This is a genomic window from Streptomyces sp. NPDC047042 (assembly GCF_040644035.1).
In the GTDB taxonomy this organism is placed as follows: Bacteria; Actinomycetota; Actinomycetes; order Streptomycetales; family Streptomycetaceae; genus Streptomyces.
The window spans coordinates 1-57671 of sequence record NZ_JBEYVP010000035.1 but is presented as its reverse complement, the minus strand read 5'-3'; the positions used below and the strand labels follow the sequence as shown (position 1 = coordinate 57671).

At 70.9% G+C, this 57671-nt stretch carries 48 protein-coding genes and 1 pseudogene (1 of these 49 running past the window's edge); 20 read left to right on the top strand and 29 right to left on the bottom strand.

What is annotated here, in order from left to right; genetic code table 11:
* The 5 genes from ABZ855_RS34815 to ABZ855_RS34795 form a co-directional block, all read right to left on the bottom strand.
* Positions 1-43, bottom strand: the 5' end (the start) of a protein-coding gene (locus tag ABZ855_RS34815) for an OB-fold domain-containing protein (RefSeq protein WP_360813685.1). It extends 359 nt beyond the left edge of the window; the window shows 43 of its 402 coding nt (coding positions 1-43); its start codon is at positions 41-43; its stop codon lies beyond the left edge, outside the window.
* Positions 40-1191: a thiolase family protein gene (locus ABZ855_RS34810; RefSeq protein WP_360813683.1), complete on the bottom strand. Its 1152-nt coding sequence runs from the start codon at positions 1189-1191 to the stop codon at positions 40-42. The genes ABZ855_RS34815 and ABZ855_RS34810 overlap by 4 nt, the downstream gene beginning before the upstream one ends.
* A 4-nt stretch (positions 1192-1195) precedes the next feature.
* The gene (locus tag ABZ855_RS34805; protein ID WP_360813681.1) at positions 1196-2782 is read right to left on the bottom strand and encodes an AMP-binding protein; all 1587 of its coding nucleotides are present in this window, start codon (positions 2780-2782) and stop codon (positions 1196-1198) included.
* A gap of 33 nt (positions 2783-2815) precedes the next feature.
* Positions 2816-4306, bottom strand: a complete 1491-nt coding sequence (locus ABZ855_RS34800) for an aldehyde dehydrogenase family protein (protein WP_360813679.1) — start codon at positions 4304-4306, stop codon at positions 2816-2818.
* A gap of 79 nt (positions 4307-4385) precedes the next feature.
* Positions 4386-5528, bottom strand: coding sequence for an acyl-CoA dehydrogenase family protein (locus ABZ855_RS34795; RefSeq protein WP_360813677.1), 1143 nt, complete (start codon positions 5526-5528; stop codon positions 4386-4388).
* 85 nt (positions 5529-5613) lie between these two features.
* Between ABZ855_RS34795 and ABZ855_RS34790 the strand changes: the two genes are divergently transcribed.
* The 6 genes from ABZ855_RS34790 to ABZ855_RS34765 all read left to right on the top strand — a co-directional run bounded on the left by ABZ855_RS34790 (position 5614) and on the right by ABZ855_RS34765 (position 11045).
* Positions 5614-6369, top strand: coding sequence for a glucose 1-dehydrogenase (locus ABZ855_RS34790; RefSeq protein ID WP_360813675.1), 756 nt, complete (start codon positions 5614-5616; stop codon positions 6367-6369).
* A gap of 10 nt (positions 6370-6379) precedes the next feature.
* The gene (locus ABZ855_RS34785) at positions 6380-7150 is read left to right on the top strand and encodes an enoyl-CoA hydratase/isomerase family protein (RefSeq protein ID WP_360813673.1); all 771 of its coding nucleotides are present in this window, start codon (positions 6380-6382) and stop codon (positions 7148-7150) included.
* A gap of 71 nt (positions 7151-7221) precedes the next feature.
* Positions 7222-8403 carry a CoA transferase gene (locus ABZ855_RS34780; protein ID WP_360813671.1) on the top strand — a complete coding sequence of 394 codons (1182 nt, stop codon included), beginning with the start codon at positions 7222-7224 and terminating at the stop codon, positions 8401-8403.
* Positions 8404-8416: 13 nt separating this feature from the next.
* Complete coding sequence (locus ABZ855_RS34775) at positions 8417-9328, top strand: SDR family NAD(P)-dependent oxidoreductase (RefSeq protein WP_360813669.1); 912 nt, start codon at positions 8417-8419, stop codon at positions 9326-9328.
* The gene (locus ABZ855_RS34770) at positions 9325-9873 is read left to right on the top strand and encodes a DoxX family protein (protein ID WP_360813667.1); all 549 of its coding nucleotides are present in this window, start codon (positions 9325-9327) and stop codon (positions 9871-9873) included. The genes ABZ855_RS34775 and ABZ855_RS34770 overlap by 4 nt, the downstream gene beginning before the upstream one ends.
* A gap of 14 nt (positions 9874-9887) precedes the next feature.
* A complete protein-coding gene (locus ABZ855_RS34765) occupies positions 9888-11045 on the top strand; it encodes an acyl-CoA dehydrogenase family protein (RefSeq protein WP_360813665.1) in 1158 nt (385 codons plus the stop codon).
* A 70-nt stretch (positions 11046-11115) separates the two neighbouring features.
* On the opposite strand, the gene ABZ855_RS34760 is transcribed toward ABZ855_RS34765, so the two are convergent.
* Genes ABZ855_RS34760 through ABZ855_RS34730 form a run of 7 tightly spaced genes read right to left on the bottom strand, consistent with a single transcriptional unit; the run spans position 11116 to position 18073 of the window.
* The gene (locus ABZ855_RS34760) at positions 11116-12231 is read right to left on the bottom strand and encodes an acyl-CoA dehydrogenase family protein (RefSeq protein ID WP_360813663.1); all 1116 of its coding nucleotides are present in this window, start codon (positions 12229-12231) and stop codon (positions 11116-11118) included.
* Complete coding sequence (locus ABZ855_RS34755) at positions 12228-13448, bottom strand: acyl-CoA dehydrogenase family protein (RefSeq protein ID WP_360813661.1); 1221 nt, start codon at positions 13446-13448, stop codon at positions 12228-12230. The genes ABZ855_RS34760 and ABZ855_RS34755 overlap by 4 nt, the downstream gene beginning before the upstream one ends.
* A gap of 12 nt (positions 13449-13460) precedes the next feature.
* Positions 13461-14609 (bottom strand): thiolase family protein, encoded by a 1149-nt coding sequence (locus ABZ855_RS34750; protein ID WP_360813659.1) that lies wholly within the window; start codon positions 14607-14609, stop codon positions 13461-13463.
* The gene (locus ABZ855_RS34745; protein WP_360813657.1) at positions 14606-15085 is read right to left on the bottom strand and encodes an OB-fold domain-containing protein; all 480 of its coding nucleotides are present in this window, start codon (positions 15083-15085) and stop codon (positions 14606-14608) included. The genes ABZ855_RS34750 and ABZ855_RS34745 overlap by 4 nt, the downstream gene beginning before the upstream one ends.
* A gap of 1 nt (position 15086) precedes the next feature.
* Entirely contained in the window at positions 15087-15998 is a 912-nt protein-coding gene (locus ABZ855_RS34740) for an SDR family oxidoreductase (protein WP_360813655.1), read from the bottom strand.
* Positions 15999-16037: 39 nt separating this feature from the next.
* Entirely contained in the window at positions 16038-16748 is a 711-nt protein-coding gene (locus tag ABZ855_RS34735; protein ID WP_360813654.1) for a hypothetical protein, read from the bottom strand.
* Entirely contained in the window at positions 16748-18073 is a 1326-nt protein-coding gene (locus ABZ855_RS34730) for a phenylacetate--CoA ligase family protein (RefSeq protein WP_360813652.1), read from the bottom strand. Before ABZ855_RS34730 ends, ABZ855_RS34735 begins: the two co-directional genes overlap by 1 nt.
* A gap of 149 nt (positions 18074-18222) precedes the next feature.
* Between ABZ855_RS34730 and ABZ855_RS34725 the strand changes: the two genes are divergently transcribed.
* From ABZ855_RS34725 to ABZ855_RS34710, 4 genes are read left to right on the top strand one after another with little or no spacing between them, the layout of a single operon-like run.
* On the top strand, positions 18223-19302 hold the full coding sequence (locus ABZ855_RS34725; protein WP_360813650.1) for an amidohydrolase family protein: 1080 nt from the start codon (positions 18223-18225) through the stop codon (positions 19300-19302).
* A 26-nt stretch (positions 19303-19328) separates the two neighbouring features.
* Positions 19329-21806, top strand: coding sequence for a GNAT family N-acetyltransferase (locus ABZ855_RS34720; protein ID WP_360813648.1), 2478 nt, complete (start codon positions 19329-19331; stop codon positions 21804-21806).
* Complete coding sequence (locus tag ABZ855_RS34715) at positions 21803-22777, top strand: LLM class flavin-dependent oxidoreductase (RefSeq protein WP_360813646.1); 975 nt, start codon at positions 21803-21805, stop codon at positions 22775-22777. The genes ABZ855_RS34720 and ABZ855_RS34715 overlap by 4 nt, the downstream gene beginning before the upstream one ends.
* Before the next feature lie 21 nt (positions 22778-22798).
* Positions 22799-23386 carry a PaaI family thioesterase gene (locus ABZ855_RS34710; protein ID WP_360813644.1) on the top strand — a complete coding sequence of 196 codons (588 nt, stop codon included), beginning with the start codon at positions 22799-22801 and terminating at the stop codon, positions 23384-23386.
* Here ABZ855_RS34710 and ABZ855_RS34705 read toward each other — a convergent pair.
* The gene (locus ABZ855_RS34705; protein ID WP_360813642.1) at positions 23380-24531 is read right to left on the bottom strand and encodes an acyl-CoA dehydrogenase family protein; all 1152 of its coding nucleotides are present in this window, start codon (positions 24529-24531) and stop codon (positions 23380-23382) included. The two genes, ABZ855_RS34710 and ABZ855_RS34705, sit on opposite strands and share 7 nt — an antisense overlap.
* 49 nt (positions 24532-24580) lie before the next feature.
* Complete coding sequence (locus ABZ855_RS34700; protein ID WP_360813640.1) at positions 24581-25969, bottom strand: GH1 family beta-glucosidase; 1389 nt, start codon at positions 25967-25969, stop codon at positions 24581-24583.
* Between the two features lie 263 nt (positions 25970-26232).
* Here ABZ855_RS34700 and ABZ855_RS34695 point away from each other — a divergent pair, with 263 nt between their 5' ends.
* Positions 26233-27744 (top strand): glycoside hydrolase family 43 protein, encoded by a 1512-nt coding sequence (locus ABZ855_RS34695; protein WP_360813797.1) that lies wholly within the window; start codon positions 26233-26235, stop codon positions 27742-27744.
* A gap of 105 nt (positions 27745-27849) precedes the next feature.
* The gene (locus ABZ855_RS34690) at positions 27850-29613 is read left to right on the top strand and encodes a cellulase family glycosylhydrolase (protein ID WP_360813638.1); all 1764 of its coding nucleotides are present in this window, start codon (positions 27850-27852) and stop codon (positions 29611-29613) included.
* Between the two features lie 72 nt (positions 29614-29685).
* Here the strand turns inward: ABZ855_RS34690 and ABZ855_RS34685 are convergent, their stop codons facing one another.
* Positions 29686-30747 (bottom strand): LacI family DNA-binding transcriptional regulator, encoded by a 1062-nt coding sequence (locus tag ABZ855_RS34685; protein ID WP_360813636.1) that lies wholly within the window; start codon positions 30745-30747, stop codon positions 29686-29688.
* Between the two features lie 173 nt (positions 30748-30920).
* Between ABZ855_RS34685 and ABZ855_RS34680 the strand changes: the two genes are divergently transcribed.
* Positions 30921-32267, top strand: a complete 1347-nt coding sequence (locus tag ABZ855_RS34680) for a jacalin-like lectin (protein WP_360813634.1) — start codon at positions 30921-30923, stop codon at positions 32265-32267.
* A 52-nt stretch (positions 32268-32319) separates the two neighbouring features.
* Here ABZ855_RS34680 and ABZ855_RS34675 read toward each other — a convergent pair whose 3' ends face one another.
* On the bottom strand, positions 32320-33228 hold the full coding sequence (locus tag ABZ855_RS34675) for a helix-turn-helix transcriptional regulator (RefSeq protein ID WP_360813632.1): 909 nt from the start codon (positions 33226-33228) through the stop codon (positions 32320-32322).
* Positions 33229-33356: 128 nt separating this feature from the next.
* Here ABZ855_RS34675 and ABZ855_RS34670 point away from each other — a divergent pair, with 128 nt between their 5' ends.
* Entirely contained in the window at positions 33357-34136 is a 780-nt protein-coding gene (locus ABZ855_RS34670; protein WP_360813630.1) for an MBL fold metallo-hydrolase, read from the top strand.
* Between the two features lie 54 nt (positions 34137-34190).
* Positions 34191-35147 (top strand): hypothetical protein, encoded by a 957-nt coding sequence (locus ABZ855_RS34665; RefSeq protein WP_360813627.1) that lies wholly within the window; start codon positions 34191-34193, stop codon positions 35145-35147.
* An 83-nt stretch (positions 35148-35230) separates the two neighbouring features.
* Here the strand turns inward: ABZ855_RS34665 and ABZ855_RS34660 are convergent, their stop codons facing one another.
* The gene (locus tag ABZ855_RS34660) at positions 35231-36511 is read right to left on the bottom strand and encodes a sulfite oxidase (protein WP_360813625.1); all 1281 of its coding nucleotides are present in this window, start codon (positions 36509-36511) and stop codon (positions 35231-35233) included.
* 376 nt (positions 36512-36887) lie between these two features.
* Between ABZ855_RS34660 and ABZ855_RS34655 the strand changes: the two genes are divergently transcribed.
* A complete protein-coding gene (locus tag ABZ855_RS34655; protein ID WP_360813623.1) occupies positions 36888-37028 on the top strand; it encodes a hypothetical protein in 141 nt (46 codons plus the stop codon).
* 170 nt (positions 37029-37198) lie between these two features.
* Here the strand turns inward: ABZ855_RS34655 and ABZ855_RS34650 are convergent, their stop codons facing one another.
* From ABZ855_RS34650 to ABZ855_RS34635, 4 genes are all read right to left on the bottom strand, one after another.
* A complete protein-coding gene (locus tag ABZ855_RS34650; protein WP_360813621.1) occupies positions 37199-37960 on the bottom strand; it encodes a GNAT family N-acetyltransferase in 762 nt (253 codons plus the stop codon).
* A 128-nt stretch (positions 37961-38088) separates the two neighbouring features.
* Positions 38089-39114 (bottom strand): transporter substrate-binding domain-containing protein, encoded by a 1026-nt coding sequence (locus ABZ855_RS34645; protein ID WP_360813619.1) that lies wholly within the window; start codon positions 39112-39114, stop codon positions 38089-38091.
* 94 nt (positions 39115-39208) lie between these two features.
* Positions 39209-39994: an amino acid ABC transporter ATP-binding protein gene (locus tag ABZ855_RS34640; protein ID WP_360813617.1), complete on the bottom strand. Its 786-nt coding sequence runs from the start codon at positions 39992-39994 to the stop codon at positions 39209-39211.
* Complete coding sequence (locus ABZ855_RS34635) at positions 39991-41031, bottom strand: amino acid ABC transporter permease (protein ID WP_360813615.1); 1041 nt, start codon at positions 41029-41031, stop codon at positions 39991-39993. Before ABZ855_RS34635 ends, ABZ855_RS34640 begins: the two co-directional genes overlap by 4 nt.
* Before the next feature lie 434 nt (positions 41032-41465).
* On the opposite strand from ABZ855_RS34635, the gene ABZ855_RS34630 reads away from it, so the two are divergent.
* Together ABZ855_RS34630 and ABZ855_RS34625 are read left to right on the top strand one after the other, a co-directional pair.
* Positions 41466-41705 (top strand): putative leader peptide, encoded by a 240-nt coding sequence (locus ABZ855_RS34630; protein WP_360813613.1) that lies wholly within the window; start codon positions 41466-41468, stop codon positions 41703-41705.
* A gap of 121 nt (positions 41706-41826) precedes the next feature.
* The gene (locus tag ABZ855_RS34625; RefSeq protein WP_360813611.1) at positions 41827-42651 is read left to right on the top strand and encodes a DUF1684 domain-containing protein; all 825 of its coding nucleotides are present in this window, start codon (positions 41827-41829) and stop codon (positions 42649-42651) included.
* Between the two features lie 33 nt (positions 42652-42684).
* Here the strand turns inward: ABZ855_RS34625 and ABZ855_RS34620 are convergent, their stop codons facing one another.
* Positions 42685-44331, bottom strand: a complete 1647-nt coding sequence (locus tag ABZ855_RS34620; RefSeq protein ID WP_360813609.1) for a rhamnogalacturonan lyase B N-terminal domain-containing protein — start codon at positions 44329-44331, stop codon at positions 42685-42687.
* A gap of 253 nt (positions 44332-44584) precedes the next feature.
* Here ABZ855_RS34620 and ABZ855_RS34615 point away from each other — a divergent pair, with 253 nt between their 5' ends.
* Together ABZ855_RS34615 and ABZ855_RS34610 are read left to right on the top strand one after the other, a co-directional pair.
* Entirely contained in the window at positions 44585-45316 is a 732-nt protein-coding gene (locus ABZ855_RS34615; RefSeq protein WP_360813607.1) for a DUF6250 domain-containing protein, read from the top strand.
* Positions 45309-48071: a Tat pathway signal sequence domain protein gene (locus ABZ855_RS34610; RefSeq protein WP_360813605.1), complete on the top strand. Its 2763-nt coding sequence runs from the start codon at positions 45309-45311 to the stop codon at positions 48069-48071. The genes ABZ855_RS34615 and ABZ855_RS34610 overlap by 8 nt, the downstream gene beginning before the upstream one ends.
* Before the next feature lie 54 nt (positions 48072-48125).
* Here the strand turns inward: ABZ855_RS34610 and ABZ855_RS34605 are convergent, their stop codons facing one another.
* From ABZ855_RS34605 to ABZ855_RS34575, 7 genes and pseudogenes are all read right to left on the bottom strand, one after another.
* A complete protein-coding gene (locus tag ABZ855_RS34605; RefSeq protein WP_360813603.1) occupies positions 48126-50363 on the bottom strand; it encodes a prolyl oligopeptidase family serine peptidase in 2238 nt (745 codons plus the stop codon).
* Positions 50336-52120 carry an N-acetylglutaminylglutamine amidotransferase gene (locus ABZ855_RS34600; RefSeq protein ID WP_360813601.1) on the bottom strand — a complete coding sequence of 595 codons (1785 nt, stop codon included), beginning with the start codon at positions 52118-52120 and terminating at the stop codon, positions 50336-50338. The genes ABZ855_RS34605 and ABZ855_RS34600 overlap by 28 nt, the downstream gene beginning before the upstream one ends.
* Positions 52121-52264: 144 nt before the next feature.
* Positions 52265-53455, bottom strand: a complete 1191-nt coding sequence (locus ABZ855_RS34595; RefSeq protein WP_360813599.1) for a glutamate--cysteine ligase — start codon at positions 53453-53455, stop codon at positions 52265-52267.
* A gap of 188 nt (positions 53456-53643) precedes the next feature.
* On the bottom strand, positions 53644-54798 hold the full coding sequence (locus ABZ855_RS34590) for a zinc-dependent alcohol dehydrogenase (protein ID WP_360813597.1): 1155 nt from the start codon (positions 54796-54798) through the stop codon (positions 53644-53646).
* A gap of 20 nt (positions 54799-54818) precedes the next feature.
* Positions 54819-55280 (bottom strand): hypothetical protein, encoded by a 462-nt coding sequence (locus ABZ855_RS34585; protein WP_360813595.1) that lies wholly within the window; start codon positions 55278-55280, stop codon positions 54819-54821.
* Positions 55281-55285: 5 nt separating this feature from the next.
* On the bottom strand, positions 55286-55741 hold the full coding sequence (locus tag ABZ855_RS34580; protein WP_360813593.1) for a DUF4383 domain-containing protein: 456 nt from the start codon (positions 55739-55741) through the stop codon (positions 55286-55288).
* Between the two features lie 155 nt (positions 55742-55896).
* A pseudogene (locus ABZ855_RS34575) lies at positions 55897-57555 on the bottom strand (catalase).
* Between the last annotated feature and the right edge of the window lie 116 nt (positions 57556-57671).

The window sequence follows — 57671 nt, the reverse complement described above, 5'->3', positions numbered from 1 at the left end:
AGGGCCGGGACAGGTCGGTGGGGACGGGTACGGGCCGGCTCATGGCATCCTCCCGAGCACGCTCATCTCGTAGTGCTGCGCGCCGGATCCGGCGTTGCCGACGACGGCCAGCTCCGCGTCCCGCACCTGGTGCACGGCGGTGCCGCGCAACTGCCGTACCGCCTCGACGACCTTGAGCGTCATCTGCTGGGTGCCGTTCCAGGCGTACGCCAGACAGCCGCCGTCCGGGTTGACGGGGTGCTTGCCGTCGACGGCGATGGCGCCGCTCGCCGCCAGGGGTCCGCCCTCCCCTTCCCCGCACACCCCGAGAATCTCCAACTGGCGGATGATCTCGAAGGAGTTGGGGTCGTAGAGGGTGAAGACATCCACGTCGTGGGGGCCGACCCCGGCCATGGAGTAGGCGCGGGTCGCCGCGTCCAGGCCGAGTCGGCCGACCTCCCGGTGGAGAGCCGGGTTGGCGTACGCGGCCTGGTGGTACTCCATGCCGCCGCCGAGTACGGCGACCGGCGTGTGCGGGAGGTCCCGGGCGCGTTCGGCGGTCGTCACCACGACGGCCGCGCCGCCCTCGCCGACGATGCAGCAGTCCAGCAGATGGAACGGGGTGGCCACCATGCGGGAGGCCAGGACGTCGTCGGCGGTGTACGGGCCACGGCCGTACATCATCGCCTCCGGGTTGGTGCCGCCGTTGTTGCGGATGGTGGCGGCGACCTCCGCGAGCTGGCGGGAGGTCGTCCCGTACTCGTGCATGTGCCGTGCGGCCACCAGGGCGAACTGGGCGACGACATAGCTGCCCCAGACGTCGGCGAACTCCAGTGGTACGCCGGCGCTGACCGGTCCCGCCCCGCGCGAGACCAGTTTGCAGCCGCCGACGACGACGGTGTCCGCGTATCCGGCGCTGATCGCGGCGGCCGCCTTCAGCAGCCCCCTGGAGCCCGCGTTGTCGAGCATGGAGTCGCTGGTCCAGCGCAGGTCCCGGCCGAGCAGGCGTGCCCAGGAGCTGCCCTCGCCGGGGACGCCGCCCGGTCCTGGCCAGTCGACCTGGGCGCCGTCGACGTCCGCCGGGGTGAGTCCGGCGTCGGCGATCGCGCCGGTCACCGCTTCGAGGGCCAGGTCCATCGCGTCGCGGTCGGGGAGCGTGAGCGCCTGCTCGGTGGCATGGACGCCGACGATCACAGGTCGGCGGCCGTTCACGCCGTCACCGTCCCGCGCCGAGCGTGTCGCCGCCGGGATAGCCGCCACCGCCGAAGCGTTCGTCGAGCGCCTCGTAGTCCTTGGCGAAGTCCTTCGTACGCGGCAGGGCGTCGACGAACTCGACTGTTTTCGGTTTCTTGTACGAGGCGATCCGCGCCCGGCAGTGCTCGATGACGTCCTCGGCGGTGATCGGCTCGGCGTCTGCCCGGAGCACGACGACGGCCTTGACGTCCTGCGCCCAGCGTTCGTTGGGCACGCCGATGACGGCGGCCTCCTTCACCGCGGGGTGCGACTCGACGCAGTTCTCCACCTCGGCGGGGAAGATGTTCTCGGCGGCCGACTTGAGCATGCGTGTGGTCGTCCCGAGGAAGCTGATCGTGCCGTCGCTCTCGCGCCGCCCGAGGTCGGTGGTGTGCCACCACCCGAAGCGGAACCGCGCCTCGTTGGTCTCGGGCCGGTTCCAGTAGCCGAGGTGGACGAGGTCGCCGCGGACGCAGATCTCGCCGGCCTCGCCGACCGCGCACTCCTCGCCGGTGGCGTCCAGGACGCGTACGGCGGTGAAGGGCCCGGGGCGGCCCGCGTTGCCGGTGCCCGTGCCGCCGTAGGCGCCGGTCACGGCGAACCCGGTCACCTCGGTCTGCCCGTAGCCGCGGCCCTCGCCGCCGCCGTTGCGGGTGAAGCGGCTGATGTCGGTGGGCACCGTGCCCTGCCACAGGGGGGCGGCGACGCTGGCCCGCAGCTGGGAGAGGTCGTGACCGGCCTCCCGGTTGAGGGCGACGAGCTGGGCGATGGTCGGGGGCATCAGATAGGCGTGGGTGCACCGTTCCGCCGCCAGCAGCGGGAGCAGTTCCTCCGCGACGACACGGCGGACGATCACGTTCTTGCCGCCGTGGACGAACGCGGGGACGCCCCAGAACTGGTAGTTGCCGATGTGGAACATCGGCCCGGCGCCGAGGAAAGCGGTCTCCGTACCGATGTCGCCCATCCAGGCGGCACTCGCGCCCATGGCGAGCAGGTTGCGGTGGGAGAGCATCGAGCCGGACTGCCGTCCGGTGATCGCGGCGGTGTAGATGACGAGGAGCGCGGAGTCGGGGTCGATGTCGGCCACGGCCGGGTCGTCGGGCGCGCCGGAGGCGAGGAAGGCCTCGTACGAGCCGGGGTCCTCGGTGTTGGCGGCATCGTGCTGGAGCCACAACGCCCGGTGGTCGCTGCCCAGTTCGGCGCGGGCCTTGGCGACCGTGTCGCCGATCTCCTCGTCCTGCCAGACGACGACCTTGGGATCGAAGTCCTCGACCGCGAAGGCCATCTCGGGGGCGGCCCAGCGCCAGTAGCCGGGGCAGACCATGGCGCCGGTCTTCGCGGCGGCTCCGAGCAGCTCCCAGATCCGGAAGGAGTTCTGCCCCAGCCACAGGACCCGGTCGCCGGGACCCACGCCCGCGTCCGTCAGGGCGTTGGCCAGCCGGTTGGTGCGTTCGTCCAACTGCGGCCAGGTCAGGCGGACTTCGCCGTCGACGAGGGCGGTGTGCTCAGGGAAGGACCGGCGGTGTTCACGGATGAGGTCGCCGAACGTCAGGCGGCGGGCGGATTGCATGCTGTTGGCTCCAGAGGCTTCGGAGTGTGGCGGTCAGACGCGGCCGATGCCGACGCCCTTGACGCTGATGAACTCGTCCAGGCCGGCCTTGCCGCCCTCACGTCCGAACCCGCTGATACCGACACCACCGAAGGGAGTGGCGGGTGAAGTGATCGGATTCGGCCCGGGGTTGACGTAGACGGTCCCGGCCTTCAGGCGCGGCACCAGGCGGTTGACGCGCGCGATGTCGCGGGACTGGATGTAGGCGGACAGCCCGTACTCGGTGTCGTTGGCGAGGGCGACGGCCTCGTCCTCCGTGTCGAACGGGGTGATGGCCAGGACCGGGCCGAAGATCTCCTGCTGGGCGAGGTCGCTGCGGTTGTCGACGTCCGCGAAGACGGTCGGGGTCACGAAGTAGCCGTCGGACTCGATGCGTTCACCGCCGTGGACAAGTCGTCCCGCGCCGCCTTCGACCGCCTTGTCGATCACGCCCTGGACGCGGTCGCGGGCGGCTTCGTCGATGAGGGGGCCGATGTAGGTGGCGGGGTCGAGCGGGTCGCCCACGGGCAAGTGGGCGACTACCCCGGCGACGCGTGCCACGACCTCGTCGTAGACGGGTCGTTCGACCAGCAGCCGGGTGGGCAGCGCGCAGCCCTGTCCGGTGTTGCTCATGGCGAAGGCGGCGCAGTACGGGACGACGGTGTCCAGGTCGGTGTCGGCGAAGAGCAGGTTGGCGGACTTGCCGCCGAGTTCGAAGACGACGGGCTTGAGGCTCAGCGCCGCGACGGCCATGATGCGGCGCGCGGTGGCGGGGCCGCCGGTGAAGGAGATCTTGTCGACGCCGGGGTGGGTCACCAGGGCCGATCCGGCGTCCCCGAGTCCGGTGACGACGTTGACGACGCCCTCGGGGATGCCGGCCTCGCGGGCCAGGTCGGCGAAGAGCAGCGCGGAGAACGGTGTGGACTCGGCCGGTTTGATGACCACGGTGTTCCCGGCGGCGAGCGACGGCGGGACCTTCATCGCCAGCGACAGGGCGGGCGAGTTCCAGGTGATGATGTGGCCGATGACGCCGTACGGCTCGGCGATGGTGTACTCGACGCTCTCGTGCGGGCTGTAGGCGGCGCCGACCATGCCCTCGATCTTGTCGGCCCAGCCCGCGTAGTACTCGGTCCACTCGGCGACGTGCGGTCCGACGTTCTCGGCCCAGCCGCCGATGCAGACGCCGTTCTCCAGCGGGGAGATCGCCGCGAAGTCGGGAATGTGGTCGCGCAGGAGCTGGGCGAAGCGGGTGAGCAGCCGGCGGCGTTCGGCGGGGCGCATCGTGCCCCACACCTCGAAGGCCCGGCGTGCGGCGGCGACGGCCAGATCGACCTCGGTGGGGCCCGCGAGCGGGATGTGCGCCTGCACCAGTCCCGTCGCCGGGTTGCGGTGCTCGTGGATTCCCCCGCTCGCGTCGGTGACGTCCTTACCGCCGATGACCAGCCGGGGCCGCGGCAGGTCGTGCTCGGCTCTGTCCTGGTGCAGCTTCACATCGACCGTGACCACGGTGCCTCCTGGAGCCCGCCACCCTTACCTACTTACCGCTTAAATAGATAACCTATTAAGCCTAGCCAATCAATGGCTGTCACAGACCCAGGGACCGTCCGATGATCTCCTGCATGATCTCGGAGGTCCCGCCGAACACCCGCTGCACCCGGCTGTCGCGCCAGATGCGCGCGATCTCGTACTCGTTGACATAGCCGTAGCCGCCGAAGAGCTGCATACAGCGGTCGATGACCTCCCAGCCGGTCTCCGAGGTCCAGTACTTGGCCGCCGCGGCCTCCTCGGCCGTCAACTCGCCCTGGGACAGGGCCATGATGCAGCCGTCCACATAGACCCGGGCCGCGTTCAGCTTCGCCCTGACGTCGGCGAGGGCGAACCGGTTGGCCTGGAACTGCCCGATCGGCTGCCCGAAGGCGGTACGGGTCTTCGCGTACTCGAGGGCCAGCTCGTAGGCGCGCTCGGCCGCGGCCAGCGACGAGACGGCGATGGCGAGGCGCTCGGCGGGGAGGTTGCCCATCATGTGGTAGAAACCGCGCCCCTCCTGCCCGATGAGGTTCTCGGCGGGGACGCGGACCTCGTGGAAGAAGAGTTCGGCGGTGTCCTGGGCCTTCATGCCGACCTTGTCGAGCTTGCGCCCGCGCTCGAAGCCCGCCGCGTCACGCTCGACGACGATGAGGCTGATGCCCCGGTGACCGGCCTCCGGGTCGGTCTTGCAGGCGACGATGACCAGGTCGGCCAGGATGCCGTTGGTGATGAAGGTCTTGGAGCCGTCGATCACCCACTCGTCGCCGTCCCGGCGGGCGGTGGTGCGGATGCCCTTGAGGTCGGACCCGGCGGAGGGCTCCGACAGGGCGAGCGCGCAGATCGTGTCGCCGCTGACCACACCGGGAAGCCAACGGGCCTTCTGCTCCGGGGTGGTGAGGGTCGCCAGATAGGGCGGGACGACGTCGTTCTGCAGGCCGAGCCCGATGCCGACCGAGCCGGTGGCGGCCATCTCCTCGGCCATGATCGCGTTGTACCTGAAGTCCCAGATCCCCTGACCACCGTACTCCTCGGGGAACTGCCAGCCGATGAGCCCGGCCTTGCCGGCCGCCGCCCAGGCGGCACGGCTCACCTGCCCGTCCCGCTCCCACTCCTCGGCGTGCGGGGCGCATTCCCGCAGGTAGTAGGCGCGGGCGGTCTCACGGAACAGGTCGTGTTCCGCGGTGAAGATCGTTCGGCGCATGCTCGACTCCACTCGGGTATCTCGCTTATTTAGCTGAAGTAGTTATACGATAGCGCTGTATCGAAGGCTGGGCGAGGGAGGGCGCGTGAGCGTACGGGACAAGGTGGCGCTGGTCACCGGAGCGGGACGCGGGATCGGCGAGGCGATCGCCGACGCGCTGGCCGCCGCCGGTGCCTCGGTCGCGGTGTGCGACCTGGACGCAGAGGCCGCCGGGAAGGTCGCGGCCGGGCTCACCGAGCGGTACGGGGTGCGGGCCACCGGCGTCGGCGCGGACATCTCCGACAGCGCGGCCGTACGGGCCGCCGTGGAGCGGGTGAGCGCCGAGCTGGGTCCTGTGGACGTCCTGGTCAACAACGCGGCCGTGGATGTCCTGGGTCGCTTCGTCGACTCGGCCGAGGACATCTGGGACCGGATCATCGCCGTCAATCTGCGCGGCACGATCACGGTGACCCGGGCCGTGCTCGACCCGATGATCGAGCGGGGCGACGGCCGGATCGTGCACATCGCCTCGGACGCCGGGCGGGTCGGCTCCTCCGGCGAGGTCGTGTACTCGGCGACCAAGGGCGGCGTCATCGCCTTCGGCAAGGCGCTCGCCCGCGAGGTCGCCCGGCACGGCATCACCGTGAACAGCGTCTGCCCGGGGCCGACCGAGACCGCGCTGCTCGGGCAGGTCGCCGAGTACAGCCAGAAGATGTACGACGCGACCGTGCGGGCGATCCCGCTGCGCCGCGTCGCCCAGCCGGCGGAGATCGCCGGTGTGGTGGCCTTCCTCGCGTCCGACGACGCCGCCTACATGACCGGGCAGACGCTCTCGGTCAGCGGCGGCCTCACGATGGTCTGAGGTGAATTCCGTGCTGCGTGTCGAACTCCGCGACAGAATCGCCGTGTTGACCCTCGACCGGCCCGGGCAGCTCAACGCTCTCGGCTCCGGGACCATGGACGAGCTCACACGGGCGCTGGGCGACATCCACGACAACGACGACGTACGCGCGCTGGTCGTGACCGGCGCGGGCCGCGCCTTCTCGGCCGGCGCCGACCTCGGGGAGATCGAGTCGTTCACCGCTCCCGGACAGTTCCGTGACTTCGTGGGGCGGCTGACAGAGGCGTTCGCGCTGCTCGAGGACTTTCCCAAACCCTCGGTCGCGGCCGTCCACGGGTTCGCCTTCGGGGGCGGTCTCGAACTGGCGCTCGCCTGCGATCTGCGGGTGGTGGAACGGGGCGCCCGGCTCGGGCTGCCGGAGATGAAGCTCGGCGTCCTGCCGGGCGCGGGCGGCACCCAGCGGCTGCCGCGACTCATACCGCCGGCGATCGCCAAGCAGCTGATCCTCACCGGCGAACCCATCGACGCGGAACGGGCCTGGGAACTGGGGCTGGTCAACGAGCTGGCCGAGCCGGGAGACGCGCTCAAGGCGGCGGAGGCCCTGGCGACGCGACTGGCCGCCGGCGCCCCACTGGCACTGGCGGCGGGCAAACGGCTGGTCGACCACGGACTCGGCATGGGCCTGGAGACGGCGATCGCCTACGAGCGCGAGACGGTCTCGGTGCTGTTCTGCACCGAGGACCGGGCCGAGGGACTTAAGGCGTTCCGGGAGCGCCGCCCGGGCGACTTCCGGGGCGTGTGACGGCTGTTCGGGCGATACACCGGCAGGCAGCGATCAGCAGGGACAGGCATCGACAAGCAGGGAGGTGCGCCGTGCGGCCACTGGAGGGCATTGCCGTCGTCGAGCTGGGCATGTGGGTGGCGGCACCGGCCGCCGCCACGATGCTCGCGGACTGGGGCGCGGACGTGGTGAAGGTGGAGGCGCCGACCGGGGATCCCAACCGGTACACGCTCCGGCACGTCGGTCAGGACATCGACAGCGCTCCCCCGTTCGAGACCGACAACCGCGGCAAGCGCGGGATCGTCCTCGATCTGCGCTCGGACGACGGCAAGGACACGCTGGAACGGCTGCTGGCGCGTGCCGACGTGTTCGTCACCAATCTGCGCCCCGGCGCTCTGGAGCGGCTGGGCCTGGCACCGGACGAGCTGCGTGCCCGCCATCCCCGGCTGGTCGTCGGCACGTTGACGGGCTACGGCTGGACGGGCGCCGAGCGCGACCGGGCCGGATACGACGTCTCCGCCTTCTGGGCCCGCCCCGGCATCGCCGCCATGCTCAACCCCGCCGGTGAGCCACCGCCCGGCATCCGGCCCGGCCTCGGCGACCGTACGGCCGCCGCCAACCTGGTCGCGGGGGTGCTGGCCGCGCTGCTGCGCCGGGAACGCACCGGCGAGGGCGGCGTGGTCGACGTGTCGCTGCTGCGCTCCGGGACGTACGCCAACGGCAATGATCTCGCCCTGCAGAACTACTTCGGCAAGCGTGGCCGTACCCGTCACCGCACCGAACACGAGTCCCCGCTCTACAACAGCTACCGGGCCGCCGACGACCGCTGGTTCTGGCTGGTCGGCCTGGAGGGCAACCGGCACTGGCCCGGTGTCGTCAAGGCGCTCGGCCGCGAGGACCTGGCGACGGACGAACGGTTCGCCACCGGCAAGGCCCGGCGCGGGCACGTACGCGAGCTGATCGCCGAGTTCGACGCGGAGTTCGCCAGGCGGACCCTGGCCGAGTGGGCGCAGCGGTTCGACGCGGAAGGCGTGTGGTGGGCGCCCGTACAGACCCTCGCGGAAGTGGCGGCGGATCCGCAGGCGGAGGCCGTCGGGGCGTTCGTCGAACAGCCGGGCATGGGCGAGGCGCCGCCGCTGCGGACGGTCGCGACTCCCGTCAGTTTCTGGGGAGTCGACGACAAGCCGCGCACCGGGGCGCCGGCTCTAGGCGAGCACACCGACGACGTGCTCCGCGAACTCGACCGGCCGTCCCTCAACCAGACATCCCCCTAACAGGAGGCAGGACGTGGGAATCCTCGACGACAAGGTCGCCATCGTGACCGGTGGTGGCAGAGGGCTTGGCCGGGCGCACTGTCTGGCCCTCGCCGAGGCGGGCGCGACCGTGGTCGTGAACGACCTCGGCTCGGGCGTGCACGGCGAGAGCACGGGCGACTCCCCCGCCGACGACGTGGTCACCGAGATCACCAAGCTCGGCGGCCGTGCGGTCGCCAACCACGCCTCGGTGACGGACTGGGCGGCCACCGAGGCTCTGGTGGCGGACACGGTCGCCGAGTTCGGCCGGCTCGACATCGTCGTGAACAACGCGGGGATCGTGCGCGACCGCATGCTGTTCTCGATGAGCGAGGCCGAGTTCGACGCCGTGATCGCGGTGCATCTCAAGGGCACCTTCGCGCTCACCCGGCATGCGTGCGCGTACTGGCGCGAGGCGTCGAAACGGGGTGAGCGGGTCACCGGCCGCGTGATCAACACGACGTCCGGTACCGGCCTGTTCGGCAACCAGGGCCAGTCCAACTACGGTGCCGCGAAGGCCGGAGTCGCCGGGCTCACCGTCCTGACCGCCCTGGAGATGAGCAAGTACGGCGTCACCGCCAACGCCGTCTCGCCGATCGCGGCCACCCGGATGACGGACGGGCTGGCCGTCGGCGAGAACCTCCGGGCCACCGGTGACTTCGATCCGCGCGATCCCGCCAACGCCTCGGGGGTCGTCGTCTACCTGGCCTCCGACAGCGCGGCCTGGCTGACCGGCCAGGTCCTGCGGATCGAGGGCAACCGGCTGAACCGGCTGCAGGGCTGGACCGTCGCCGCGGTCCACCCGAGCGAGTCAGGACAGGCCCTCACCTACGACGAACTCGTGGACGCCGTACCGCGGTTGTACGGCGCCGCACCGGCGGGCCGGGCCACCGGCGTGGGCCAGTGAAGGGCTACGACGCCGCCGCGCTCGTCCTGCGGGGCACGCTCGGTCCGATGCTCTTCGCGCACGGCTGGAACAAGGTCGCGGGGCCGGGCGGGCTCAAGGGCACGACGGGATGGTTCGAGGCGCTCGGCCTCAGACCGGCCGAGGTGCACGCGCGGATGGCGGCCGGTACCGAGATGGCGGCGGGGATCGGCATCACCCTGGGTGCGGAGGGCCCCCTCCCGGCGGCCGCCGCCGTCGGCCTGATGGCCGTGGCCGCGCGCACCGACCACCGGGGCAAGGGCTTCTTCGTCTTCAAGGGCGGCTGGGAGTACGTCGGTGTGGTGGGCGGCGCGGCCGTCGCGCTGGCGGGACTGGGCAATGGCAGGTACTCCCTCGACGGGCTGCTGCATCGGCAACGCGCGGGCGTCGGGCCCGCGTTGCTGGCGGCGGGACTCGGTACGGCGAGCGCGGCGGCACTGCTGGCCGTCTGCTACCGGCCCGAGCGCACACCGGACGCGGCCCGCCCGGACGCGCCCCCACCGGACGAGTCACAAGTGGATCACTAGGTAAGGGAGTCGACATGGACGCGGCTGACTTCAGCGACGTGCTGTCCGAGGTCCGGCGTTTCGTCCGGGACCGAGTCGTGCCGCTCGAGGCGGAGATCGACGAGAAGGACGAGATGCCCGCGGACATCCGCGAGGCGGCGAAGAAAATGGGCCTGTTCGGTTTCGCACTGCCCGAGGAGTACGGCGGGCTGGGGCTTTCGATGTACGAAGAGACCCTGCTGATGTTCGAACTCGGTTACACGACACCGTCGTTGCGCTCGATGTTCGGGACGAACAACGGCATCGCCGGGCATGTCCTGATGGTCGGCGGGACGGAGGCCCAGAAGGCGGAGTGGCTGCCGAGGATCGCCTCCGGTGACGTACTGGCGTCGTTCGCGCTCACCGAGCCGGACGCGGGCTCCGACCCCTCGACACTCACCACGAAGGCGCATCTCGACGGCGACGAATGGGTGATCAACGGCGCCAAACGCTACATCACCAACGCGCCGCTCGCCGACGTCTTCATGGTCTTCGCCCGCACCGACCCAGACGCCCCGCGCACGCGCGGCATCTCGACCTTCCTGGTCCCCGCCGGCACTCCGGGTCTGACGGTGGCCCCCAGGGACCACAAGATGGGCCAGCTGGGCGCGTGGACGGCGGACGTGTACTTCGACGACGTACGGGTGCCGGCCTCCGCGCTGGTCGGCGGCGCGGACGGGCTCAACCGGGGCTTCTCCACCGCGATGGGCTGCATCGCGCACGGGAGGGTGCACATCTCCGCACTGATGGTCGGTATGGCCGAGCGCCTGGTGGACGAGTCGGTGGCGTACGCGAGCACGCGCAGGCAGTCCGGACAGCTCATCGGCTCCTTCCAGCTCGTCCAGGGCCTCATCGCCGACTCGCAGACCGACTACTACGCCGGCCGGGCCACGGTCCTGGAGGCCGCCCGTGCCTTCGACGCCGGTACGGACACCAAGGTCGGCCCGTCCTGTGCGAAGTACTTCGCGAGCGAGATGGTGTGCCGGGTAGCCGACCGCGCGGTCCAGGTCCACGGCGGCGCGGGCTATATGCGCGGGGTCGCCGTCGAGCGCTTCTACCGTGACGCCCGGCTGTTCCGCATCTACGAGGGCACCAGCCAGATCCAGCAGGTCATCATCGCGAAGGCCCTGCTGGGCGAGGCCGCGCGAGGCTGAAAGGCACGGCGAAGGGCCCCGGGGATTCACCTGAACCCCGGGGCCCTTCGCCGTCTGCTCGGCTCTCCGGTCAGATGCCGAGCCGGTCCAGCAGCCGCTCGTGGTACACGGCCGGGCCGCCGAACAGCAGCTGCGAGGACTTGGCGCGGCGGAAGTAGAGATGGGCCGGGTGCTCCCAGGTGAAGCCGATGCCGCCGTGGACCTGGATGTTCTCCATGGCGGCGAACATGTACGCCCGTGAGCAGCACGCGTGCGCCACGGCCGCCGCGACCGGGAACTCCGCGGCGCCCTCGGCCGCCAGCCGGGCCGCCTCCCTCGACGCGGCCTCCGCCAGTTCCACCTGGACGAGCATGTCGGCGCACTTGTGCTTGACCGCCTGGAAGGTGCCGATGGGCCGCCCGAACTGGTGCCGGACCCTGGCGTATTCGGCGCTCGCCTCCAGACACCGGCGTGCCCCGCCCGCCTGCTCGGCGGCCAGTCCCACCGAGGCGATGTCCAGGACCTTGGCCATGATCCGTCCGCCCGCCCCGTCCGCGCCGACGGGTGTCGCCGGTACGGCGTCGAACGTCAGCCGGGCCATGGCCCGGGTCGCGTCGAGGGTCTCCAGGGGCTCCGCGGTCAGCCCGGCGGCCTCCCGGTCCACGGCGAAGAGGGTGGGTCCTGCGACGGTACGGGCGACGACGAGGATCAGATCGGCCGTCGTACCGTCGATGACGAACGACTTGCGGCCGCGCAGCCTCCATCCGCCGTCCCCGTCCGGCAGGGCACGCGTCGACACCAGGGCGGGGTCCCAGGAGCCGCTGTCCTCGGCGACGGCGAGGGTGGCAGTGATCCGTCCCTCCGCGATACCGGGGAGGTGCCGTGCGCACGCCTCGCTGTCTCCCGAGGCCAGCAGGGCCTGGGCGGCCAGGACGACGGTGGCGAAGAACGGCGAGCACAGCAGGGCGCGGCCCATCTCCTCCAGTACGACGCCGAGTTCGACCGGCCCGAAGCCGTCGCCGCCGTACTCCTCGGGGATCGCCAGGCCCGGCAGGCGCAGTTGGTCGGCGGCCTGCGCCCAGACCGCCGGATCGAAGCGCGGCTCGCTCTCCATGAGTTTGCGGACCGCGTCCTCGGACGACTTGGCCTCCATGAACTCCCGTACGGAAGCCCGGAGTTCGCGCAGTTCACTCTCGCCGGCGGTCATGACCGCACCTCCTTGGGCAGGCCGAGGACACGTTCCGCGAGGATGTTCTTCATGATCTCCTCGGTGCCGCCGAGGATCCGCAACGCCGGGGTGGCCAGAAGGAGTTCGGACCAGGCGTACGTCCCCCACGTGCCGGTGTCGGCGATGATGCGGGGGCCGAGCACGTCGGACACGAAGTGCGCCGCACGGGTGAGGTTCTGGCCGTACATGAGCTTCGAGACGGACATCTCGGGACCCGGCGCGGTTCCGGCGCGGAGTTTGCGCAGGGCACGGGCGTTGAGGTGTTCGGTGGCCATGGCGTCCACGAGGAGTTCCGCGAGGCGGCCACGCAGGGCGCGGTCGTCCCAGGTCCAGGTGGCGCGCATGAGTGCGGAGAGGTGGTCGGGGGAGAGGGCGGCGGCCACCGGGCCGGCGCCCTCGCTGCCGACGGTGGCGCGCTCGTTCATCAGGGTGGTCAGGGCCACCGTCCAGCCGCCGTCGACCTCGCCGAGGCGGTGGTCGTCGGGGATGCGTACGTCGGTGAGGAAGACCTCGTTGAAGTCGGCGCCGCCGGTCATCTGCCGCAGCGGCCGGACCTCGACGCCGGGGGCGTCCATGGGGACCAGGAAGGCGGTGATGCCCCGGTGCTTGGGCGCGTCCGTGTTCGTGCGGGTGAGCGCGAGGCCGATCTGGCTGTGCTGGGCGACGGAGGTCCACACCTTCTGTCCGTTCAGCACCCATGCGTCGCCCTCCCGCACGGCCTTCGTCGCCACGCTCGCCAGGTCGGAGCCCGCGCCGGGTTCGCTGAAGAGCTGGCAGGCGATGGCGTCCCCGCGGTACATCGCGGGCAGCCAGCGGTCCTTGATGTGGGGCTGGGCGTGGGTCAGGATCGTCGGTCCGATCATGCCGAGACCGATCACCCCGAGCACGCCGGTGTCGGCGACCTCGTACTCGGACTCGATGGCGTCGTAGAGCAGGTCGTGGACGGGGGTCAGGCCCCGGCCGCCGTACTCCACCGGTCCGGTGATCCAGCCGAAGCCGTTCTCATGGCGGATGCGCTGCCATTCCCGCGCCCGCCGCACGAACTCCCTTTCCTGGTCCGGCGGAAGGCTGCTGAAGTACGCCATCGAGTCGTCGCCCTCGCCCCAGATGCGGGCGGTGCGATCGGGGGCCTTCGCCACATGGGCGTCGAGGAATCGGCGCACCTCGGCGGCGAAGTCCTGCGTGTCCTGGTCCATGAGCCTGTTCCCTCAGGTCGAGAGGATCGTCACCGCCGACGCGCCGGGCGCGCCGTACAGGTGGGTGAAGCCGACGCGGGGTGTGCCGGGGATCTGGCGGGTGCCCGCCGTACCCCGCAGCTGGAGCACGATCTCGTGGATCTGCCGCAGCCCGGAGGCGCCGATCGGCTCCCCGTTGCCGAGCAGGCCGCCGTCGGTGTTGACCGGGAGCCGGCCGCCGATCTCGGTGACGCCCTCGGCGATGAGGCGCTCCTGCTCGCCGTCCTTGCAGAGGCCGCTCTCCGCCATGTGGATGATCTCCGACCCGGCGTCGGTGTCCTGGAGCTGCGCCACGTCGACGTCCTGCGGGCCGATGCCCGCGAGTTCGTACGCAGCCCTGCAGGCGTCCACGGTCGGGCTGTCGACGGGGTCGCCGACGGGGAACGACGGGCTCTGCACCTCGAAGGCGCCGAGCCTGCGGCTGCGCAGGGCGGTGGCCCGGACACGCACGGGCGTCGACGTGTACTTGTGGGCCTGGTCGGCGCGGCACATCACGACGGCCGCCGCGCCCTCGTTCGGGCCGCAGTACATGAACTGGCGCAAGGGGTAGTTCAGGACGGGGGAGGCGAGAACCTCCTCGGGTGACATCGGCGTACGGCGCCAGGCCTTGTCGTTTCCGGCGGCGTTGCGGAAGTTCTTCGAGGCCACGCGGGCGAGCGTCTCGTGGGAGATGCCGTGGTCGTGCATATAGCGGTTGATCTTCATGCCGAAGAAATGGGTGGTCAGGAAGAGCCCTGTCTGCCCGTACCAGGCCGGGATCCCGGCCACGGACGGGTCTGCGGCGAACGCGCCGCGCGGGTGCTTGTCGAGGCCGATGGCGATGGTCAGGTCGTGCTCGCCGGTCTCGATCGCTCGGGCGGCCATGGCGACGGCGGTACCCGCGGTGGCGCAGCCGTTGAAGACTCCGCGCAGGGGTACGCCGGTGAGGCCGAGCCGGCCGACGATGGCGTCCGGGTTGGCGACCTCGTAGCTGCCGATGTAACCGCCCTGGATCTGCGGCCAGTTGACCCCCGCGTCGGCGAGGGCGAGGCGTACCGCGTCCGCGCCCATGTCCAGGGCGGGCTTGTTGCCGAACCGGCCGAAGGGGTGGAGCCCCACGCCGATGATGACTGCCTCGGTCATGCTGTCTCCTCCTCCGGCCGGCCGGACTCGTCGGACCGTTCGGACTCTTCGGCTGGCGCGAACGCGAACGTCATGACCTCGGTCCCGTCGTCGAGCACGTTGTAGGGCACGAGGGTGAGCCGCATGTCCTGGCCGATGCGGAGCCTGTCGGGGTCGGGCTCGGTGAGGCGTGCCTCGACGAGCAGCTCGCCGGGAAGCTCGACGTATCCGACGGTGTAGGGCTCGAAGGCCACCGGGCCGTCGTACGGCGGGGACGGCGGGCGGAAGCTCTGCGTCGTGTACGTCCACAAGATGCCCCGGTCGGCCAGCAGCCGTTCCTTCGACTCGGTGCTCGCGCACCTGACGCAGTCCCGGGCGGGCGGGAAGCTCACCAAGCCGCAGTCCGCGCACTCGGAGCCGATGAGACGCGGGGGTGTGGCGGGGTCGGCAGTCCAGGTGAACAGGCCTTCGGCCACCGGTTTCTGAGTGGTCGTCATGTCACGCGCCCTTCCGTTCGCCCAGCGCGTCCGCGTTCGGGGCCGCCTTGGCCACCAAATTCGGGACGACGGAGGACAGCTGTTCCGGTGTCCACCGTGACTCGGCGCTCGCGCCGGGGCCGTTGACCCAGCCCTCCAGTACGGTGATCCGGTTGCCGACCACGCCGAACACCCGGCCGGTGACCTCGCGCGAGGCGGCCGAGCCGAGCCACACCACGAGCGGTGAGATGGCCTCGGGGGTGAGGTCCTGCGCCTCGGCGGCCCGCTTCATCATCTCGATGTCCTCGGTCAGCCGGGTGAGCGCGGTCGGCGCGATGGCGTTCACCGTCACCCCGTAGCGGGCGAGTTCGGCGGCGGCGATGAGGGTGAGGCTCGCGATGCCGGCCTTGGCGGAGCCGTAGTTGGACTGCCCGGGGTTGCCGAAGATGCCGGACGGGGAGGTCGTGTTGATGACCCGGGCGTCGTTGACGTGACCGGCCTTGGCGCGCTCCCTCCAGTACGCGGCCGCGTGGTGCAGGGTGGCGAAACCGCCCTTGAGATGGACGGCCAGCACGCTGTCCCAGTCCTGTTCGGTCATCGACACGATCATCCGGTCGCGCAGGATGCCCGCGTTGTTGACCAGCACGTCCAGGCCGCCGTAGGTGTCCACGGCCTGCTGGACGAGGTGCGCCGCGCCGTCCCAGGTGGAGATGTCGTCCGTGTTGGCCACGGCCTCGCCGCCGGCCGCGACGATCTCGTCCACCACACTCTGTGCGGGTCCGGCCGAGGCGCCCGCCCCGTCGCGCGAACCGCCCAGGTCGTTGACCACGACCTTCGCGCCCTGTGCGGCGAACGCCAGGGCGTGGGCCCGGCCGATCCCGTTGCCCGCACCGGTGACGACCACTGTGCGGCCGTCGACCACTCCTTCGGACATCCTCAACTCCTCGATGATGGCGGTCAGTTCGCCTCTGGGTCAGTTGGCTTCGGCGAGCAGCACCCGGGGGTCGTCGCCGCCGCAGGCGCACCGGCCCGTGACGACACGGCCCGGAATGCCCAGTGGTGTCTCGGGCAGCGGCGAGGTGCGCCCCTCCCCCGCCGCCACGGTCAGCTGTCCGTCCCGCTCGCCGACGCGCCACTCGGTGGCGTTGACGTGCGCGCCGGCCCGCTCGGGGCACTCCAGCGCGAGGGCCGGTCCCACCGCCGAGATCAGCGCGGCGGGCACCCCCGCTCCGCGCAGCAGCGGTACGGCCCCGGGCCTGGCCAGGACGACGGACGTCGGCCGGAACATCTCGCCTATGTCGGCGCCGCCCGCCAGCCCCTCCAGGGTCTCCGCGGACAGACCGATGACCGTGTGCGGCGCGAGCTCACGATGGAAGACGGAGGTACGGCGGTGGTCCCAGCCCATCGCCTCGGCGATGCCGTACGTCACCTTCAGGGTCCGCAGGGCGCCGATCACGGCGTGCCCCCAGAAGCCCTCGAAGCCGGAGGCGGTCAGCAGTGCCCGTTGGCCGGCGGCGAGGCCGTGCTCCCGCAGGCGTTCGGTGACCCACGCGGTGTCCCGGGCGAGTTCCGCCCAGGTCAGCTCCACGTCCGTCATACCGTCGGCGGCGGGGAAGCGCACCAGGTAGGCGAGTTCGGGGCGGTCGAGTCTCCTGGCGCGGGCCAGGGTGTCGGCGCGGGCCATCAGCTCTTCACCACCCGGGGGAACTTGGCGACGCTGGTCATGGTCTTCAACAGGTCCTCCTCGGTGCGCATGTCGAGCACCGGCTTGACTCCGGTCCGCTCCCGGACGGCTTCGCTCAGCCGCCCGGCCAGGGCGTCGACGTCGCCGGTGAGGGTGGGGTCGTAGCCGACGCGCAGCCGCAGTTCGTCGACCTCGCGGCCGTCACGGACGATCTGGAACACCCCGGCCACGGTCTCCGGCTGGTCCTCCACCGCCTGCCAGATGTCCCGCAGGACCACGGAACGCCCCTGGACCAGCGTCTCGTCGCCGCGTCGTCCGGCCACCCACATCCGGGCGTGCGTACGGCCGCAGCCGCAGGTGTCCCGGGAAAGGCGGACGAGGTCCTCGCTGCGGTAACGGATCAGGGGCGCGGCCCTGTTGTCCAGGTCGGTGGCGACCAGTTCACCGAGGTCGCCCTCCTGGGCGTCGCGCCATCCGCCGTGTTCGTCGACGTCGACGCACTCGGCGAAGACGGTGTCCTCCCAGAGGTGGAAGCCGTCGTGCTCACGGCACTCCCAGGCGGTGCCGGTGTCGGCGGCGCTGGTGTACTCGTAGACGTCGATGCCCCAGTCGTCGCGGATCCGCTCGCGCATTTTCCGGCTGAGCGGCTGCCCGGCGCACGAGGCGCCCTTCAGGGAGGAGAACGCCTCCCGCAGGTCGGTCCGCTCGGCCAGGTGCTCCAGCTCCACCATCTGCGGATACATCATCTGCAGATAGGCGGGCCGGTAGGTGCGCAGGGCCTCGACGACCTCGTGCATCTTCCCCATCCAGGTGTCCACCTCGATGACCACGGCGCCCAGTGCCTGGTATCCGGGGTCCATGAGGTTGCGGAAGGTGCCGGGCGGGCTCAGCACCCGGTCGCCCGGCCGCAGGCCCAGCTCCCAGAGGTCACGCACCTGTGCGGTCACCAGGGGTGGGGCGTCCTGCCAGATCTCGGGGAAGAACTCCGGGTCGCCGGTGGTGCCCGAGCTGGAGGAGACCGAGGTCAGCTCCTCGACCGGGACGCAGAGCATCCCGCCGAAGGGGTCGCCCGTGCGGGCCCGGTAGGCGCGCACCATGTCCTTGGTGATGAACGGGACCCGTTCCCGGAAGTCGTCCAGGGTCCGGATGTCGCGCGGGTGAGCCCCGTGGGCGTCCCAGAGTTCGCGGTAGAAGGCCGAGTTGCCGTAGGCGTACTCGACGAGCTCCAGGACGCGTTCCTCCTGCCGTGCCCGCAGTTGTTCGCGGGGCATGGTCTCCACCTGGGGCTCGAAGTACCTGTCGTCGGGGTCCTTGTCACCCACCATGGCGCCTCCTCGCGGCTCGGTGCCCAGATCTTCCAGCTATCAGCGCAATCAGTCAACCAATTCTACGGATTCAAGCCCACCCTTCCCTTCGACCGCCCATACAACTAAAATCGCTTACTGATTACACCTCATGGCCCCGAAGGAGCGGCATGTCGAAGATCTGGGTCAACTCGGGGGACTCCCACGTGATGGAGCCCGCCGACCTGTGGACCGAGCGGCTGCCCGCGCGGCTCGGCGACCGCGCCCCGCGCAGCGAGCGTGGCGAGAAGTACGAGATGCTCTACATCGACGGCGAGCGCATCGACCGCCAGCTCGGCGACTTCATGGACGCCATGCGTCCGCCGGGCGCCTGGGACCTGAAGGTCCGCCTCAAGGACCTCGACCAGGAGGGTGTGTGGTCCCAACTGGCCTTCCCCTCCATGGGGTTCTGGCTCGTCTCGATCACCGACCGCGAACTCGCCCGCGAGACCGTCCGGGCCTGGAACGACTGGGCGCACGAGGAGATCCTCAGCAAGAACAACCGCGTCATCACGACCGCGTGCGTCTCGACGGCGGACATCGGCGACGCGGTCGCCGAGCTGGAGCGGGCGGCGGAGCTGGGCTTCAAGACCGTCTTCCTGCCGTGCTCGACCCGGGAGGGCGAGGAGTACGCGCTCGACCGCTGGGAGCCGCTGTGGACGGCGGCCGAGCGGGCGGGCATGGTGCTCGGCTTCCACATCGGCACGGGCGGTGAGAACGTCGTGTTCCGCGGGCCCGGCGGCGCGGTCGTCAACTACATGGAGACGACCTACCCGGGGATGCGCGTGGTCTCCCACCTGGTCGCCGGAGGCGCTCTGGACCGGCACCCGGATCTGAAGATCCTCATCGCGGAGGGCGGTGCGGGCTGGATGCCGGCCATCGGCGACCGGATGGACGAGGCCTACCGTCAGCACGGCATGTTCGTCCGGCCGAAGCTGAGCAGGCTGCCCAGCGAGATCATCAGGCAGCAGGTGTACGCCTCCTTCCAGCACGACAAGAGCTCGGTGGAGATCGTCGAGTCGACCGGCTACCGGAACGTGATGTGGGGCGACGACTACCCCCATCTGGAGGGCACCTACGGCCACACCCAGGCCACGCTGCGCGAGCTGTTCGACGGTGTGTCCGACGAGACCCGCGACCGGGTCACGCGCGGCACCTTCAACGAGCTCTTCGGCCTGCCCGAGCAGACTCCCCAGGAGGCGGCCGTCTGAGCGGCGACGCCGACGGCGGAACTCCGGTGACCACTCCCCCGCACTCCGAAGACCCGGTCCCCGCGGACCCGCACCCCGACGACCGGTATCCCGAGGATCTGGAACGGCCCGGACTCGTCAGGACCGGGCGGTCGACCTTCGTCCGGCCGATCCGGCCCGAGGACGCCGACCGCCTGGTGGCGTTCGTCGGCGGTCTGTCCCGGGCGACCCTGGCCTACCGCTCGCTCGGGCCGGTGGTCCGCATGCGCGACGACGTCATCCGGCGCGGCGCGCACGTGGACTATCTCAACGAACTGGCTCTCGTCGCGCTGGCCGGCGACGAGATCGCCGGTCTGGTCCGCTATGTCCGCGACCCGGCGGAACCGGAGCACGCCGAGGTCACGTTCACCATCCGCGACGACCACCAGAGCGAGGGCTTCGGCCGGCTGCTTCTGGAGCACATCGCCGCCGCCGCCCGCACCCGGGGCGTCCGGGTGCTGGAGGCCGACGTGCTCGCCGACAACACCCGGATGATCAACGTGTTCCTCGGCTCCGGCTACCGGATCGAGGCCGGGCCGCCCGGTCAGATCATCCACTTCGAGATCGCCATCGACCCGCAGGCCCAGGCCGTGGCCCGGGCCGAGCGCCGTGAGCACACGGCCGTGCGGCGATCGCTCAGACCCCTGCTCGAACCCCGGTCGGTCGCCGTGATCGGCGCCAACCGCGACCCGCTCACGATCGGCCACGAGATCGTGGCCAATCTGCTCCGGGGCGGCTTCGGCGGCGCCGTGTTCCCGGTCAACCCGCGCGCGGACCGGATCGCGGGGGTGCGGGCGTACGCGAGCGTCCGGGATCTTCCGGAGCCGCCGGACCTGGCGCTGGTGGCCGTACGGGCGGGGGCGGTGCCCGAGGCCGTACGGGAGTGTGCGCAGGCCGGTGTCAAAGCGGTGGTCGTCGTCTCCACCGGCTTCGGGGAGACCGGAGCCGAGGGGCGGGCGACCGAGGTGGAGCTGGCCCGCTTCGCCCGTGCCTCCGGAATGCGGCTGGTGGGCCCGAACTGCATGGGCGTGGTCAACACGACGCCCGCCGCGCGGCTGGCCGCGACCTTCTCGCCCGCCCTGCCACTGCCCGGCCGGGTGGCGATGTCCAGCCAGTCCGGGCCGCTCGGGCTCGCCGTCCTCGACTTCGCCAAGCGGTTGCGGCTCGGTTTCTCCGGCTTCGTGTCGGTGGGGCACGCCGTGGACGTGTCCACCAACGACCTGTTGCAGTGGTGGGAGGAGGACCCGGGGACGTCGGTGATCCTGCTGCACGTCGAGACCTTCGGCAATCCCCGCCGGTTCGCCCGTGTCGCCCGCCGGATCGCCCCGCGCAAACCGATCGTCGCGGTGCATCCGGGCCACGCGGACTCGGCGGTGAGCTCCCTGTTCGCGCAGTCCGGCGTCATCCGCACCCGGGGACTCCAGGAGCTGTTCGACGTCGCCCTGCTGCTCGCCCACCAGCCTCCCCCGCCCGGCAACCGGGTCGCCGTGATCACCAATGCCGGTGGCCCGGCGGCGCTGACGGTCGGGGCCTGCGTGGCGAACGGCCTGTGCGTGCCCGCGCTCGGCGAGCGCACCCGGCAGACGCTCCGTTCCGCCCTGGCACCCCGCGCCGAGGTCGCCAACCCGGTCGACCTGACCCCGACGGCCACCGCCGCGCACTACCGGCAGGCCCTGGACGCGGTCCTGGCGGACGACGACATCGACGCGGCGGTCGTCCTGTTCATGCCCCCGCTGGCCGACAAGCCCGACGAGGTGGCGGCGGCGATCCTCGACGCGGCGTCGGCCCGGCCCGACAAACCGGTGCTGGCCAGTTTCCTGGGCGGGGCGGGCGTCGCCGATCTTCTGCACCGGGGCGACCTGGTGGTCCCGACGTACACGTTCCCCGAGGCGGCGGCCGTCTCGCTCGGCCACGCGGCGGCGTACCAGGCCTGGCGCGCCACGCCCGCGGGCGTCGTGCCCGATCTCCCGGGTGTCGACACCGACCGTGCCCGGTCACTGCTCGCCGCCGCCGCTCCCGGCGCGGTCCCGGCAGCCGTCGCCGCCGAACTCCTCGACTCGTACGGCATCGCCGTACGGGACACCGAACCCGGCCCGGGCCCGGACGCGTTCCTCTCCGTGCGCGCCGACCCGGTCTTCGGCCCGGTGATCGCCTTCGGCCTCACCGGGGACTACGCCGACCTCATGGCGGACGTCGCCCACCGGGTCACGCCGCTCAGCGACCGCGACGCGCGGGAGATGGTCCGCTCGCTGCGGGCGGCCCCGCTGCTGGACGGCCGGGCGGGCGGCCCGGGAGTGGACCTGGCCGCGCTCGAGGAGACCGTCCTGCGGCTCTCGGCGATGGTCGAGGACCTGCCGGAGATCGAGGGGCTGGAACTGCGCCCGGTACGGCTGCTGCCGCCCGGCGACGGGGTGGCCGTCGCCCACGCGACGGTCCGGCTGGCCGACCACTCCGCCCACAACTCCAAGGGAGGTGGCCGCTCATGAGAGTCGGCATCTACTTCGACCTGCGCAATCCCCCGCCGTGGCGGCAGAGTTGGTCACGGCTGTACGGCTTCACCCTGGAGATGTGCGAGGAGGCGGACCGGCTGGGCCTCGACTCGGTCTGGTTCTCCGAGCACCACGGCTTCGAGGACGGCTATCTCCCCCAGCCGCTCACCATGGCCGCCGCGGCGGCGGCCCGCACCCGCCGGGTGCGGCTGGGTACGGCTGTCATCCCCGCCCCGCTGCACGCGGCCCCCGAGATCGCCGAGCAGGCCGCGGTCGTCGACATCATCAGCGACGGCCGGCTCGATCTGGGACTCGGCACCGGCTACCGGGTCCCGGAGTACCGGTTGTACGGCGGCGACCTCGGCAAGCGCTACTCCACGACCGACCAGCGGGTGAGGGAGATCCGGGGGCTGTGGGCCGAGTCTCTGGTCACCCCGGGCCCGGTCCAGGATCCGCTGCCGATCTGGCTCGGCTACCAGGGGCCGCAGGGCGCCCGGCGGGCGGGCCGACTCGGCACCGGGCTGCTGTCGCTCAACCCCGCCCTCCTCGATCCGTACCGCGAGGGACTCGCCGAGAGCGGGTACGACGCCTCGACGGCCCGGATGCAGGGCTCGTTCACCACGTTCGTCACCGACGACCCGGACGGCGACTGGCCGGTGGTCCGCAAGCATCTGTCGTACCAGTGGGACAGTTACCGCCGATACCTGGTGGAGGGCACGGACCAGCCGGTGCCCCGCCCGATCGACCCCGACAAGTGGCGGGAGCGCGGTCTGGAGGCGAGTGGCGTCGGCCAGTTTCTCTACGGCACCCCGCAGACCGTCGCGGACGCCATCAGGGAGTACGTACGCGGGCTGCCCGTCGAGGGCGTGTTCCTGTGGGCGTCCCTGGCCGGGATGCCCGAGGAGCTGATCGCCCGCCAAGTACAGCTGATCGCGGGGAAGTTGCGTCCGCTGCTCGCCGACGCCTGACCACACACCGAGGAGCACAGCATGTCGACGACCGGAACCGACGGGACCGCGGCCACCGGAATATCAGGCGCGGCTGGAGGGACGGTGTCGAACGGGCACTGGGCCGGGACGGGTATGCCGGAGCCGCCCCGGACCGCCGGGGGCGTGACCCTGTGCGGTGGCTGCCGCGTCCTCGGGGCGTGCAGGCTGGGCGTGGAGCGCGAACGCCTCGACGAAGACGGCGTGGCGCGGTTCGAGCTGAGTTGCCCGCGCTCCCACGAGGGCGGGCCCGATGTCGCGCACGGCGGCTGGACGGCGGCCGTCCTGGACGACTGCCTCGGCCATCTCCCGTTGCTGCACGGCGTGATGAGCGTGACGGCCGAGCTGACGGTGAAGTTCCTGAAGCCGGTACCGGTGGAGCGACCGCTGGAGCTTCGGGTGTGGGCCGACCGGCGGGAGGGCTCGCGGTGGTACATCACCGGCGAGCTGACGCTGGCGGGGAGCGGGGCCGTACTGGCCCGTGCCTCCGGCGTCTGGGTGACCCGCGACCAGGGCCACTACGCGCGGCACGCGCAGTGGCTGGCCGGGCAGACCGCCGACGGCACCGAAGGCCGGGCCGGGGGTCAGTAGGACCGCAGTCCCATGCTCCGGGCGATCCCGTTGCGCTGGATCTGACTGGTTCCCCCGGAGATGGTGGCCACGATCGACTCGCGGTAGCGGAAGCTCATCACGCTCTCGGTCGAGAACCCGTGCCCCGCGCAGACCTGCATCCCGAGCCGGGCGGCGGCCACGTATGTCTCCGACCCCTTGAGCTTGGCCATCGAGCCCTCCCTCGTGCACGGCTTGCCCTGAGCGAGCAGCCAGGCGGCGCGATACGCGAGCAGCCGGGCCGAGTCGATCTCCGTCTGCAGGTCGGCCATGGCGTGGGCGAGCGACTGGAAGTTGCCGATCGGACGCCCGAATGCCTGCCGGGTGCGGGAGTATTCGAGCATCTCGTCGAGCGTGGCCTGAGCGGCGCCCAGATAGCCGCCGCTGATGATCACCTTCTCCAGTTCGATGTTGGAGAGCATCACCTTCCAGCCCTCGTCACGCGGGCCCACGAGGTTCTCCTTCGCCACCAGGACGTCATTGAAGAACACCTCGTTGGTGCCCAGGATGTGCCGGGCCAGGGTCGGTGTCCGGCGCACCTCGACGCCCTCCGTCGACGGGTCGACGAGCAGCAGGCTGATGCCGCCGTGCTTGGGCTCGCGCGGCCCCGTGCGCACATAGGTGGCGATGGTGGTGTCGGGCAGGCCGCCGCCCGTGCACCACGCCTTCTGGCCGCGGACGAGGAAATGGTCCCCGTGGTCCTCGGCGGTGGTGCGCAGCGCGGCGGCGTCGGATCCGCTGTCCGGCTCGCTGAGGCCGACGGCGAGCCGGTGGCGCCCGGTCATCACCTGGTCGCGGATGAAGTCGCGCTGCGCCTCGTTGCCCCAGCGGAACACCGTGATCCCGGGGATGAGCACCCCGATGTAGCACATGGCGACGTCGAAGCTGGCCCGCCCCAACTCCTCCGCGATGAGGACGAGTTCGAGGGGGCCGCCGCCGTCGCCGCCCTCGTCCTCGCTGAACGGCAGCGAGAACCACCCCAGGTCGGCCATCCCGCGGAACAGCTCCGGCGGTACGACGCTCCGCTCGTCCCACTCCTTGGCCTTCTCGGCCGGGCACACGTCGGCGACGAACTGCCGTGCCGTCGCGCGCAACAGGTCCTGCTCGTCACTCAGCCCGAAGTCCACGGTCACTCCTCGCCGCCAGCAGTACATTCATCTAGCTAATTATTCTATGTTAGCGGATAACAGCCGGGTGCGCGGCGATCAGCCCCCGGTACCAGTGGTAGCTGTCCTTGGGGGTGCGGGTCTGGGTGTCGTAGTCGACGCGGATCAGGCCGAACCGCTGGTCGTAGCCGCGGGCCCACTCGAAGTTGTCCAGCAGCGACCAGACGTAGTAACCGCGGACGTCCACTCCGGCGGCGATCGCGTCGGCGACCGCCTGAAGGTGGTCGGCGAGGTAGCGGGTGCGGTCGCCGTCGTGGACCTGGCCGTCGGGGGTGACGGTGTCGGCCTCGGCGGAGCCGTTCTCGGTGATCCAGATCGGAGGCAGCCGGGGGTAGCGGTCGTGGAGTTGGGCCAGCAGTTCGGTGAACGCGGAGGGGACGACCGGCCAGCCCATGGTGGTGTGCCGGGTGCCGTACGGGTCGGTCTCGGCCACGCCGACGTCGACCGCGGTGCGCTGTTCGGGATCGGGCTCCCGGTGAGGTGCGGCGGTCACACAGATCGGCCGGTAGTAGTTGAGGCCGACGAAATCCAGGGGTGCGCCGATCACCGCCAGGTCGCCCGGCTGTCGCCAGGGGCCGTCGGCGAGGCCGGCCCAGGTCTCGGCCTCGTGGGCGGGGTAGCGTCCGGCGAACAGCGGCTCGGCCCAGACGTCGTTGTGCAGGGTCTCGGCGCGGCGGCGGGCGGCGAGGTCGTCGGGCTGGTCGGAGGCGGCGTGGACGCGGTCCAGGTTGAGGGTGATGCCGATCTCCTGGCCACCCGCCGCGCGCAGGGCACGTACGGCCAGGCCGTGGCCGACGAGCAGGTGGTGGGCGGCGGCCAGCGCACCGCGGCCCTCCCGGGTGCCGGGCGCGTGGCGGCCCTCGGCGTGGCCGACGAAGGCGGAGCAGTACGGCTCGTTGAGGGTGATCCAGCGGTGCACCCGGTCGCCGTAGCGCTCGGCGGCGAGCGCCGCGTACGCCGCGAACGCCTCCGCCGTCTCCCGGACTCGCCAGCCGCCACGGTCCTCCAGGGCCTGCGGCAGGTCCCAGTGGTAGAGGGTGACGGCGGGGGCGACGCCCGCGGTCAGCAGCTCGTCGAGCAGACGGTCGTAGAAGTCCAGGCCCTTGGTGTTGACCGCGCCGGTGCCCTCGGGCAGCAGGCGGGACCAGGAGATCGAGAAGCGGTAGTCGTGGACGCCGAGTTCGCGCAGCAGCGCGATGTCCTCGCGGTAGCGGTGGTAGTGGTCGGCGGCAGTGTCACCGGTGGCGCCGTCGAGCGTACGGCCCGGGGTGTGGCTGAAGGTGTCCCAGATGGAGGGGCCCCGGCCGTCCTCGTCGTGGGCGCCCTCGATCTGGTAGGCGGCGGTGGCGGCACCGAAGCGGAAGGCGGGGGGCAGTACCGGGAAGGCGGGGCTGCTCATGCGGTTCCGTTCTCGGAGGAGGCGAAGGAGGCGAAGGACGCGCCGCTTGTCATGGCCTGGGGGCGAGTTGAAGCGCTTCGACGCTGCCATCGGTTCGACGCGCTGTCAATGACACGCGGCAAAGTAACTTTCTCAGCGTTACCGCCTCTTGTTTCGTGAGAAACATGTCATTAGCGTTCTCCGCCAGGTGAAGCGCTTCGATGGATCGGCGGGCGGGCGCCGTGCCGGACCTCGACCACCGCACCCCGAAAGGACTTGACCTCGTGTCGGACAAGCAGCAGGCGGACGCCTCCCTCCCCAATCCCGTCATTCCGGGTTTCCACCCCGACCCCAGCATCTGCCGGGTGGGCGACGACTACTACGTGGTGTGCTCCAGCTTCGAGTACTTCCCCGGCATCCCCGTCTTCCACAGCCGCGACCTGTTCCACTGGACGCAGATCGGCAACGCCCTCGACCGACCGGAGCAGCTCCGGCTGCCCGCCGACACGCCGGCGTCCGGCGGTATCTACGCCCCCACCCTGCGCCACCACGACGGCCGCTTCTGGCTCATCGTCACCAACGTGACGGAGGGCGAGGGCAACCTGCTGTTCACCGCGACCGACCCGGCCGGGCCCTGGTCCGACCCGATCCGGCTGTCCGAGGTCCCCGGCATCGACCCGGACCTCGCGTGGGACGAGGACGGCACGTGCTGGTGCACGATCGCCGGGGTCTCGCAGGTCCGCATCGACCCGCACACCGGGGAGGCGTTCGGACCTCCGCGCAAACTCTGGTCCGGCGCGCCGGGGGCCAAGGCGCCCGAAGCACCGCACCTCTACCGGATCGGCGACTACTGGTACCTGCTCATCGCGGAGGGCGGCACCGAGCGGTGCCACGGTGTCTCGATCGCCAGGGGACGTACACCGGCGGGCCCCTTCGAGCCGTGCCCGGACAACCCGGTCCTCACCCATCGCGGGACCGACGAGCCCATCCAGAACACCGGCCACGCGGATTTGGTCCAGGGGCCCGACGGCTCGTGGTGGCTCGCCCTGCTGGGCGTCCGGCCGCGCGGCGGAACCCCGGGCTGGCACGTGCTGGGCCGCGAGACCTTCGTGGCACCCGTCGAATGGGTGGACGGCTGGCCCGTCGTCGGCAAAGTGACATCCGAACTGCCCGCGCCGGCCTGGCCGCTCGTCCCCGGCCCCGCCGAGGCGGTCCGGGACGACTTCGACCTCAGCGAACTGCGACCGAAGTGGATCTCCCTGCGCGACCGTCCGGCGGAGCTCTGCACCACCAAGGAACGGGCCGGCTGGCTGACGCTGCGCGCCCGGGGCGGCTCCCTGGACGAGCCGGACGTGGTGTTCGTCGGCCGCCGCCAGCAGCACCTGGCCTGCGAGGCCCGCACGCGGATCGACCCGGCGGAAGGGCGCGGCGGCCTCGCGGTACGACTGGACGAGGAGCACCACTACGAGATCGAGGCATCCGAAGGAGAGGTGCGCGTCCTCAGCCGCGTCGGACCGCTGCGCACGGTGGTGGGGTCCCTGGCCGTGCCCGCAGGTCCCGTGGTCCTCGGTGTCCGCATCGCCCCCACCCCTCCCCGGGACGCCCGCACCGGCCCGGACACCGTGACGCTCGGCGTGGCGGAGCCGGACGGCACATTCACCGCGCTCGGCGCCCTCGACGGCCGCTATCTGTCGACGGAGGTGGCCGGCGGCTTCACCGGCCGGGTCATCGGCATGTACGCCGCGACCGGCACGGTCCACTTCGACTGGTTCGACTACGCACAGTCCAACTCCTGACCCCCTGTCACGACACCGTTCGAGGACGGCCGGCCCCTCGGCCGGCTGTCCCCGGCACCCCCCCACGGGCGGAGCCCCCGCTCGTCCCACAGGGAAGGATCGAACATGAAAGGAACGCAACAGCCCGCCCCGCGCCGCAGTCGCGGCCCCGGCCGTCTGTTCCGCCTCGTCCTGGCGCTGGTCGCCGCGATCGGGCTGACCAGCACCACCGCGTTCGCACTGCCGAGCCACGAGGACGTCTCCCCCGCCCGGCTCCCGCTGCCCCGGCTCGCCGCCGCCACCCCGATGGACACGGTGGCCGCGATGCAACCGAGCTGGAACCTGGGCAACACCCTCGACGCCATCCCCGACGAGACGTCGTGGGGCAACCCGCCCGCCACCAAGGCCCTGTTCGACACCATCAAGGCCCAGGGCTTCCGAAGTGTCCGGCTCCCCGTCACCTGGGGCGGCCACCAGTCCGCCACCGCCCCCTACACGATCGACGCGGCATGGATGAACCGCGTCAAGCAGGTGGTCGACTGGGCACTGGCCGACGGCCTCTACGTCGTGCTCAACGTCCATCACGACTCATGGCAGTGGATCGCCACCATGCCCACCGACCATGACAACGTCCTGGCCCGCTTCAAGGCCACCTGGACCCAGATAGCGGCCACGTTCCGCGACTCCCCGAAATCGCTGCTCTTCGAGAGCAACAACGAACCCCAGTTCGACAACACCACCGACGCGCAGGGCAACCAGTACAACAACGAGCTCAACACCGCTTTCCACACCCTGGTGAGGCAGTCCGGCGGCAACAACGCGACCCGGCTGCTGGTGCTGCCCACCCTCCACACCAACGCCGGCCAGGACTTCCTGGACATCCTGGCCGCGGAGATGAAGGCGCTGAATGACCCCGACCTCGTCGCGACGGTGCACTACTACGGCTACTGGCCGTTCAGCGTGAACATCGCGGGCGGCACCCGGTTCGACGCCACCTCGCAGCAGGACTTGACGGACACCTTCACCCGGATCCGCAACACGCTCACCTCCAAGGGCATCCCCGTCTACCTGGGCGAGTACGGCCTGCTCAACTTCCCCGACCACAACCACCCCGCCCGCGTCGAACTGGGCGAGTCGCTCAAGTACTTCGAGCAGTTCGGCTACGAGGCCCGCGCGGCCGGAGTGACCACCGCCCTGTGGGACGCCTTCAACTTCCTGAACCGCACCACACTGCAGTGGCGCGACCCCGCCATCATCGACCAGATCAAGTCGAGCTGGACGACCCGCTCCGGCACCGCCTCCTTCGACCGGATCTTCCTGGCGAAATCGAGCGCGATCACCGCCCAGACGCTCACCATGAACCCGAACGGCGGTACCTTCCGGGGCCTGTGGCAGGGCGGCACCATGCTCGCGCAGGGCCGGGACTACACCGTCTCCGGCAACCAGCTCACCCTCACGGCCGCAGCCCTCACCCGGCTCGCGGGCAACCGCGCCTACGGGGTCAACGCGACCGTCGAGGCCCGCTTCAGCCGGGGAATCCCCTGGAAGATCCACGTGACCACGTACGACAGGCCGGTACTCTCGAACGCGACGGGCAACACCAACGGTGTCACCGTCCCCACCCAGTTCCGCGGTGACCAGCTGGCGACCATGGAGGCCAAGTACGCCGACGGCGGCAACGCCGGCCCGACGGACTGGACCCCCTACCAGGAGTTCAACGAGGCCTTCTCCCCCGACTATCCGGGCAGCGCCCTCCTGCTCACCTCCAAGTTCGTCAACTCGCTGCGGGACAACACGCAGGCGACGCTCACCTTCCACTTCTGGAGCGGAGCCACCGTGACGTACCGCGTGACGAAGTCCGGAAGTTCGGTCGCCGGCACCGTCGGCTGACGCCGGTCGTTCCTGCCCGGGTGCCTGCTTGGGCACCCGGGCTCCGGGCTCCCGGCTTCCGGGCCGCTCCGCTCAGCCCTTCGGCGGAGCCGTGCTCTCCCGGACGGTGAGGGTGGTGGCGATCTCCACCCCCACCTGGGGCACGTCCTCGCCCCGGCCCAGTGCCAGTGCCATCTCGGTGGCGGCCGCCGCCATCTCCGCGAGCGGCTGGTGGACCGTCGTCAGCGGCGGATCCACCCAGGCCACAGCCGGAACGTCGTCGAAGCCCACCACGCTCAGATCCTGGGGGATGCCCAGCCCGAGCTCGCGGGCGGCCCGGTAGACGCCCAGGGCCTGCATGTCGTTGGCGGTGAAGACGGCGGTGGGGCGGTCGGGGCGGGACAGCAGCTCGTGTGCAGCCGTGCGGCCGTCCTCCCGGGTGAGGAGGGTCCTGACCACCAGGTCGGGGTCCACCGGCAGGCCGGCCTCGGTGAGTGCGGAGGTGTACCCGGCCAGACGTGCGAGGCAGAAGGGATGATCGGGCCCGCTGATCATGGCGATGCGCCGGTGCCCGAGTCCGATCAGGTGCCGGGTCGCGGCCTGGCCGCCCCTCCAGTTGGTGGCGCCCACGAACGGTACGTCGTCGGGGAGTTCCTCGTTAGGGTCGAAGACGACGAACGGGATGCCCTTCGCGGTCAGTCGGTCCCGTTCCTCCTCCGAGAGCTGCGCCACCGAGAGGACACACTGCGGGCGCCGGTCCACGGTTTCGTCGATGGTCCTGGCCGGAGTGTCCTGAAGACCGAACTCCGACACCAGAACGCCGACCTTGTTCTTCCTGGCCACCCGTTCGACACCGCGAATGATCTCCACGGCCCACATGTTCTCCAGCTCCCGGAAGACCAGTTCGACGAGTTTGCTGCGGTTCTTCGGGGGCTTGCGGTAGCCGTACCGGTGGATCAGCTCCTCGACGCGCGCCCGGGTCTCGTCCGACACACCCGACCGGCCGTTGAGGACCTTCGACACCGTGGGAACCGACACTCCGGCGGACTCGGCGATGTACGCGATGGTGACCGCGGCCGGTCCCTTCCCGCTCCCGCCCGTGCTCCGCTCGTCGGTCGCGTCCGTGGAAGGTGTGTCTGATCGGCTGTCCGGCACGGCGGTCGGTCCCCATCCCCTGGCCCAGTGAAACGGTCAGTCTGACATCCCGGCAGCTCCTGGCCTGGACCACCCGGTCAAATTTCGATCTCTCCCGACCGAGCCGGCGACAGAAGCGCGTTACCAGCGGTAAGTTCCCGCTGCCCCCTCCACCTTCACAGGAGTTCCGCACTATGCGCCGTCTTCTCACCTGCCTCACGGTCGCGGCCGTCGCCTGCGGCGGGTTCGCCGCGACCGCCTCCCCGGCAGCCGCCGCCGACCCGGCCTCCGGATCCTTCAGCACCCTCACCTACAACGTCGCCGGTCTGCCGGCGATCCTCTCCAGCGCGTCCACGCCGCGCGACACCAGCACCACGGCCATCGGCCAGCGCATCGCGCCGTACGACATCGTGCATGTCGAGGAGGACTTCAACTACCACGCCAACCTCTACGCGGCGGACACGGCGCACGCCTACCGCACGCCCACCAGCGGTGGCGCCGGTATCGGCAGCGGGCTCAACACCCTGTCCAAACTCCCCTACGACGAGGACGACTTCGAGCGCGTGCGCTGGAACTCCTGCCAGTGGGACTCCGGCGACTGCCTGACGCCCAAGGGGTTCACCTTCATCCGTGAGCGCCTCGCGGAGGGCGTCTACGTCGACTTCTACAACCTGCACACCAACGCCGGTACCAACGACGGCGACCAGGCGTCACGCGCCGACAATCTCAGCCAGCTCACCGACTTCATCAAGTCCCACTCCGCCGGCAACGCCGTCGTGGTCATGGGCGACACCAACACCCGCTACACCCGCGCGGCCGACACCATCGCCGAGTTCGGCGCGGCCAACGGGCTCACCGACGCCTGGGTGAAGCTCGTCCGCGGTGGCACTCCGCCCGCCAAGGGCAGCGACGCCCTGGTCTGCGACCAGACCGGGCCCACTGTCCCCAACACCTGCGAGGTCGTCGACAAGGTCCTCTACCGCGGCAGCAAACTCGTGTCGCTCGACGCCACGTCGTACAACAACGAGCACGCCAAGTTCCTCACGGACGGCGGTCTCATGCTGTCCGACCACGACCCGATCGCGGTCGGCTTCTCCTGGTCCCGCAATGCCGCCTTCCAGCTCAGCGACCAGTTCGGCGGACCGCACGGCGACTACTACAACGACATCGACGCCGTACCGGCGGGCGCCCGCCCGGTCAGCATCTCGCTGCGCGCCGGCTCTCGCGTCGACGGCGTCGGCCTGACCCTCGGCAACGGCACGGTCCTCAGCCACGGCGGCTCCGGCGGAACGGCCTCGTCCCTGACGCTGGGCAGCGGGGAGTACGTCACCTCCGCCCAGCTGTGCCAGGCGGAGAAGAGCGGCCACACCCGGATCTTCTACGCCAAGTTCGACACGAACCTCGGCAGAAGCCTGTCAGGCGGCACCACCACGTCCGACTGCGTGACCCGCACCGCGCCCGCGGGATGGCAGCTCGCCGGGTTCCACGGACGCTCCGGTGACGAGATCGACAAGCTGGGCTTCATCTTCACGAAGCGCTGATGTCTCTGCTTGCACGAAACGCGGTCCCCGGAGTCAACCGCGGGGACCGCGCTCACTGTTGCCCTCGGTGGGTCTGCCGGAAGGACCCCGGTGTCTCGCCGACGTGACGCGTGAAGAACTTGCCGAAGTTGGTGGGTTCGGGAAAGCCCAGGCGGCGGGCGATGGTCGCCACCGGCTCGTCGGTGTGGGCGAGGAGCCGTCGGCCCTCCAGGGCGACACGGGCGTCGATGACGTGCTTCACCGGCTGCCCGGTGGCGGCCGTGCACGCGCGGGTCAGGGTCTTGACCGTGTAGCCGAGGCGGTGGGCGTAGTCGGCGGCGCGGCGGGTGGTGGCGTACGAGCGTTCCAGCTCGGCCCGGAAGCGGGCGTAGACCTCGCCGCCCGCGTACGGGTCGCTCCCGCCGCCGTCCTTGGGCAGTCGGTCGACCTGCAACAGCACGGTGGCCAGCAGGAGTTGGAGGATCTCCGCCGACACGGCCTGCTTCGGCCTGCCGTACTCGGCCCTCAACTGGCCCAGCAGGGTGGAGAGCACCGCGTAGGTGGGGCTCGCGCCGAGTTGCCAACACGCTGATCCGTACCACTCGTTGACGAGTCGGTCGGCGCTGCTGCTGTGCGGTGGGAAGGCCGGCGTGAACAGCAGATGCGTGCCGTTCGCCGTCCCCGGCCGGACGAAGCTCTGCACCTGACCGGGGCGCACCCACAGCAGGGTGCCGGGGCGGCAGGGGTAGGTCACGAAGTCGATCGCGTGTTCGCCGCTGCCTTCGGTGATGAGGGTGAGGGTGTGGAAGTCGACCCGGTGCACCAGGTCCGGCCGTCTGCGCCGGCGTCGGCGCCGCTCGTGCAGGGTCGCGAGATCGATGATCTCGAAGCCGGGGACCCGTTCCTCGGGCGGATTGAAATCGAGGCGAAGGATGGCGCCGTCCCCCGGCGGATCGGCGCCGTCCAGGTTCGCGAAAACCATCAGGATCTCCGAATGTCCTCGATTTACCATGCCGAGTCTTCAGGCTATCTCGTCTGCCTGCGGTTCTACGACAAGAGTGGAGGACAGCGAAGCGGCGTCAGGCCGCCTTCACCGCAAGGAGCATCCCCATGAACGGCACGGTCACGGTTCTCAACAAGGGCGCGGTCCGCGTCCACAGCTACATGTCCCCGGCCGACACCTTCCACACCACCACCCAGCTGATCGAGACGTCGGCCCGGATCATCGCGATCGACGCCCAACTGATCCCCGCCTACGCCGACGAGGCCGTCACCTACGCCGAGGGGCTCGGCAAGCCCCTGGACCGGCTGATCGTCACCCACGCCCACCCCGACCACTACAACGGCGCCGCCCGCTTCGGTGTCCCCGTGCACGCGCTGGCCCAGGTGCGCGAGCAGATCATCGCCCGCGGCGACAGCAACCTGCCCACCGGGCAGGTCGTCCCCCTCGCCGACTTCACCCCGGGCGTGACCATCGTGCCGGGCACCGAGGTCATCGACGGCGTCCCGTTCGTCTTCGAGGCCGTCTCCGGCGGTGAGGCCGCCGACGAACTGCTCGTCAAGCTGCCCGAGCAGGGAGTGCTGATCGCCCAGGACCTCGTCTACCACGACGTCCACCTCTACCTCGGCAACAACGACATCACCGGCTGGCAGCAGGCTGTCGACGCCCTGGCCGCCGAGTCCGGCTACGACACGGTCCTCGCCGGCCACGGCCTGCCCACCGGGCCGGAGGTCTTCGAGGACGTCCGCCGCTATCTGACCGACGCCCGTGAACTGCTCGGCGACGACGGCGACGAGTACAAGAAGGCGATCGTCGACCGATACCCGGCCCACGTCGGCCCGTTCATCATCGACATCGCCAACCGGTCCCTCTTCCCCGCCGGCAACTGAGCCTCGCCTCCTTCCGCTCCTCGGTATTCACGTCTGAACCCCAAGGGACCTGTCATGCCGTCAACTCGGGTGCACGCCCGTTCCCCGCTCACCGTCCTCGCGGCCGCGGCCGCCCTACTGGCCACCGCCGCGACCGCCACCGCGGCCACCGAGCCGCTCTCCCGGCCCCACATCGCGGCCCACTTCGACCTGGCCGCTGAGCAGCAGCCCGAGAACATCACCGTCGGGGGTGACGGGTCCGCCTACCTGACCTTCTCCTTCGCCCGGCAGATCGTCCGCGTCGCTCCGTCCGGTCGTACCCGGGTACTGGCCGCCCTTCCGGCCCCCGCGAAGGCCGAAACCCCCAACCTGGGCAAGGCGTTCGTCGGCGGCATCGCCCGCGCCGACGACGGCACCCTGTACGTCACCTACGCCACCGGAACCGCCGACCTCACCGGCGTCTGGGCCCTGCGCCCCGGCGGCCACCCGCACCGCGTCGCCGCGCTTCCCGCCGACGGCCTGCCCAACGGCCTCGCCCTGGACCAGCGCACCGGCCGTCTCTACATCACCGACTCCGTGCACGGCGTCATCTACCGAGTCCCCGCACACGGCGGCAGGGCCGAAGTCTGGGCCAGTGGTGCGGCCCTCGAACCCAGCACCTTTGCCGGCGCCAACGGCCTGAAACTGCACAACGGTGCCGTCTGGGCCACCAACCTCGACAAGGGCACCGTCCTGCGCATCCCGGTCACCGCGCACGGTACGGCCGGAGATATCCAGGTCCGCGCGAGCGGCATCGCCTTCATCGACGACTTCGCGTTCACGGGGCGTGGTGACACCCTCCTCGCCGCCCGCGACGACAACGAGGTCGACCTCGTCCGCCCCGACGGCACGCACACCGCCGTACTCACCGCGGGCGACGGCATCCAGACCCCGACCTCCGTCGCGGTCCACAACGGCACGGTGTACGTCCCGAGCGCCGCCTACCTCACCGACGAGGACCCCAACCTCCTGCTGGCCCACCTCGACCGCTGACGGGACAGGCATGCCCGAGACTCCCCCTGAACGGCGAACTCCTCCGCCGGCGGCGGCTGTTGGGCGTCGCGCCGTCGGTGCCGTCACACCACGGTCACCGGGTGCCGGACCACGCCGTTGAACAGATAGCCCTGGGTGTTGGGCACGGCGAGATCCGGCTGGGTGCGACCGGCCGTGTCCGTGGCGCGGGCCAGCAGGTGGGTGGCGCCGGGGATCTCGGGTCGCCAGCCGAGGGACCAGCGGGTCCAGGTGGCGGCACGGGGCCGGTCGTGCAGACGGGCCACCCGCCAGTTCGCCCCACCGTCGGTGCTGACGTCCACCCGGGCGACGGCACCCGCGCCCGACCACGACCGTCCGTGCAGTTCGTGCCGCTGCCCCGCCGCGAAGGTGGCCCCGCTCGCCAACTCGAAGGCGCTTTTGGTGGTCTGCCGGGTCAGCGGCGCGCTGCCGCCCTCCGGATACGAGGAGCCGAACAGCCGGTAGAAGGTGGTGTTCCACGGCGAGAAGAGCGGCTGCGCCGACACCTCGATGTCGCCGACCCACTTGATCGACGCGATCCCGACCCAGGACGGCACCAGCACCCGCACCGGATACCCGTGGTCGTACGGCAGCGGCTCGCCGTTCATCTCATAGGCGAGCAGTACGTCGTCCAGCGCCTTGGCCAGCGGCAGCGGACGCCGCACCCGGCCCAGGCTCTCACCGCCGCTGACGTACTCGGCGTCGAGGCCACGCGGCTGCACGTCGACGGCGTTCGGGGACAGCCCCGCCCTGCGCAGTACGTCGGACAGGCGGGCCCCGCGCCAACGCGCGACGCCGATCGCGCCCAGGGTCCACGCGGTGCCGGTGACCGTCTCACCCTGCTGGGTCGTGTAGTAGGAGCGGCCGTTTCCGGCGCACTCGACGAAGGCGGTGCGGGTGACGGCCGGCAGGGCGCGCAGATCGTCGTACCCGAACTCCACGGGCCTGTCCTCGCCGGGGGCGCCGCGCAGGCCGCTGCCCCACAGCCGCAGCCGCCAGTCACCGGCCTCCAGGACGGTGGTGGCGGTGTGGTTGCGCACGAAGAACCGCTCGTTGGGCGTGTGGTGGCCGGTGCCGCGCAGCGCCTCCCAGCGGGTCTCGGCGTTGGTGCCGCGCGTGATGAACCACTCGGGCGGCAGAGGCTTGACGATCGGCCCGGCCGCTGCATGGGCGGGCCGCGTGGTGGCGAGCGCCGTCCCGGCGGCGGTCGCGGCCAGCAGGGTGAGCAGCCGACGGCGGGAGACCCCGTCGGCCTTGGCCTCACCGGCGAGCCACTGGCGCAGCCTGCGGCGGTCGTAGTCGGTCTCGGAGGGGTCGCCGGCGGGGGTGGGGGTGGGCGAAGGCATGGGGGTCCTCGTCGTGGGAGGTGGTGGAGGCGCAACAGCGCAGACTGGGAGGGGATGTGGTCACCCCGTACCTCACGTGCGTACACAACCGGTTTGATTTGCGCGGCAGTTGGCGACGCGGTCAGGAAGGGTGCGGTCAGCCGGTCGTCCGACACAGCGCGGCGGCGACACGGACGAGGTCCACGGCGCGGCGGCGGGTCAGAGGCTCCGACAACGGCATGGCGGGATGCAAACACGTGCGGCGTTCGGTGTCAACGGAGCGTTCCGCTCTTGCAGTTGACGTGCACGTCAGGGGTTGGCGTCTGGGCGCCGCCGGCCGGACCGCTCCGACCGCCACGGCATGCCCCTCACCCAACTCCTCCTCAGGAGCCCCGACATGGCCACCGACCTGCCCTCCACGACCCACGACATCCTGCTGGCAGAGAGTCCCGCCGGGCTGCCCGGACCTGGGCACCTCACGATCGCCGCGAAGCCGATGCCCCTCCCCGGTCCGGGGCAGGTCGTCGTCCGAAACTGATACTTCCTCGTGTTCCCAGGGCTGCGCACGCTGATCGGCGGTGCGGCCGTCGGCGTACCGCTGCCCCGCGTGCACGTCGGCGACACGCTGTTCGGTCCCGCCGTGGGCGAGGTCGTCGCGGCTGCGCCCGGCGGACCGTTGCGCCCCGGGGACACGGTCACGCATCTACTTCATGATGCCGCCCGCTCGGTGTTGTGCGGGGCGAGGTGATCGACGGCGCCCGGCGTGCGCACCAGCGCGAACCGCGTACGGCGGCGCAAGGTGAACCCGATCGACTCGTAGAGCCGGATCGCGTTGGTGTTGCCCGCTGCCGCGTGGAGGAAGGGGGTGTCGCCGCGTTCCCTGATGCCCGCCGCGATCGCCCGGACCAGCCGGGTGGCCAGGCCCCGGCCGCGGTGGTCGGGGTGGGTGCAGACGGCGCTGATCTCGGTCCAGCCCGGTGGCCGCAGGCGTTCACCGGCCAGGGCGATGAGCCGTCCGCCGTCCCGGATGCCGAGGTAGGTGCCGAGTTCGACGGTCCGGGGCAGGAAGGGGCCCGGCTGGGTGAGGGCGACCAGGTCGAGCATCTCGGGTACGTCGGCAGGCCCGAGCCGGACCGCCTCGGGTGCGGGTTCGGCGTACAGCGCGGTGTCGACGAGTTGGACGCCGTCACCGAACTGCTCGATCTGCCAGCCGGCGGGTACGGTCTGGACCGCGGTGACCGGGGTGAGGGTGCCGGGTCCGATCAGTGTGGCCAGGTCGTCCCAGGCGCGGGGGTCGGCGGGGTCCTCCAGCGCGGCGAACGGGGAGACGTCGGTCGGGTAGCGGGCGGCCCGGCCGGTGCGCTCGGCGAGATGGGCGTGCGGGCCCGTCAGCGCGGCCCAGGCGGCGTTGTCCAGGACGTGCGGTTCCGTCGGGCTCGGGGACGTGGCGTGGTGGACGCTGGTGGACATGTCGGTGCGAGTCTCCGTATCTGGAGCGGGTGCCTGAGGGCGGGGCGGGAACGCCGGTCGAGCGCGGCAGGGACTCCGCCGTGGCGCGGCGGAGTCCCTGGGGCGGGCGACGAGTGACAGGGCGCGGGTCAGGAGTTGTCGAGCGGCAGCCCGGGCGGGTTGACCTGGGAGGTGCTGACGGCCTCGTTGGAGAGGTTCCAGGCGGCGAGCAGCTTGGCGTACTGGCCGTCCTTGATCAGCTGGTTGATCGCGTCCGCGATCGGCTTGGCCAGTCCGCTGTCCTTCTTCGCGGTGGCCGCGATGAGACCCTGCAGAGTCGCTCCCGCGCCGGAGAACTTGCCCGCGTTACGGGTCGGGTTGGGCGTCTTCGCGACCTGGGTGATGTGGTAGGCGATACCGGGGTTGGGACCGAAGTAGGCGTCGATCTTCCCGCTGGACAGCGCCAGGTAGAGGCTGTTGCTGTCCTGGAAGTACTTGATGTTGAGCTTCTTGCCCTCCTTCTCCAGCTTCCCCTTCCACTCCAGCAGGATCTTCTCCTGGTTGGTGCCGGCGCCCACGGAGACGGTCCGGCCCGCGAGGTTCTCGTAGTTGTCGTCGAAGTTCCAGGTGCTCTTGTCCAGCACCTCGAAGGCGAGGTTGTCCTGCCGGTAGGAGGCGAACTCGTACTTCTTCTTGCGCTCCTCGGTGTCGGTGACGTTGGAGAACGCCACGTCGACCTTGCCACTGTCGATGCCGACGAACAGGTTGTCCCAGGTCGAGTTCTTCACCTCCGGCTTCAGCCCGAGAACCGCGGCCACCAGTCGGCCGAGGTCGGGTTCGGCACCGGTGAGGGTCTTCTGGTCCTCGCCCACGTACGCCAGCGGCGGGAACCCGGAGGGAAGCGCGCCGACGCCGATGACCAGCTTGCCGCTGTCGGCGACCTTCTTGGGCAGCTCGGCGCTGATCGACTTCACCTCGGTGACCTTCAACTGGGTCTCCTTGGCGGCGCCGTTGGAGAGGCTGCCGACGGTGACCGTGCCGGCCGGCGCGTTGTCCGTCCTGGTGGCGGCGTCGCTGTCGCCCCCGCACGCGGCGAGTCCTGCGGCGAGAGAGGCGACGGCTGCGGACGCGGTGATCCCACGGAGGAGTCTGCTGCGGAGGCTGAGGGTGCGCATGGCTGTCCTTGTTTTCCTTGTCGGTTGTGCGGCGAGGGTGTGTGGGGGGGGCGGTCCGGGTGGACCGCGGGCTTGGGGAGGAGCTCGGGTGGGGTCAGAGGACCTTGCTCAGGAAGTCCCTGGTCCGCTCCTGTTTCGGGTGGTCCAACACCTCGGCGGGCGGGCCCTGTTCGATGATCCGGCCGCCGTCCATGAAGACCACCCGGTCGGCGATCTCACGGGCGAAGCCGATCTCGTGGGTGACGATGACGAGGGTGGTGCCGCTGCCGGCCAGGTCCTTGATGACGGCCTGCACCTCGCCGACCAGTTCGGGATCGAGGGCGGAGGTCGGTTCGTCGAAGAGGATGACGCCGGGGCGCAGGGCGAGGGCGCGGGCGATCGCCACACGCTGCTGCTGGCCGCCCGACAACTGCCGTGGGTAGGCGGCCACCTTGTCGGCCAGCCCGACGCGGCCGAGGAGTTCGCGCGCGAGTTCGGCGGACTCCTCCTTGCCGAGCTTTCCGGTCGCCACCGGGGCCGCGGCCACGTTGTCCAGCACGGTCAGATGCGGGAAGAGGTTGAAGTTCTGGAAGACGAAGCCGATACGGCTGCGCTGGGTGAGGATCGTCCGCTCGCTCAGCTCCTTCAGACGGTCGCCGTGCCGGCGTACGCCGATCAGCTCGCCGTTGACGCTGACATGGCCGATCTCGGGCTTCTCCAGGTGGTTGATCACCCTGAGCAGGGTGGACTTGCCCGAGCCGGACGGGCCGAGGATCACGGTGACCTCACCGGGCCGCACGGTCAGGTCGACACCGTTCAGCACCCGGTGGGTGCCGTACCACTTGTGTACGTCGTGCACCTCGACGGTGGCGGCCGTGTCGGTCAGCGTTCCGGCGGTCATACGGCGGCCTCCTTGCGGATGCGGGCGCGGAGGTCGGTGACCCCGGCCCGCAGTTTCTGCAACGGTGTCGGCGGCAGGGTGCGGGTGGCACCCCGGGCGTAGTACCGCTCGACGTAGAACTGGATGACGGACACGACGCTGGTGAGGATCAGGTACCAGACGGTGGCGACCAGCAGCAGCGGCACGATGTCGCCGGGGTAGGTGCTGCCCATGCTCTGCACGGTGCCGAAGAGGTCGAGCAGGGACACGTAGAAGACCAGCGAGGTGGCCTTGATCAGGCCGATCAGCTGGTTGACGTAGTTCGGGGTGATGGAGCGCAGCGCCTGCGGGAAGACGATCTTCGCGAACTGGTACCGCTTCGGCAGGCCGAGTGCGGAGGCCGCCTCGTGCTGGCCCTGGTCGACGGAGAGGATGCCGCCGCGGACGACCTCCGCCGCGTAGGCCGCCTCGTTGAGGCTGAGTCCGACGACGGCGACGACCATGTCGGTGGCCAGGCGCGACTCGTCGAAGGTGAAGAACGCCGGGCCGAAGGGGACGCCCAGGCTCAGCGTCTGGTATAGCGCGCTGAAGTTGTACAGGAAGAGCAGGACGACGATGAGCGGGACCGAGCGGAACAGCCAGATGTAGATCCAGCTCACCGCACGCAGTACGGGGCTCCCGGAGAGTCGGGCCAGGGCGAGCAGAATTCCGCCGAGCAGGCCCAACACCGCGCTGAACAGCGTCACTTCGAGGGTGATGAGGAGACCGTCGAGGACTGTCGGGCGCAGGAACCAGTACTGGAACCGGTCCCACTGGTAGAAGGGGTTGGTCGCCAGTCCGTGGATGATCTGCGCGACCAGCACGAGGACGACGGTCGTGAGGATCCAGCGGCCGGGACGCCGGATGGGCAGGACCCGTTGGGCGGACAGGGGCTTCGGTGCGGCCGGGGTGTCGACGGTCTCGGGGATGTCGGGGGCATCCGGGCCGGCGGGACGGGGTGTCGCCTCGGCGGGTGGCGCTGATCCGGAGGACACAGCGATGCCGGGAGATTCGCTCATGGAGGGCTCCAGCGGTGTTGGCCACCCAGGACCGCGAAAGGCGGCAGCACCGCGCCACCCGGGAGCGGCTCGGCACGAGTCGCCGCACGGGGGTGCACGCGGAACGGGAACTGGGCGGGAAGAGGGCACACCGCGAGAGCGGTGGTCGTCGACGAGTCGAAGACTCGGAAACGTCGGGCTCGGCTGAGCCTCAGAAAACCGTCAGCCTCGACAGAGGGTGCGGGAAGAAGCCCTACAGAGGGCACTGTTGACGCGCAGCAGGTCGACGGAGCGGTCCGTGCACAGCAGAACGCGGCCGAGGCGCCGCGGCGCGGCCGTCCCGTCAGCTGCGTACATCACTGTCACCATCACTTCTCCGGCCCTGGGGGGCAACTTGGTCTGCGCCGCAAGTTAGGCATGCCCCGCCGAGGGATGTCAATGCGACGGACCATCAGGTGAGACGACCCGGACGGCCCACCCGGCTGTCCGTCATTGACGGAATACGACGGCGATCCATAAAGTTTCAACGAGTATTGGGCGTCGGCGTCAAGCGCGGACCGGCATACGGAGGGGTGGGCGTGCGGCACAGCGGCAGCTCCTCTCCCGTCGGCGCGACCGCGGCGGCGCGTTCCCGTTTCTCCCGTCGTCGCCACATCGACCTGCAGCGCGTCAGTAGCTGCCTGTGTCACGGCTGACCTGCGGAAACCCGATTTTCGCAACGTCCTCTCGTCCTTCCTCCCCGTCCGCGCCCAACCGTGCGTGACGGCGTTTCGAGGTACCGCCGACGAGCCCTTCATCCGCCGAGAAGGAGCACGCATGACCGTTCAGGACACCACCACAGACCTGTCCGCGTTCACCCGCGAGTGGCAGGAGTGGCACACCGCACAGGAGGCACGGCTCGCCGACCCGCACGGGTTCCTCGCGATCACCGGCCTGCACTGGCTCAGCGACGAACCGCAGCGTTTCCCCGACGCGCCGGGTGCCTGGTCGACCGGCGCCGACGGGGTCGTGGTGGTCCTCGACGAGGACGAGGAGCTGGTCGTCGACGGCACCGCCGTCCATGGCGAGCACCGCTTCGGGGTGCTCCCGGAGCGCGGCGGAGTCAACGCGGTGTGGGGCGACGCCGTGATCGAGGTGGCCAAGCGCGGTGGGCAGGACATCGTCCGTCCCCGGCACCCGGACACCCCGTTGCGCACCGCCTTCACCGGCACGCCCGCGTACGCCCCACAGCGCCGCTGGGTGGTGACGGGCCGCTACACGGCCTTCGACGAGCCGCGGCCGACGACCGTGGGCGCGGCGGTCGAGGGCCTCGAGCATGTGTACGACGCCCCGGGCCGGGTGGAGTTCGAACTGGACGGCCGCCCCCTGTCGTTGACCGCGTTCCCCGGACACGGCCCCGGAAGCCTGATGGTGCTGTTCACCGACGCGACCTCCGGGGTCACCACGTACGCGGCCAACCGGTCTCTCTCCCTCGCCCCGCCCGCCGCCGACGGCACTCTCGTCCTGGACTTCAACCGGGCGACCAACCTGCCGTGCGCCTACACCGACCTGGCCACCTGCCCGCTGCCGCCGGCCGAGAACCGGCTGCCCGTGGCGATCGAGGCCGGGGAGAAGCTCCCCCGCGAGCGCGGCGGGTCCTGAGGACCCGCCCCGCCGCGTCCCCCGGTCGTGCCCTCAGAGCAGGTCGAGGGCGTCGAAGCCGTAGCTGGGGCTGAGGTATCCCCCGCCGCCCGCCGAGCCGCTCGCGGCGTCGATGCGCAGGGTGTTGGTGCCGGCGAGCAGCTGGGCGGCGGGGATCACGTATTCGTACGTGTGGTTGTTGCCGCGGTAGCTGCCGACGGTCAGGGTGCGGGTGGACGGCTCGGTGGCGGCGGCCGGGATCGCGGACGTCCAGGTGTTGTTGACGGTGATCTGGGGGCGTCCGCCCGCCTTGGCGGTGGTGATGCCGATGCGCAGGGTGCGGTCGGCGGCGGCCTGGGCGGCGGTGAGGGTGAAGGAGATCTGCAGGCCCTGGTTGATCTCCTTGAACTGGTAGGCGGGCCAGGCCGAGGCAGCCGAACCGCCGATCACGTAGGTGCCGGCGGTCCAGGCGGCGGCGCGTGAGTCGGAGGGGTGGGCGTAGGTGATCAGGGAGGCGTTCTTGAAGCCGGCCGGGGTGCCGTTCCAGTCGCCGATGCGCCAGATGGCGGGGTCGGCGGAGGGGTCGCCGGTGAGCGTGATGGTGTGCAGGGTCGTGGCCGCGCCCGCGGTGACCGTGACGTTCTCCGTGTGCACGGCGAGTTCGCCCTTGTAGACGGTGAGGGTGTAGGTGCCGGGGAGGATGCCCTTGACCGAGTACTTGCCGGTGCTCACGTCCACCTTCGCCCAGTACTGGGCAGCGGAGTTGGAGACGCCCACGACGTAGGGGTACGAGGTGTCGCGCCCCGCGAGCCCGTTGCCGACGATCCGCCCGCGACCGCTCGCGCCGGTCCAGCCGGTGAGGCCGAGCGCGTCCACCCAGGCGGTGTTGTCGCGGCCGGAAACGGCGGAGGTCGGCGCCGATCCGTCCGTGAAGGCGAGGACGTACGGGCCGTGCAGGCCGAAGCGCTCGGCCTCCGTCTGCCCCTCGGCGTAGTAGAGGTGCTCGTAGAGGCCCGCGCCCGACTCGTTGCCGTGGCGCAGGAGTTGACGGACGAACGGGCCGCCGGAGTCCTTCTCCTTGGTGGAGCGCACAACCCAGATCGAGGCGGCGGAGGCACTGAAGCCGAAGTAGTCGTAGTCGATGGTCCGCAGGTTGGCGAAGTGCTTGGACCGGGTGGTGCCGTCGGCCTTGGCGAAGACGTCGGCGGACTCGATGACCGTGTCCGAGTTGGACCAGGTGTCGGGATAGGTGGTGGGGAAGATGCCCGGCTTGAGGCGGGCGATGTAGCGGCTGGCGGTCACGGAGGTGTCGGGCTTGTAGGTGAAGAGGTAGATGTTGTTCTCACCGCTGCGCGCCGCGTAGTAGTGGATCAGGGTGCCATGGACGACCTTGATGAGGACGACTCCGGTCGCGGGCGTCGAGATGGTGACCGTCGAGGCGCCGAGGCCGCTCTCGATGTGGGAGTTCTTGCCGTCGTAGCCCTGGTACTGGGTGCCGTTGTAGACGAAGGACGAGAGGTCGCCGTTGGTGTGGTCGACCTTGAAGACGAGGCCGGCGCCGGTGTCCACGACGTAGTTGGTGCCGTCGTCGGTGTAGCCGAAGCCCGCGGCCGAGGCGGTGACGGGCGTGGCGAGGGCCAGGGCCAGTCCGGCCGCCGAGGCGAGGACGGTACGGCGGGAGATCGGGCTGTCGAACGGCATGCGGACAACTCCTGTGCTGCGAAGGGGGGTTCGGGGAGGGATGTGCGCCAGCCTGCCCGCCCGAGGGGCGCCGCGCGGAGATCGACAGCCGATGATCATGAAGCTGTAACAGCAGGTCACATTCGGTCCCACCATGTGGGATTCGACCGCGAACTCCCTTGATCATGAACGCTTCTTTTCACTTCTGTGGCATTTGCCGATCGGAAGCGTTGGTTTCCGTACGCTTCAGCCGTCCACAGAAAGGGATCTTCCGATGCGCTACACCTGGGCCACCGTTGTGGTGAGCCTCGCCGCCGCGGTCACCACCGCACTGTCGACCGGCGCCGCCGCCGCTCCGAACGGCCAAGGCCCGTATCACCACCGCCAGTTGCTGGCCCGCGACGACTTCCGGCACGGCACCGGCCAGTGGTCGACCGAGCTGGAGAAGGGCGGCAGCGTCACGGCGAGGCACGGCGTGCTCGACGTCGACGTGCCCGCCGGGGCCTCGGTGTGGTTCAAGCGGCCGTTCTCCGGGCGGTACGAGATCGACTTCACGGCGACCCCCGTCTCGGCCGGCGGCGCCAACGACCGGGTCAGCGACCTCAACTCCTTCTGGAACGCGCGCGATCCGCGCTCCCCGGAGAACCTGTTCGCCAACCCCCGCAGTGGCGCCCTCGCCGACTACGACCAGCTCACCACGTACTACGCGGGACTCGGCGCGAACTCCAACACCACCACCCGCCTTCGCCGTTACGTCGGCGTGCCGGGCTCCCGGCCGCTGATCTACGACTACACCTCGCCGCTGCTCACCGCGAACGAGCCCAACCGCGTCCGGCTGGTCTCCGACGGCAAGCGCGTCCAGTACTGGGACAACGGCGAGCTGGTCTTCGACTACACCGACGAGGACCCTTACACGAGCGGCTGGTTCGCCTTCCGCACCACCTGGAGTCACTTCCACATCAGCGACTTCCGCGTCTGGCGGCTCGGGGGCGGTCACCGTGGCTGAGATCTCGCGCAGAGACGCCCTCAAGGCGGCAGCGGCGGCTGTCGCGGCCACCCAGCTCTCCTGGGCCCTCGCCGCCGACCCGGCCGCTGCGGCGCCGGCCGAAGCCACCTCCGCCGACCCGGTGAAGCTGACCTGGCTGGAGGGCGGCACCCCCGCCGAGACCCCGGGCACCACCTTCGGCGTGGCCTGGCCCCAGGGCGCGGTCAGCGCCGGTGAGGCCTTTGCCCTCACCGCCGGCGACGGCACCGCTGTCCCCGTGCAGTCCTGGCCCACCGCCTACTGGCCCGACGGCACCCTGAAGTGGACCGCCCACGCGGTCGGCACCACCGCTGCGCCCGCCGAGGGCTACACCCTGGCGCCGGGCGCGCCCGCGCAGGCGGGCACCGCGCTCACCGTGGACACCAAGGGCGGCACGATCGACGTCGACACCGGCGTCATCCAGGTCAGCATCTCCAAGTCCGGCGCACACGACGTCATCCGCGGCATCAGGCGCGGCGACGCCAGGATCGCGAGCAAGGCCGAACTGGTCGTGCTGCGCCAGCCGGAGATCGACGACGACTTCGACGGCAGCGGCTCCAGTACCCGGTGGGAGCGTTTCACCGGCCGCGTCGGCTCCGTCACCGTCGAGCAGGCGGGGCCGGTGCGCGCCGTCATCCGCCTCGAGGGCGAGCACGAGCGCGGCGGCCGTTCCTGGCTGCCCTTCGTCATCCGGCTCTACCTGTACGCGGGGTCCGAGGCGATCCGTGTCGTCCACACCATCACGTACGACGGCAAGCAGGAGGCGGGCAAGGCCGGCGGCGACTTCATCAAGGGGCTGGGCCTGCGCATCCGCGTCCCGCTCTCCGACGAGCTGTACAACCGCCATGTCCGGCTCGCCGGCGCCGACGACGGTTTCCTCACCGAGGCCGTCCAGGGCATCACCGGTCTGCGCCGCGACCCCGGCGCGGCCGTGCGTACCGCGCAGGTCAAGGGCGAGCGGCTGCCGGACATCTCCACCTGGGACACCCGGGTCTCCTCGGCCCTCCAGTACGTCCCGGCCTGGGGCGACTACACCCTCTCCCAGCTGTCGGCCGACGGCTTCACCGTCCGCAAGCGCACCAAGGCGGGTCACGGCTGGATCCACACCACCGGCGGCACCCGCGCCCCCGGCTTCGGCTACGTCGGCGGGGTCAGCGGCGGACTCTCCTTCGGGCTGCGGGACTTCTGGCAGAAGCACCCCGCCCAGCTCGACGTCCGGGGCGCCGCGTCCGACGAGGCGACCGTCACCCTGTGGCTCTGGTCGCCCGAGGCCCAGCCGCTCGACCTGCGCTTCTACCACGACGGCCTCGGCCAGGACACCTACGACGAGCAGACCGCCGGGCTCAACATCACCTACGAGGACTACGAGCCGGGCTTCGCCACCCCCTACGGCATCGCCCGCACCTCCGAGCTCTACCTGTGGGCCAACGCCGCCACCCCCACCGCCGACGCGCTGGTCGCGCAGAAGGACGCGCTGACCGCCCCGCCGCAGCTCGTCGCGGCCCCCGAAACCCTGCACAAGGCAGGTGTCTTCGCCGGGCTCTGGTCCCCCGTGGACCGCTCGACCGCCGCCAGGAAGACCGTCGAGGACCGCCTCGACCTGCTCTTCACCTACTACCAGGACCAGCGCGAACAGCGCCGCTGGTACGGCTTCCTGGACTACGGCGACGTCCAGCACACCTACGACCCGGCCCGCCACACCTGGTGCTACGACGTCGGCGGCTACGCCTGGGACAACTCCGAGCTCTCCACCGACCTGTGGCTGTGGCTGGCCTATCTGCGTTCCGGGCGCGCCGACATCTACCGCTTCGCCGAGGCCATGACCCGCCACACCGGTGAGGTCGACGTCTACCACCTCGGGAAATGGGCGGGGCTCGGCACCCGGCACGGCGTCCAGCACTTCGGTGACAGCGCCAAGCAGGTGCGTATCTCGACGCCCGTCTACCGCCGGCTCTTCTACTACCTCACCGGCGACGAGCGCACCGGCGACCTGATGCACGCCCAGGTCGACGCGGACCAGACCTTCCTGGCCCTGGATCCCAACCGCAAGGTCCGCACCGACGGCTACACCCCGGGCGACCGGCACGCCCTGTCCATCGGCTTCGGCACGGACTGGAGCGGGCTCGGCTGGGCATGGTGGACGGAGTGGGAGCGGCGCGGCCCCAAGTGGCGTACGGCGAGGAAGAAGCTGCTGGCCAGCGCCTCGACGATCGCCGCCCAGCCCAATGGTTTCGTCCAGGGGAGCGGGCTCTACGACCTCGACACGGGCGCCTTCGCCATCCAGAGCTCGCCGGTCGTCGCGGTCTCCCATCTCTCCGCGAGCTTCGGCCTGCCCGAACTGGCGACCGAGCTGATCGGCGCCCTCGACGAGAGCGACATCCCCGGCTTCCGGGCCGCCTGGCTGGACTACTGCCGCTACTACAACGCCACCTCCGCCGAGCAGAAGGCCCGCTACGGCACGAGCTTCAAGGTGAGCCTGGTCCAGGGGCACTCCCGCTTGGACGCGTACGCGGCGAGCCAGACCGGCGAGGCCGCGCTCGCCGCCCGGGCCTGGAACAAGTTCGCCGTGGGCGACGGCTACCCGGACGCGAGCACCTCATGGGCAACCACGAAGATCAGCGGTCCGACCGTCCTCAACGCGGGCAGCGACGCCCCCTGGATCAGCACCAACTCCACGGCGCTGTACGGGATCGCGGCCATCGAGAACCTCGCCCTGGTCGGTGACGCCCTGAAGTGAGCCACGCACCGCAACCGGTGTGCCGTACCTGCCGTGCCCGCCGGGTCAGCCGGGTCAGCCGCCGAGATGGCGTTCCAGCCAGTCGGCGGCGGCCCGGCGGAACAGGCGGCGGTTGTCCGCGCGCAGGAAGTCGTGGCCCTCGTCGCGCAGGGCGAGCAGTTCGGCGGGGATGCCGCGTTCCCGGGCGGCCCTGACGAACTGTTCGGACTCCCCCACCGGCACATTGGTGTCGTGTTCGCCGTGGACGGCGAGCAGCGGGACACGCAGGGCGTCGATCCGGTTCATCGGGGAGAGGGCGCGCAGCAGCGGGCGGTCGCGCTCGGGATGGCCGTACTTGTGGGACGCCGACTCCGCGAGCCAGGGCTCCGTACCGGCGAAGAAGGTCAGGAGGTCGGACATGCCGCAGACGGCGACACCGGTACGGAAGAGGTCCGGATGCCAGACGAGGGAGGCGAAGGTCAGATAGCCGCCGTACGAGCGGCCCATGACCGCCAGCCGGGTCGGGTCGGCCGGGCCCGCCGTCACCGCGTGGGCGGTGCAGTCCGCGACGTCGTCCAGGGCGGCGAAGCGTCCGCTGCCCAGGTCGGCGTCGACGAAGGACCGGCCGTGTCCCGAGGAGCCGCGGACGTCGGGGGCGAAGATGTCCAGCCCCCGGCCGAGCAGTTCGTGGTAGAGCGGGTTGAAGACGGGGCGTTCCTGTTCCTCCGGGCCGCCGTGCAGATGGATCACGCAGGGCGCGGGCTCGGCCGGGGCGCGCCCCGGTGCCCTGTAGTACCAGCCGCTCAGAGGCAGTCCGTCCCGTGCGGTGAGGCGCAGGGGGACCGGGCTGACGGGTGGGCGGCCCGGTGGTACGGCGTCCTCGTCGCGGGAGGACCACGGGGTGCGCAGCAGGGACACGCCCTCGTGGGCCCACCAGACGCCCGGGCGGCGCCGTGAACCGGACAGCGCGAGCAGCATGCGGCCCGGGCCGGCCGCCACGACACGCGTGACGACCTCGTGCGGCAGGGAGACGGGCCGGGCCGGGCCCGCGTGGTCGGGGCTGAATCGGGCCGGGAACGTTTCGACGAGTTCGAGCTCTCCGGCCCCCTGCGCGTTCCACACGAGGACGGCTGTGCGGCCGTCGTGGGCCATCGCCAGCAGTTCCAGTTCCTGGTCCTCACGCTGGGACACGACCGACCTCTCGCCCGGCCGGCCCTCGGCGTCGAGGGTGACCGCGAACAGCGCCGCGTACTCCCGGTCGGCGTTGCTGCGCAGCCACAGGGTGAGCCCGTCCGAGGAGAACCTGCCGATCCACGGGTCCCCGTCGGCGACCGGCACCGTGCAGGTGGTCTCCGCGTCGGCCGTGCGCCGTACGACCGCCTCGCGGCGTCCGCGCGGCCCGCGGCGCAGCAGCGCGAGGGAGCCGTCGCGGCTGAGGTCGCACACCCGGAGTGTGGCGGCGTGCGTCTCCGTGGCGAGGAGCACCGGGGAGGCCAGTCCGTCGGGGTCGATGAGGTAGGCGGACAGGCCGCCGCCGGGCCGGACGGCAGGCGCCTGTGCGGCTCTGAGGTCGACATGCGGGGGCGCCGGCCGCCGCCCGGTGTCGTAGCGGGCGCCGCCGAGGAGTGTCGCGCGGCCGTCCCGGTCGGTCCAGTCGGGCGGGAGTGGGGTACCCGCGGGATCGGTGTCCGTCGAGGGGGGTCCCGTGCGCTCCTGGTAGCCGGGGGCGGTGGGCCCGGCGACGGTGACGGCGACGGTCGACCCGTCGTGCGTCCAGCACCCCAGGTAGGCGGTACTGGACGGATCCGCCGCCGCGAGGATGCGCCGGCCGGTGCCGTCGGGCCGTACGCACAGCACCCGGGTGTGCTCGCCGCCGCCCGGCGCGGTGGTGTAGGCGATCCAGCGGCCGTCCGGTGACCAGGACACCTCCTTGACGGGGTCGGGCGAGGAGTCGAGCAGCCGCACCTCGCCGCCGTCCACCGGTCCGGCCCACAGCTGCGGGACCCCGCCCCGGTCGCAGATGAAGGCCGCCTCGGTGCCGTCGGCGTTGGCGGAGGGGTACCAGCAGCCGTGCGCGTGCAGCCGGGTCACGGCGTCCCGGGGGCCTGCCGCGTCGGGCAGCAGCACCGGGACGGGCGCGGGGGCAGCGGGCTCGTACCCGTCCGGGGTCCGGGTGTCCGGCGGCTGTGGGGCGGCGGACGTGAGGTCGGGTGTTTCGGGGCGGGCCATGGCTGAGGGCCGGGCGGCCGCCGCTGTGCGCACGGCCCGCGTGCCCGGCTCGTCGGTCACTTGATTCCGTGCGTCTGCAGCCATATCTCCAGGAGAGCCACCTGCCACAGGGCGTTGGCTCCGCGCTTGGTCCGGTGTTCGTCGGGTGCCGCCAGGAGGTCGGCCACGTACGGCGCCTGGAAGACGCCGCGTTCCTTCGCCTCGGGTGCCTCGAGCGCCGCACGCACCCGGTCCAGGACGGGGCCCGCCATGTGTTTGACGGCGGGGACCGGGAAGTAGCCCTTGGGCCGGTCGACGATCTCCGGGGGCAGGAGCTTCCGGCCGACCGCCTTGAGCACTCCCTTGCCTCCGTCGGCCAGTTTGAGTTCCGGCGGGCAGGCCGCGGCGAGTTCCACCAGTTCATGGTCGAGGAACGGCACCCGGGCCTCCAGACCCCAGGCCATGGTCATGTTGTCGACGCGTTTGACGGGGTCGTCGACGAGCATGACGTGGGTGTCCAGCCGCAGCGCCGCGTCCAGGGCCGTCTCCGCGCCCGGCACGGCCATGTGCTCCCTGACGAAGCGGCCCGAGGGGTCGTCGCCGGGCAGCATGTGGGGCTCGAGTATCCGGGCGAGGTCGGCGTGCGGGCGGTCGAAGTACGTCTCGGCGTACCTCTCCGGCTCGTCCTCCCGGGCGACCTCCGCCAGCCGGGGGTACCAGTGGTAGCCGGCGAACACCTCGTCGGCGCCCTGGCCGCTCTGCACGACCTTCACGTCCTTGGCCACCTCCTCGGACAGCAGGTAGAAGGCGACCGCGTCATGGCTGGTCATCGGCTCGCTCATCGCCGCGACGGCCCCGTCAAGGGCGGCCGACACGCGCTCGGAGGGGATCATCAGCCGGCGGTGATCGGTGGTGAACTCCCGGGCGACCAGGTCCGAGTACAGGAACTCGTCGCCGTCCTCTCCGCCCGCCGCCTCGAAGCCGACGCTGAAGGTCCGCAGGTCGTGCTGCCCCTCGTCGGCGAGCAGGGCGACGACCAGGCTGGAGTCCAGTCCGCCGGAGAGCAGGACACCGACCGGGACATCGGCGACCGTCCGGCGGCGTACGGCGGTGCGCAGGGCGTCGAGTACCGCGTCGCGCCATTCGTCCGGCGCCATGTCGGCGTGCTCGGGCCGCCGGGTGTACGACGGCTGCCAGTAGCGGTGGTCGCGGTGGGTGCCGTCCGGTTCCACGACGCGCACGGTGGCCGGCGGGAGCTTGCGGACGCCTTCCAGGACGGTGTGCGGCGCCGCCACGGTGGCGTGCCAGCTCAGGTACTGGTGGAGCGCCACCGGGTCGAGGGAGGTGTCCACGTCCCCGGCGGCGAGCAGGGCAGGCAGCGAGGAGGCGAACCGCAGCCGGCCCGGCGTCCGTGCCAGATACAGGGGCTTGATCCCGAGGCGGTCACGGCCGAGGACGAGCCGGCCGGTGCGGTGCTCGACGATGGCGAAGGCGAACATGCCGTAGAAGTGTTCGACGCAGGCGGTTCCCCACTGCTGGTAGGCCTTGAGGATCACCTCGGTGTCGGACGTCGACTCGAAGCGGTGGCCGAGCCCCCGCAGTTCCTCGCGCAGCTCCTGGTAGTTGTACACGCAGCCGTTGAAGACACCGGTGAGCATGCCCCGGGCATCGGTCATCGGCTGTGCTCCGAGTTCGGACAGATCGATGATCTTCAGACGGCGATGTCCCAGCGCGACCGCGCCCCGCGTCCAGATGCCCTGCCCGTCGGGCCCACGGGCGGCCAGCCGGTCGCTCATACGCTCGACGGCGGTGAGGTCGGGCCGTCGGCCGTCGAAGCGGATCTCCCCACTCAGACCGCACATGGCCTGCCCCTTCCCTGATGAACACCTTCGCCGGTGTCGCTGGACATGACGAAACAACTCCTGAACGGGTGGGTGGCGGACGGGACCCGCACGGCGGCCGTGGTGATCACGGGCCGGGCCGTCCTCATGACGTTCTCCGGCATCTCAGCGGCCGATGACCTCCGGTGCTCCGGAGCCGAACGGCGGGCCCGGCGCGTCGGCGCCCGCGAGGGGAGGGTTGCCGCGCCCGAGCGGTGCCGTCCTGCGGTTTCCGCGTTCGCCGCGGGTTTCGCCGATCAGCAGGTCGACGCAGGCCAGCAGATCCTCCTGCCGCGCCGTACGGCGGATGCGCGCGGCGGCGCTGCCCTCGGCAAGGGCCTCCTCCGTCAGGGACCGTACGGTTCGCCAGTCGCCGTGGGCCTCGAGTGCGGGGCGCAGCCGTGTCAGCATCCCGCGGACGACCTGCCGCGCGGGCTCGTCCCGATGGGTGGCGGGGTCGACCAGGGTGCCTTCGAGGCCGGATCGGGCGGCCCGCCAGGCGGCGCCGCGCAGCCATTCGTGCCGGCCCCGGCAGGGGGTGTCGTCCTTGCGCAGCCGCTCCCGGGCGTCGGTGACCAGTGCGCGGAACAGTCCGGCGATGAGCACGACGGTCTCCGCTCGCGGGCAGGCGTCGCAGATCCGCAGTTCCAGGGTGCGCAGATGATCGGAGGGACGTACGTCGTAGTAGATCATTCCGGGGTCGCTGATGATCCCGGCCCGCACCAGGTCGCGCACCGCCGCGTCGTACTCGGCCGCGTTCGGGAAGCAGCCGATCGGGCCGGCGGTGGGCCAGCGCTGCCAGAGCATCGTGCGCCAGCTGGCGTAGCCGGTGTCGGTGCCCTGCCAGAAGGGCGAGCTGGCGGACAGCGCGAGCAGCACGGGGAGCCAGGGAGAGACCTCGCACATCACCCGCACCGCGGTGTCGCGGTCGGGTACGTCGACGTGGACCTGGGCTCCGCAGATGAGCTGTTCGTCGGCGACCTGCCGGTATTCCTCGACCATGTGGCGGTAGCGGGCGTCGGGGGTGGGGGGCCCGGAGACGGCGGGTGCGAGCGGGGCCGTGCCCGCGGCCATGACCGCCAGCCCCAGGGAGGCGGCGGCCGTGTCGAGCCGCTGTCGGGTCCCGGAGAGGTCCGTGTACAGATCGTGCAGGGACCCGTGCACTCCGCTGTTCGATTCCACGGCGGACCGGTGCAGTTCGCTGGTGAAGGTCCGCCTGGGCAACCGTCGCAGGACCCGGTCGGCGCGCGGCACGAGCAGGCCGCTCTCCACCTCCAGGACGTGGAACTCCTCTTCCACTCCGATGCAGATACTCACGGTCAGCTCCTTGAGTGCCTCAATGCCTTCCGTCCCGGAGTGCGGTTCCCCACCGGGAGAATTGCGACTGTGACAAGCACCGAGTTCCCCGAGCATCCACGCATAAGCCCACATGTGCACCTTTGGCTCGATACCACCACAGACGAGCGCATCTCGCACATCGCGGGCGAGGCCGGCCGGGACCCTGCTCAGCCCTGCGGGCGGATGACCGCACGGACGCAGCCGTCCGTCTTCTGCTTGAACATGTCGTAGGCCAGCGGCGCCTCGTCCAGGGACAGGCTGTGGGTCGCCAGGTGCGCGGTGCCCAACTCCCCTGCGGCCAGCCGGTCGAGCAGCATCGGGATGTAGCGCTGACCGTGCTGCTGGGCTCCCCGTACGGTCAGCCCCTTGTTGATCACCGCGCCCAGCGGGAACTTGTCGACGGCGCCCGCGAACACGCCCAGGACGAACACCGTCCCGCCCTTGCGGCAGGCGTGGATGGCCTCACGGACGGCGGTGGGGCGGTCCGTCTGCAGTCGCAACTGCTGTTTCACCTGGTCGTAGGCGTGCACCAGGCTGTTGTCGCTGTGCGCCTCCATCCCGACCGCCTCGATGCACACGTCCGGTCCCCGGCCACCGGTCCGTTCCCGCAACTCGGCGCCGATGTCGGTCGCGGTGTAGTCGATGACCTCGCTGCCGATGTGCCGCTCGGTCATCGCCAGCCGTTCCGGGATCCGGTCGATGGAGATGACCCGTTCCGCGCCCAGCAGGATCGCGGCGCGCGCCGCCATCTGCCCGACGGCTCCGCAGCCCCAGACGGCCACGACGTCCCCCGGCTTCACTCCCGCCAGGTCGGCGCCCATCCAGCCGGTCGGCGCCGAGTCGGACACGAACAGGGCGCTCGTGTCGTCGACGCCATCCGGCACCTTGAACGCCCCGTAGTCCGCGTACGGGACGCGCACGTACTCGGCGTGGCTGCCGCGCAGTCCGCCCATGGCGTGGGAGTAGCCGAAGATACCGGCGGTGTCGGCCCCGAAGAGGGCCTGTCCGATCCCGGGGTTGGTGTTGGTGTTGTCGCACAGCGACCACAGGTCGTGGGTGCAGTACCAGCAGCGTCCGCAGCCGACGAACGAGGAGACCACCACCCGGTCGCCCACCGAGTGCCGTCGCACGCCGGGCCCCGCTTCCACGACCTCGCCGAGGAACTCGTGGCCGATGACGTCCCCGGACCGCATGAAGGGGATGTAGCCGCCGATGAGATGGAGATCGGAGCCGCAGGTGGTGCCCGCGATCATGCGGACGATCACGTCCTGGTCGTTGTGCATGACGGGATCGGAGACCTCTTCGACCGCGAGCTTGTTCACGCCTTCCCAGCACAGGGCCTTCACAGCATTCCCTCCCCCCGCGCGCGTCGGGTCAGCACCCCGACGAGCCTGCCGCCGGGCGTGTCGTGGGTGGTGGGTTCGTCGGGTTCAAGGACCTCGCCGCCCTCGAGGAGGGCCTTGGCGTCACGCAGGGCGCGGCGCAGGTCCTGGCGCGGGTCCAGGCCGGCGAGCCTGGCCGGCATGGAACCCATGACGTCCGGCAGCGGTTCCCTGAGCCGTACGGCCAGTTCCGTGCCGCGGTCCCCGGGCGCCGCGCTGACGCGCGTCTCGATCCGGTCGCCGTAGTCCTGGAGCGGTGAGGGCAGCTTGTCGGCCGGTATGTCACCCGGTTCACGGTTGACCGTGACCTTCAGCCAGCGTTCGTCGGCCGGTACCAGCGGCTGCGTCTGCGACCGGCGGACGACGACGGCCGCCGCGGCGAGTCCGGCGCCCATCGTCCAGAGGGACTTCTTGGAGATCATGGCGATCACCTCGGTAGGGCGGTGGTACGGGGACGGGTCAGCAGTGCGCCCAGGCCGATCATGCCGATAGCGAGGACGAAGTGCAGCCGGTTGTCGGCCGTGTCCAGGGGCACGAAGTTGGCGGCGCTGTCGTGGCCGACGAACAGTCCGTACAGCCACAGCAGCAGATAGACGGCTCCGCCGGCCAGCAGATAGGTGCGGGCCCCGGAGGCCGTGCGGGCCATGGCCACACCTGCCACGCCGAAGGCCAGGTGGACCAGGTTGTGCAGGACGGAGACCTGGAAGATCCCCAGCAGTTGGGCGCCGGAGTCGTGGGAGGCGAACTTCATCGTGCCGTAGTCCGTGGTGATCCCCGGGATGAATCCCAGGATTCCCACCAGCAGGAACACCGCGCCCACCAGCAGCGCGGCCTGTTGCACAGGAGTTCGGGTGGTGCTCGAAGTGCGGGCGTGCGTGGTCATGGGAGCCGAGACCTTCCCTCGGGGCGCCCGAGTGGACGCCGTCACCGGGCGAGTACCCCTGGACCGCGACACAACCCTGTCGCGGGGGCGAGTCGCCGGGTCCGGCGCGCGAGCGCCGGGCGCCCGTCACCCGCCGCGCCCGGCGCCCTGCTTGCTTACCGGGTCACGACGTGCCGTTCGTCGGGCACGCAGTGCGTCATGGTGAGTCCCTCCACGTCGCGCGGCGGGTTCTCGCCGAGGTTCGCGAGGCGCTTGCGGTCGTCGTCGCTGAGGTCCTGGCTCGCCAGCGGCTCCAGGTGCGCCACCTCGTCCGCGCTGATGCCGAGACCTTGCCCGATCCGTTGGCCGAGGTCGTTCTCGGCGAGCAGGAAGTGCCACACCATGCGTTCCTGGACCGGCCGGTCGCACTGCGCCAGCGCGGCGGTGAGGTTCCTGACCAGGTCGTCGCGCTCCCACCGCTCCATCAGCAGATAGCGCTGACCGGCCTGCAGGTAGTCGTTGGTGCGGGGGATGCGCTTGCGCGTCAGCCTGCCGTGGATCTCGGGCCCCTGCTCGTCGTGCGTCGGGTACTCGCCCTCGCGCAGGCCGCCGGTGATCGACGGCTCGTAGTTGACGCTCGGGTTCTCCCCTCCGCCGTCCTGGTGGTGAGCCATCAGTCCGTCGCGCTGGTTGGTGCGCACATCGGCGTTCTTGGCCTGGTTGACGGGCAGCTGGAGATAGTTGGGGCCGACCCGGTAGCGCTGGGTGTCGCTGTAGGAGAAGGTGCGGCCGACCAGCATCTTGTCGTCGGAGAAGTCCAGTCCGTCGACGAGGACACCGGTTCCGAAGGAGATCTGCTCGTTCTCCGCGAAGAAGTCCTCGGGCATGCGGTCGAGCACCATCCGTCCGACGGGCCGGGGCGGGAAGTCCTGCTCCGGCCAGGTCTTGGTGTCGTCCAGCGGGTCGAAGTCCAGCTCCGGGTGGTCGTGGTCGTCCATCAGTTGCACGAGGAGTTCCCACTCGGGGTGATCGCCGCGGGCCACCGCCTCGTAGAGGTCCTTGGTCGCGTGGCCGAGCGACTCCGCCTGGACGTTCGCGGCGTCCTCCTCGGTCATGCTGCGTACGCCCTGCCTCGGCATCCAGTGGTACTTCACCAGCACGGTGCGGCCCTCGTCGTTGACCCACTTGTAGGTGTTGACGCCGAAGCCCTGCATATGGCGGTAGTCGGCCGGGATGCCGCGCGGGCTGAACAGGTTGACCAGCATGTGCATCGCCTCCGGCGTCTGCGACATGAAGTCGAAGATGCGCTTCGGCTGCTGTTAGAAGGTCACCGGGTCGGGCTTGAGGGCGTGGATGACGTCGGGGAACTTGATCGCGTCCCGGATGAAGAAGACTCCCAGGTTGTTGCCGACCATGTCCCAGTTGCCGTCCTCCGTGTAGAACTTCACCGCGAAGCCCCGCGGGTCCCGGGCGGCCTCGGAGGAGTCCCGGCCGCCGATCACGGTGGAGAAGCGCACGGCGAGATCGGTGCGCCGGCCGCGCTCCTGGAAGAGCTTGGCGCGGGTGTACCGGCCGATCGGCTCGTCGCCCCAGCTGCCGTACGCCTCGAAGTAGCCGTACGCGAGGACCCCGCGCGCGTGCACGACCCGCTCGGGGATGCGCTCCCGGTCGAAGTGGCTGATCTTCTCGAGGAACTGGTAGTTCTCCAGCGTGGCGGGGCCCCGGGCGCCGACCGTGCGCTGGTTCTGGTTGTCGTAGACGGGGTGGCCCTGCCGGTTGGTGAGCACCTTGCGGTCGTCGCCGGGAGCGGGGCCGGTACTGGATACGTCCGTCATGGTCGTGAACTCCTTAGGGGCTGACCCCCACGGCGGCGGGTGGGGGGTAGCAGCTCCAGGAAGCGGTCGGTGTCACCGAAGCGCCGCATCGCGCGCAGCACGTCGGGCGCGGAGTG

What these genes read in the sequence shown, in the direction of transcription:
- ABZ855_RS34805 (WP_360813681.1), bottom strand. Translation starts at nt 2,782, where the DNA reads ATGCAATCCGCCCGCCGCCTGACGTTCGGCGACCTCATCCGTGAACAC.
- ABZ855_RS34795 (WP_360813677.1), bottom strand. Translation starts at nt 5,528, where the DNA reads ATGCGCCGAACGATCTTCACCGCGGAACACGACCTGTTCCGTGAGACC.
- ABZ855_RS34765 (WP_360813665.1), top strand. Translation starts at nt 9,888, where the DNA reads ATGGACGCGGCTGACTTCAGCGACGTGCTGTCCGAGGTCCGGCGTTTC.
- ABZ855_RS34760 (WP_360813663.1), bottom strand. Translation starts at nt 12,231, where the DNA reads ATGACCGCCGGCGAGAGTGAACTGCGCGAACTCCGGGCTTCCGTACGG.
- ABZ855_RS34755 (WP_360813661.1), bottom strand. Translation starts at nt 13,448, where the DNA reads ATGGACCAGGACACGCAGGACTTCGCCGCCGAGGTGCGCCGATTCCTC.
- ABZ855_RS34750 (WP_360813659.1), bottom strand. Translation starts at nt 14,609, where the DNA reads ATGACCGAGGCAGTCATCATCGGCGTGGGGCTCCACCCCTTCGGCCGG.
- ABZ855_RS34745 (WP_360813657.1), bottom strand. Translation starts at nt 15,085, where the DNA reads ATGACGACCACTCAGAAACCGGTGGCCGAAGGCCTGTTCACCTGGACT.
- ABZ855_RS34740 (WP_360813655.1), bottom strand. Translation starts at nt 15,998, where the DNA reads ATGTCCGAAGGAGTGGTCGACGGCCGCACAGTGGTCGTCACCGGTGCG.
- ABZ855_RS34735 (WP_360813654.1), bottom strand. Translation starts at nt 16,748, where the DNA reads ATGGCCCGCGCCGACACCCTGGCCCGCGCCAGGAGACTCGACCGCCCC.
- ABZ855_RS34730 (WP_360813652.1), bottom strand. Translation starts at nt 18,073, where the DNA reads ATGGTGGGTGACAAGGACCCCGACGACAGGTACTTCGAGCCCCAGGTG.
- ABZ855_RS34725 (WP_360813650.1), top strand. Translation starts at nt 18,223, where the DNA reads ATGTCGAAGATCTGGGTCAACTCGGGGGACTCCCACGTGATGGAGCCC.
- ABZ855_RS34715 (WP_360813646.1), top strand. Translation starts at nt 21,803, where the DNA reads ATGAGAGTCGGCATCTACTTCGACCTGCGCAATCCCCCGCCGTGGCGG.
- ABZ855_RS34710 (WP_360813644.1), top strand. Translation starts at nt 22,799, where the DNA reads ATGTCGACGACCGGAACCGACGGGACCGCGGCCACCGGAATATCAGGC.
- ABZ855_RS34700 (WP_360813640.1), bottom strand. Translation starts at nt 25,969, where the DNA reads ATGAGCAGCCCCGCCTTCCCGGTACTGCCCCCCGCCTTCCGCTTCGGT.
- ABZ855_RS34690 (WP_360813638.1), top strand. Translation starts at nt 27,850, where the DNA reads ATGAAAGGAACGCAACAGCCCGCCCCGCGCCGCAGTCGCGGCCCCGGC.
- ABZ855_RS34680 (WP_360813634.1), top strand. Translation starts at nt 30,921, where the DNA reads ATGCGCCGTCTTCTCACCTGCCTCACGGTCGCGGCCGTCGCCTGCGGC.
- ABZ855_RS34675 (WP_360813632.1), bottom strand. Translation starts at nt 33,228, where the DNA reads ATGGTTTTCGCGAACCTGGACGGCGCCGATCCGCCGGGGGACGGCGCC.
- ABZ855_RS34670 (WP_360813630.1), top strand. Translation starts at nt 33,357, where the DNA reads ATGAACGGCACGGTCACGGTTCTCAACAAGGGCGCGGTCCGCGTCCAC.
- ABZ855_RS34665 (WP_360813627.1), top strand. Translation starts at nt 34,191, where the DNA reads ATGCCGTCAACTCGGGTGCACGCCCGTTCCCCGCTCACCGTCCTCGCG.
- ABZ855_RS34660 (WP_360813625.1), bottom strand. Translation starts at nt 36,511, where the DNA reads ATGCCTTCGCCCACCCCCACCCCCGCCGGCGACCCCTCCGAGACCGAC.
- ABZ855_RS34655 (WP_360813623.1), top strand. Translation starts at nt 36,888, where the DNA reads ATGGCCACCGACCTGCCCTCCACGACCCACGACATCCTGCTGGCAGAG.
- ABZ855_RS34650 (WP_360813621.1), bottom strand. Translation starts at nt 37,960, where the DNA reads ATGTCCACCAGCGTCCACCACGCCACGTCCCCGAGCCCGACGGAACCG.
- ABZ855_RS34645 (WP_360813619.1), bottom strand. Translation starts at nt 39,114, where the DNA reads ATGCGCACCCTCAGCCTCCGCAGCAGACTCCTCCGTGGGATCACCGCG.
- ABZ855_RS34640 (WP_360813617.1), bottom strand. Translation starts at nt 39,994, where the DNA reads ATGACCGCCGGAACGCTGACCGACACGGCCGCCACCGTCGAGGTGCAC.
- ABZ855_RS34635 (WP_360813615.1), bottom strand. Translation starts at nt 41,031, where the DNA reads ATGAGCGAATCTCCCGGCATCGCTGTGTCCTCCGGATCAGCGCCACCC.
- ABZ855_RS34625 (WP_360813611.1), top strand. Translation starts at nt 41,827, where the DNA reads ATGACCGTTCAGGACACCACCACAGACCTGTCCGCGTTCACCCGCGAG.
- ABZ855_RS34620 (WP_360813609.1), bottom strand. Translation starts at nt 44,331, where the DNA reads ATGCCGTTCGACAGCCCGATCTCCCGCCGTACCGTCCTCGCCTCGGCG.
- ABZ855_RS34615 (WP_360813607.1), top strand. Translation starts at nt 44,585, where the DNA reads ATGCGCTACACCTGGGCCACCGTTGTGGTGAGCCTCGCCGCCGCGGTC.
- ABZ855_RS34605 (WP_360813603.1), bottom strand. Translation starts at nt 50,363, where the DNA reads ATGGCTGCAGACGCACGGAATCAAGTGACCGACGAGCCGGGCACGCGG.
- ABZ855_RS34600 (WP_360813601.1), bottom strand. Translation starts at nt 52,120, where the DNA reads ATGTGCGGTCTGAGTGGGGAGATCCGCTTCGACGGCCGACGGCCCGAC.
- ABZ855_RS34585 (WP_360813595.1), bottom strand. Translation starts at nt 55,280, where the DNA reads ATGATCTCCAAGAAGTCCCTCTGGACGATGGGCGCCGGACTCGCCGCG.
- ABZ855_RS34580 (WP_360813593.1), bottom strand. Translation starts at nt 55,741, where the DNA reads ATGACCACGCACGCCCGCACTTCGAGCACCACCCGAACTCCTGTGCAA.